Annotated in this window: 52 protein-coding genes (1 of these 52 running past the window's edge); 37 read left to right on the top strand and 15 right to left on the bottom strand. The window is 65.2% G+C overall.

The window, feature by feature from the left end; translation table 11 throughout:
• Positions 1-1431: the 5' portion of a peptide chain release factor 3 gene (locus tag RND78_RS05225; RefSeq protein ID WP_312726634.1), read on the bottom strand. The gene continues 153 nt to the left of window position 1, outside the view; only the first 1431 of its 1584 coding nucleotides appear in the window; its start codon is at positions 1429-1431; the stop codon falls past the left edge of the window.
• A 97-nt stretch (positions 1432-1528) separates the two neighbouring features.
• On the opposite strand from RND78_RS05225, the gene RND78_RS05220 reads away from it, so the two are divergent.
• The gene (locus tag RND78_RS05220; protein WP_312726632.1) at positions 1529-3163 is read left to right on the top strand and encodes an acyl-CoA dehydrogenase family protein; all 1635 of its coding nucleotides are present in this window, start codon (positions 1529-1531) and stop codon (positions 3161-3163) included.
• A 190-nt stretch (positions 3164-3353) separates the two neighbouring features.
• Here RND78_RS05220 and RND78_RS05215 read toward each other — a convergent pair whose 3' ends face one another.
• From RND78_RS05215 to RND78_RS05205, 3 genes are all read right to left on the bottom strand, one after another.
• A complete protein-coding gene (locus RND78_RS05215) occupies positions 3354-4529 on the bottom strand; it encodes an acyltransferase (protein ID WP_312726631.1) in 1176 nt (391 codons plus the stop codon).
• Between the two features lie 300 nt (positions 4530-4829).
• Positions 4830-5876, bottom strand: coding sequence for a glycoside hydrolase family 5 protein (locus RND78_RS05210; RefSeq protein ID WP_312726630.1), 1047 nt, complete (start codon positions 5874-5876; stop codon positions 4830-4832).
• A 311-nt stretch (positions 5877-6187) separates the two neighbouring features.
• Positions 6188-6379, bottom strand: a complete 192-nt coding sequence (locus RND78_RS05205) for a hypothetical protein (RefSeq protein ID WP_295468018.1) — start codon at positions 6377-6379, stop codon at positions 6188-6190.
• A 721-nt stretch (positions 6380-7100) separates the two neighbouring features.
• Here RND78_RS05205 and RND78_RS05200 point away from each other — a divergent pair.
• Genes RND78_RS05200 through RND78_RS05185 form a run of 4 tightly spaced genes read left to right on the top strand, consistent with a single transcriptional unit; the run spans position 7101 to position 10551 of the window.
• Positions 7101-7811: an ABC transporter permease gene (locus tag RND78_RS05200; RefSeq protein ID WP_312726629.1), complete on the top strand. Its 711-nt coding sequence runs from the start codon at positions 7101-7103 to the stop codon at positions 7809-7811.
• Between the two features lie 9 nt (positions 7812-7820).
• Positions 7821-8723 (top strand): glycine betaine ABC transporter substrate-binding protein, encoded by a 903-nt coding sequence (locus RND78_RS05195; RefSeq protein WP_312726628.1) that lies wholly within the window; start codon positions 7821-7823, stop codon positions 8721-8723.
• A 3-nt stretch (positions 8724-8726) separates the two neighbouring features.
• Positions 8727-9386 (top strand): ABC transporter permease, encoded by a 660-nt coding sequence (locus tag RND78_RS05190; RefSeq protein WP_312726627.1) that lies wholly within the window; start codon positions 8727-8729, stop codon positions 9384-9386.
• A gap of 10 nt (positions 9387-9396) precedes the next feature.
• Entirely contained in the window at positions 9397-10551 is a 1155-nt protein-coding gene (locus tag RND78_RS05185; RefSeq protein ID WP_312726626.1) for an ABC transporter ATP-binding protein, read from the top strand.
• 163 nt (positions 10552-10714) lie between these two features.
• Here RND78_RS05185 and RND78_RS05180 read toward each other — a convergent pair whose 3' ends face one another.
• On the bottom strand, positions 10715-11188 hold the full coding sequence (locus RND78_RS05180) for a murein L,D-transpeptidase family protein (protein WP_409457023.1): 474 nt from the start codon (positions 11186-11188) through the stop codon (positions 10715-10717).
• Between the two features lie 86 nt (positions 11189-11274).
• The gene (locus RND78_RS05175) at positions 11275-11829 is read right to left on the bottom strand and encodes an NUDIX hydrolase (protein ID WP_312726624.1); all 555 of its coding nucleotides are present in this window, start codon (positions 11827-11829) and stop codon (positions 11275-11277) included.
• 139 nt (positions 11830-11968) lie between these two features.
• On the opposite strand from RND78_RS05175, the gene RND78_RS05170 reads away from it, so the two are divergent.
• The 3 genes from RND78_RS05170 (at position 11969) to purT (ending at position 14035) form a co-directional block, all read left to right on the top strand.
• Complete coding sequence (locus tag RND78_RS05170; protein ID WP_312726623.1) at positions 11969-12556, top strand: CoA pyrophosphatase; 588 nt, start codon at positions 11969-11971, stop codon at positions 12554-12556.
• Positions 12557-12634: 78 nt separating this feature from the next.
• Positions 12635-12832 carry a DUF1289 domain-containing protein gene (locus RND78_RS05165; protein WP_312726622.1) on the top strand — a complete coding sequence of 66 codons (198 nt, stop codon included), beginning with the start codon at positions 12635-12637 and terminating at the stop codon, positions 12830-12832.
• 21 nt (positions 12833-12853) lie between these two features.
• The gene (purT, locus tag RND78_RS05160) at positions 12854-14035 is read left to right on the top strand and encodes a formate-dependent phosphoribosylglycinamide formyltransferase (RefSeq protein WP_312726621.1); all 1182 of its coding nucleotides are present in this window, start codon (positions 12854-12856) and stop codon (positions 14033-14035) included.
• Between the two features lie 60 nt (positions 14036-14095).
• Here purT and RND78_RS05155 read toward each other — a convergent pair whose 3' ends face one another.
• Together RND78_RS05155 and RND78_RS05150 are read right to left on the bottom strand one after the other, a co-directional pair.
• Positions 14096-15400, bottom strand: coding sequence for an MFS transporter (locus RND78_RS05155; RefSeq protein ID WP_312726619.1), 1305 nt, complete (start codon positions 15398-15400; stop codon positions 14096-14098).
• A gap of 188 nt (positions 15401-15588) precedes the next feature.
• Complete coding sequence (locus RND78_RS05150) at positions 15589-16389, bottom strand: cytochrome c biogenesis protein CcsA (protein WP_312726618.1); 801 nt, start codon at positions 16387-16389, stop codon at positions 15589-15591.
• 136 nt (positions 16390-16525) lie between these two features.
• Here RND78_RS05150 and ffh point away from each other — a divergent pair, with 136 nt between their 5' ends.
• The 13 genes from ffh to RND78_RS05085 all read left to right on the top strand — a co-directional run bounded on the left by ffh (position 16526) and on the right by RND78_RS05085 (position 28925).
• Positions 16526-17905 (top strand): signal recognition particle protein, encoded by a 1380-nt coding sequence (ffh, locus tag RND78_RS05145; RefSeq protein WP_312726617.1) that lies wholly within the window; start codon positions 16526-16528, stop codon positions 17903-17905.
• A gap of 249 nt (positions 17906-18154) precedes the next feature.
• A complete protein-coding gene (gene rpsP / locus RND78_RS05140; RefSeq protein WP_059230136.1) occupies positions 18155-18403 on the top strand; it encodes a 30S ribosomal protein S16 in 249 nt (82 codons plus the stop codon).
• Positions 18404-18408: 5 nt separating this feature from the next.
• A complete protein-coding gene (rimM, locus tag RND78_RS05135) occupies positions 18409-18945 on the top strand; it encodes a ribosome maturation factor RimM (protein ID WP_153014257.1) in 537 nt (178 codons plus the stop codon).
• A 3-nt stretch (positions 18946-18948) separates the two neighbouring features.
• Positions 18949-19689, top strand: a complete 741-nt coding sequence (trmD, locus tag RND78_RS05130; protein ID WP_312726615.1) for a tRNA (guanosine(37)-N1)-methyltransferase TrmD — start codon at positions 18949-18951, stop codon at positions 19687-19689.
• 42 nt (positions 19690-19731) lie between these two features.
• A complete protein-coding gene (gene rplS / locus RND78_RS05125) occupies positions 19732-20082 on the top strand; it encodes a 50S ribosomal protein L19 (RefSeq protein WP_059230133.1) in 351 nt (116 codons plus the stop codon).
• A 71-nt stretch (positions 20083-20153) separates the two neighbouring features.
• On the top strand, positions 20154-20567 hold the full coding sequence (locus RND78_RS05120) for an acyl-CoA thioesterase (RefSeq protein WP_312726611.1): 414 nt from the start codon (positions 20154-20156) through the stop codon (positions 20565-20567).
• A complete protein-coding gene (gene xerD / locus RND78_RS05115; protein ID WP_312726610.1) occupies positions 20564-21454 on the top strand; it encodes a site-specific tyrosine recombinase XerD in 891 nt (296 codons plus the stop codon). Before RND78_RS05120 ends, xerD begins: the two co-directional genes overlap by 4 nt.
• Before the next feature lie 206 nt (positions 21455-21660).
• The gene (locus RND78_RS05110) at positions 21661-22386 is read left to right on the top strand and encodes a thioredoxin fold domain-containing protein (protein WP_312726609.1); all 726 of its coding nucleotides are present in this window, start codon (positions 21661-21663) and stop codon (positions 22384-22386) included.
• A 62-nt stretch (positions 22387-22448) separates the two neighbouring features.
• Entirely contained in the window at positions 22449-23753 is a 1305-nt protein-coding gene (locus RND78_RS05105) for a homoserine dehydrogenase (RefSeq protein WP_312726607.1), read from the top strand.
• Positions 23754-23799: 46 nt separating this feature from the next.
• A complete protein-coding gene (gene thrC, locus RND78_RS05100) occupies positions 23800-25209 on the top strand; it encodes a threonine synthase (RefSeq protein WP_312726605.1) in 1410 nt (469 codons plus the stop codon).
• Between the two features lie 283 nt (positions 25210-25492).
• The gene (locus RND78_RS05095) at positions 25493-26032 is read left to right on the top strand and encodes a YaeQ family protein (RefSeq protein WP_312726604.1); all 540 of its coding nucleotides are present in this window, start codon (positions 25493-25495) and stop codon (positions 26030-26032) included.
• Positions 26032-27753: a single-stranded-DNA-specific exonuclease RecJ gene (recJ, locus tag RND78_RS05090; RefSeq protein WP_312726602.1), complete on the top strand. Its 1722-nt coding sequence runs from the start codon at positions 26032-26034 to the stop codon at positions 27751-27753. The genes RND78_RS05095 and recJ overlap by 1 nt, the downstream gene beginning before the upstream one ends.
• Positions 27754-27821: 68 nt before the next feature.
• A complete protein-coding gene (locus RND78_RS05085; RefSeq protein ID WP_312726600.1) occupies positions 27822-28925 on the top strand; it encodes an NADH:flavin oxidoreductase/NADH oxidase in 1104 nt (367 codons plus the stop codon).
• Between the two features lie 39 nt (positions 28926-28964).
• Here the strand turns inward: RND78_RS05085 and RND78_RS05080 are convergent, their stop codons facing one another.
• Positions 28965-29435, bottom strand: a complete 471-nt coding sequence (locus tag RND78_RS05080; RefSeq protein ID WP_312726598.1) for a nuclear transport factor 2 family protein — start codon at positions 29433-29435, stop codon at positions 28965-28967.
• 190 nt (positions 29436-29625) lie between these two features.
• Here RND78_RS05080 and RND78_RS05075 point away from each other — a divergent pair, with 190 nt between their 5' ends.
• A complete protein-coding gene (locus RND78_RS05075) occupies positions 29626-30327 on the top strand; it encodes a tellurite resistance TerB family protein (RefSeq protein WP_312726596.1) in 702 nt (233 codons plus the stop codon).
• Between the two features lie 3 nt (positions 30328-30330).
• Here RND78_RS05075 and RND78_RS05070 read toward each other — a convergent pair whose 3' ends face one another.
• The gene (locus tag RND78_RS05070; RefSeq protein ID WP_312726595.1) at positions 30331-31248 is read right to left on the bottom strand and encodes a LysR family transcriptional regulator; all 918 of its coding nucleotides are present in this window, start codon (positions 31246-31248) and stop codon (positions 30331-30333) included.
• Positions 31249-31393: 145 nt separating this feature from the next.
• On the opposite strand from RND78_RS05070, the gene RND78_RS05065 reads away from it, so the two are divergent.
• The 8 genes from RND78_RS05065 to RND78_RS05030 all read left to right on the top strand — a co-directional run bounded on the left by RND78_RS05065 (position 31394) and on the right by RND78_RS05030 (position 41591).
• On the top strand, positions 31394-33067 hold the full coding sequence (locus RND78_RS05065; RefSeq protein ID WP_312726594.1) for a GMC family oxidoreductase: 1674 nt from the start codon (positions 31394-31396) through the stop codon (positions 33065-33067).
• Between the two features lie 110 nt (positions 33068-33177).
• A complete protein-coding gene (locus RND78_RS05060; protein ID WP_312726593.1) occupies positions 33178-34800 on the top strand; it encodes an MFS transporter in 1623 nt (540 codons plus the stop codon).
• A 100-nt stretch (positions 34801-34900) separates the two neighbouring features.
• Positions 34901-35996 (top strand): peptide chain release factor 2 gene (prfB, locus tag RND78_RS05055; RefSeq protein ID WP_312726592.1). Its coding sequence is split into 2 segments (ribosomal slippage): positions 34901-34972 and positions 34974-35996, totalling 1095 coding nucleotides; the frame shifts between segments, so codons are not numbered across the junction.
• 99 nt (positions 35997-36095) lie between these two features.
• Positions 36096-37598: a lysine--tRNA ligase gene (gene lysS, locus RND78_RS05050; RefSeq protein ID WP_312726591.1), complete on the top strand. Its 1503-nt coding sequence runs from the start codon at positions 36096-36098 to the stop codon at positions 37596-37598.
• Between the two features lie 258 nt (positions 37599-37856).
• Positions 37857-38864: a transporter gene (locus tag RND78_RS05045; RefSeq protein WP_312726590.1), complete on the top strand. Its 1008-nt coding sequence runs from the start codon at positions 37857-37859 to the stop codon at positions 38862-38864.
• Positions 38865-39090: 226 nt separating this feature from the next.
• The gene (cbpA, locus tag RND78_RS05040) at positions 39091-40038 is read left to right on the top strand and encodes a curved DNA-binding protein (protein ID WP_312726589.1); all 948 of its coding nucleotides are present in this window, start codon (positions 39091-39093) and stop codon (positions 40036-40038) included.
• Positions 40035-40343 carry a chaperone modulator CbpM gene (locus tag RND78_RS05035; RefSeq protein WP_312726588.1) on the top strand — a complete coding sequence of 103 codons (309 nt, stop codon included), beginning with the start codon at positions 40035-40037 and terminating at the stop codon, positions 40341-40343. The genes cbpA and RND78_RS05035 overlap by 4 nt, the downstream gene beginning before the upstream one ends.
• Before the next feature lie 504 nt (positions 40344-40847).
• Positions 40848-41591, top strand: coding sequence for a TIGR00266 family protein (locus RND78_RS05030; RefSeq protein ID WP_312726586.1), 744 nt, complete (start codon positions 40848-40850; stop codon positions 41589-41591).
• Between the two features lie 4 nt (positions 41592-41595).
• Here the strand turns inward: RND78_RS05030 and RND78_RS05025 are convergent, their stop codons facing one another.
• From RND78_RS05025 to RND78_RS05010, 4 genes are all read right to left on the bottom strand, one after another.
• Complete coding sequence (locus tag RND78_RS05025; RefSeq protein ID WP_312726585.1) at positions 41596-42492, bottom strand: metal ABC transporter ATPase; 897 nt, start codon at positions 42490-42492, stop codon at positions 41596-41598.
• Positions 42493-42590: 98 nt separating this feature from the next.
• Positions 42591-43406 carry an aldo/keto reductase gene (locus tag RND78_RS05020; RefSeq protein WP_312726583.1) on the bottom strand — a complete coding sequence of 272 codons (816 nt, stop codon included), beginning with the start codon at positions 43404-43406 and terminating at the stop codon, positions 42591-42593.
• Positions 43403-44578, bottom strand: a complete 1176-nt coding sequence (locus RND78_RS05015) for an FAD-dependent oxidoreductase (RefSeq protein ID WP_312726582.1) — start codon at positions 44576-44578, stop codon at positions 43403-43405. The genes RND78_RS05020 and RND78_RS05015 overlap by 4 nt, the downstream gene beginning before the upstream one ends.
• 95 nt (positions 44579-44673) lie before the next feature.
• A complete protein-coding gene (locus RND78_RS05010; RefSeq protein WP_312726580.1) occupies positions 44674-45618 on the bottom strand; it encodes a helix-turn-helix domain-containing protein in 945 nt (314 codons plus the stop codon).
• Between the two features lie 111 nt (positions 45619-45729).
• Between RND78_RS05010 and RND78_RS05005 the strand changes: the two genes are divergently transcribed.
• Positions 45730-46230 (top strand): isochorismatase family protein, encoded by a 501-nt coding sequence (locus RND78_RS05005; protein ID WP_312726579.1) that lies wholly within the window; start codon positions 45730-45732, stop codon positions 46228-46230.
• Between the two features lie 25 nt (positions 46231-46255).
• Here the strand turns inward: RND78_RS05005 and RND78_RS05000 are convergent, their stop codons facing one another.
• The gene (locus RND78_RS05000) at positions 46256-46588 is read right to left on the bottom strand and encodes a DMT family transporter (protein ID WP_312726578.1); all 333 of its coding nucleotides are present in this window, start codon (positions 46586-46588) and stop codon (positions 46256-46258) included.
• Positions 46589-46672: 84 nt separating this feature from the next.
• On the opposite strand from RND78_RS05000, the gene RND78_RS04995 reads away from it, so the two are divergent.
• The 6 genes from RND78_RS04995 to RND78_RS04970 form a co-directional block, all read left to right on the top strand.
• Positions 46673-47557 carry a LysR family transcriptional regulator gene (locus RND78_RS04995; protein WP_312726577.1) on the top strand — a complete coding sequence of 295 codons (885 nt, stop codon included), beginning with the start codon at positions 46673-46675 and terminating at the stop codon, positions 47555-47557.
• Between the two features lie 133 nt (positions 47558-47690).
• Positions 47691-48971 carry an MFS transporter gene (locus RND78_RS04990; protein ID WP_312726576.1) on the top strand — a complete coding sequence of 427 codons (1281 nt, stop codon included), beginning with the start codon at positions 47691-47693 and terminating at the stop codon, positions 48969-48971.
• 179 nt (positions 48972-49150) lie between these two features.
• The gene (locus RND78_RS04985; RefSeq protein WP_312726575.1) at positions 49151-50545 is read left to right on the top strand and encodes a TolC family outer membrane protein; all 1395 of its coding nucleotides are present in this window, start codon (positions 49151-49153) and stop codon (positions 50543-50545) included.
• A gap of 110 nt (positions 50546-50655) precedes the next feature.
• Positions 50656-52812, top strand: a complete 2157-nt coding sequence (locus RND78_RS04980; protein WP_312726574.1) for a type I secretion system permease/ATPase — start codon at positions 50656-50658, stop codon at positions 52810-52812.
• Between the two features lie 108 nt (positions 52813-52920).
• Positions 52921-54357: an HlyD family type I secretion periplasmic adaptor subunit gene (locus RND78_RS04975; protein ID WP_312726573.1), complete on the top strand. Its 1437-nt coding sequence runs from the start codon at positions 52921-52923 to the stop codon at positions 54355-54357.
• A 428-nt stretch (positions 54358-54785) separates the two neighbouring features.
• A partial coding sequence (locus RND78_RS04970) for a calcium-binding protein (RefSeq protein ID WP_409457020.1) occupies positions 54786-56969 on the top strand: 2184 nt, incomplete at its 3' end.

Here is a 56969-nt window from a genome sequence, read left to right as displayed (position 1 = left end):
CTTCTTGTCGTCGCACTCGATCCAGCGCGCCGACCAGACGTTGATGGCCTCGTAGGCGCACTCCACCTTGTATTCCTCCTTCAGGCGGCTGGCGACCACGTCGAACTGCAGCACACCCACCGCGCCGAGCACGATGTCGTTGTTGCGCTCGGGGAAGAACACCTGGGTGGCGCCTTCCTCGGCCAGTTCCTGCAGGCCCTGGCGCAGCTGCTTGGATTTCAGCGGATCCTTCAGGCGCACCCGGCGGAACAGCTCCGGGGCGAAGTGCGGGATACCGGTGAAGCCCAGTTGCTCGCCTTCGGTGAAGGTGTCGCCGATCTGGATGGTCCCGTGGTTGTGCAGGCCGATGATGTCGCCGGCCCAGGCCTCTTCCAGCTGCTCGCGCTCGCTGGAGAAGAAGGTCAGGGCGTCGGCGATCTTCAGGTCCTTCTTGATCCGTACGTGGCGCAGCTTCATGCCCTTCTCGTACTTGCCCGAGCAGATGCGCATGAAGGCGATGCGGTCGCGGTGCTTGGGGTCCATGTTTGCCTGGATCTTGAACACGAAGCCGGAGAACTTCTCCTCCACGGGTTCCACCACTCGCTCGTGGGCGGCGCGCGACAGCGGGCGGGGCGCCCAATCGACCACGGCGTCGAGCACCTGGTCGACGCCGAAGTTACCCAGGGCGGTGCCGAAGAACACCGGGGTCATCTCGCCGCGCAGGAAGGCCTCGCCATCGAATTCGTGGCAGGCGCCCTGGACCAGTTCCAGTTCCTCGACGAATCTCTCGTAGAGGTCACCCAGGTGGGCGCGGGCCTCGTCGGAGTCCAGCTTGTCGATGGTCTTGGTAGCGATGCGCTCGTGACCATGGCCGGGGGTGTAGACGTAGATGCGGTCGTCCGAGAGGTGATAGACGCCCTTGAAGTCGCGATAGCTGCCGATCGGCCAGGTGATGGGCGCGGCCTTGATCTTGAGTACCGCCTCGATCTCGTCGAGCAGCTCGATGGGGTCGCGGATGTCACGGTCCAGCTTGTTGATGAAGCTGACGATGGGGGTATCGCGCAGCCGGCAGACATCCATCAGGGCGATGGTCCGGGGTTCGACGCCCTTGCCGCCGTCGAGCACCATCAGCGCCGAGTCCACCGCGGTCAGGGTGCGGTAGGTGTCTTCGGAGAAGTCTTCGTGGCCGGGGGTGTCGAGCAGGTTGATCATGTGCTCGCGGTAGGGGAACTGCATCACCGAGGTGGTGATGGAGATGCCGCGCTGCTTTTCCATCTCCATCCAGTCGGAAGTCGCATGGCGGTCGGATTTGCGCGACTTCACCGTCCCCGCCACGGCGATGGCCTGGCCCATCAGCAGCAGCTTCTCGGTGATGGTGGTCTTGCCCGCGTCGGGGTGGGAGATGATGGCGAAGGTACGGCGCTTGGCGACTTCGGCGGCCTGGGTGGTCATGGATGAACCTGGGCGTGGAGAAAAAAGTGGGGGCGAAGTATAGCAGGGCCGCAGGCCGTGCTTGAATGAAGGGACAGCCATCTTCGGGAAACTCGTCATGCTCTGGTCCGAATCCGCCGAAACCCACGAGGTGTTCAACCAGCCGCCGCCGTTCGAAGGTACTTCTCTCTATCGGAGCGACCCGGCCCTGATCGCCGGCATCGAGCGCTACGGTGGCGCCTGGGGCACGGCGCAACTGGAGGCCTATGGCGTCATGGCGGGCGGCCCGTTGCTGGCGTTGGGCGTCCAGGCCAATCGCCAGGCGCCGGAATTCCACAGCCATGACCGCTATGGTCGGCGCCTCGACCGGGTGGAGTTCCATCCCGCCTGGCACGGGTTGCTGGACGCGGCGGTGAACGCCGGTATTCCCAGCGCGCCCTGGAGCGACCCGCGGCCCGGTGCCCAGGTGGTGCGTGCCGGGCTCATGTATTTGCACAACCAGGCCGAAGCCGGCAGCAGTTGCCCGCTGACCATGACCTACGCCAGCGTCGCCGCCCTGCGCCAGGCGCCGGCCCTCGCGGCGCTCTGGCTGCCCAAGGTACTGGCACGAACCTACGACCCGCGCGAGCTGCCGGTGGCCCAGAAGGACGGCGCCCTGCTGGGCATGGCCATGACCGAGAAGCAGGGTGGCACCGACCTGCGTGCCACCACCACCCAGGGCCGCTACCTGGGCGACATGGCCGAGGGGCGGGCCTACGAGTTGCTCGGCCACAAGTGGTTCTGCTCGGCCCCCATGAGCGACGGCTGGCTGACCCTGGCGCAGACCGAAGGAGGCCTGACCTGCCTGCTGCTGCCGCGTATCCGCCCCGACGGCAGCAAGAACTCCTTCCACATCCAGCGCCTCAAGGACAAGCTCGGCAACCGTGCCAACGCCTCTTGCGAGATCGAATTTCGTGGCGCCCTGGCCTGGCAGGTGGGCGAGGAGGGCCGGGGTATCGCCACCCTGTTGCAGATGGTGGCCCTGACCCGCTTCGACTGCCTGCTGGGTTCCGCCTCCCTGATGCGCCAGGCGCTAGCACAGGCCGTGCACCACTGCCGCCATCGCCAGGTGGGCGGCCGGCCACTGGTGGCGCAGCCGCTGATGACCGCCGTGCTGGCCGACCTGGCGCTGGAGAGCGAGGCGGCCCTGGTGCTCGCCCTGCGCCTGGCCCAGGCCCTGGAGCGGCCGGCGGACGCGCGCGAGCGCCAGTTGCTGCGGCTATTCACCGCGGTGGGCAAGTTCTGGGTCTGCAAGCGCGCCCCGGCCTTCATCAACGAGGCGGCCGAGTGCCTGGGTGGTGCCGGCTACATCGAGGACGGCAACCTGCCACGGCTGTATCGCGAAGCCCCGGTGAATTCCATCTGGGAAGGCTCGGGTAACGTCCAGTGCCTGGACGTCCTGCGCGCCCTGGAGCGCGAATCCGGGTTGCGCGAGACGGTGCTCGGCCTGCTCGCCGGCAGCGGCGACGCGCGGCTGGAGGCGCGGGTGGCCCGTCTGGGACAGGCGCTCGCCGGTACACCGCCTGCCGAGGCCGCGCGCCGGCTCTGCGAGGACCTGGCCTTGGCGCTGCAGGCTCGGCTGTTGCTGGAAGGCGATGCCCAAGTCGCCGAGGCCTTCATCGCCACCCGGCTGCAGGATGGCTCCGGTCGGGTCTACGGCGCGCTGCCGCCCGGTGTGCCCACGGCTGAACTGGTGGCGCGAGCGCTCGCCTAGTGTGGTGTTTCAAAGGTTCTCGCAAGAATTGGCGAGTGATTTTTGGGCGGTTCGGCGTTCCGACTGGGCTAGGCGCCGTGACGAGTCATGGCAGGGCTATGGCGAGGAGTGGCAACGCCGCCAGGACGGTCCGCCGCTGCGGCCGAAAAAGCGCCGCCAACATTGTGTAGACAACTGCTGAAACACCCCACTAGGGCTGCGGCTGGATCTTGCCCTCGCACAGCGGCGGTGTGCGCCTCTGGCGCACCAGGCGCTTGCCCAGGGCCATGCCGGGAATCTCGATGTACCTGTGGGTCAGGCAGGCCAGGGCGAGCACCGTGGCCAGCTCCAGCAGCACCAGCAGGTTGTCCAGCAGCGGACTGCCGGTGGCGATGTAGCGGATCATGAAGGGCACCGGGACGTCGTGGGAGGGGGCCACCACCGTGAAGTCCTGGTGCAGCAGCTTGCCCAGCACGATGACGGCGCTCTTGAACACGAAGACCACCGCGGCATGGCCCAGATAGATCGAGTAGGAGAGCACGCCCAGGCGCACGAAAATGCCATGGTGCAGCACGCTGGAAATCAGCCCACGCTCGAAGGCGAAGGTAAGGATGGTGAAGCAGAACACCAGGCTGGCCAGCACCCCTTTCTTGGCTACCGGCAGATCCGAGGTCATCACCGCGGTGGCGGCGATCAGGCAGGCCACCTCCAGCAGGGTGCCACCGAACTGCTCCGGATGGCGGGTCTTGATCCAGACATAAAGGCGATAGGTGCAGGCGCCGCCGAAGAAGCACGACAGCCCACGGAAGATCTCGGTCTTCAGCGGCAGCACGGGGAACAGCAACTGCAGGAAAGCCAGCAGGGCGATCACCAGGAACCATTGGCGGTGGTGACCCTGGCCTTTGAGCACCAGCAGGCCGAAGACCAGGTAGAGGTAATACTCGATGCTGATGCTCCAGGACGGATAGTTGAACGAACCGGTGATGGCTTCGCCCAGCCAGGACTGCAGCAACAGCGCATTAGGCAGGAACTGTTCGGGACCGGTGGCGCCGCTGAAGGCTGGATCGTTGAAGGTGATGCCCAGTCGCTCGGCCAACAGGCGGCCGCTCTCGAGCAGCACATAGAGCGCGAGCATGGCCAGATGCAGCGGCAGGATGCGTGCCGAGCGGCCGATGGCGAAGTCACGGTAGTCGTTCGGGGAGCGCAGACGGGTTTCATAGGTGTGCATCAGCACGAAACCGCTGAGCACGAAGAAGAACTCGACGAATAGATAGGCGTTGGCGATCAGCGGATTTTCCGAGGCGGCCTGGGCGACATAGGTGTGGAACAGGACCACCGCCACGGCCAGCAGGCCGCGAAAGCTATCCAGAGCGACGAATCTTTCCATGGGACTTCCCTGCGGGTACGACGAAGGAGGGCGAGCGGATGAAGCGCCAGCGCTAGGGCGACAGGGATGGCGTATCGAGAAGGTAGATGAGGGGTGACATCGCATCCTGGCTCTTGTGCTTCGCAAGTGGCTTCCAATAGTCGAACTATTACTTGCTGTTACACTTTGATCGCCAAAAGCCCATGAGTTCTTTCAAGTCCTGCCATGTCGAGGACTTTTTGTGATTGCAGTCACCAATTTTCGGACCGGTTGTCGCACAACTGCAAGAAGGCGCCGCCTGTTTGCCTGGCGGCGCTTCGCTCAGCGCGGTCCCAGCGTCTGGCAGTCGGACGGCTTGACGTACTTCTGCAGCACCGCCCATTGCGGGCGTGGTTTGCCATTCACCGGCTCGATGGCCAGCGTGTAGTCGCCCCAGTTGGGACCGGCGGCCCAGTACATCGCTGGGATGCACTCCTGGCGCAGGCGTGCCAGCAGCCGATCCATGGCCGCCAGCCAGCGCGGGTCGTTGTCCGGCACGCCGAATTCGCCGATATGGCCACGCTTGCCATGCTGCTTGAGCCAGGTGATGAAGGGCTCGACGCGACGGATACCGACGTCCGGATCGAAGTCGGTCATGTCCTTCTTGAGGTACTTGCCGCCACCGTCGTTATCGAAATAGACGTGAGCGGAATAGATCAGGTTGTCCGCCGGATCCTTGAGTTCGAGCAGCTTGGCGTTGTAACGCGGCCAGAGGTAGCTGCTGGACCAGCCATTCCCCTCGACCAGGATCGGCCGGGAGCGATCCACCTGGCGCACCGCGTCGATGCCGTGCTGGGCCGCGATCGGCCATTGCTCAACCGCGTCGTGGGGCTCGTTCATGATGTCGTAGGCGACCAGCGCGGGATGCTGGTGCCAGCGCTGGGCGAGGCGGTGCAGCACGTCGGCATAGGCCTCGTAGGGCACGGCCGGGCTGCCGATGACCTGGCCGCGGTATCTCATGTAGTTGTGCAGATCGAGCACCACGCGCATGCGGTAGCGCTTGGCGTTGTCCAGCGTCTGGTCGATCAGCTTGGCGTAGGTTGGATCGAGGTCCGCGCCGAGGCGGGGCTGCAGGCGCTCCCAGATGATCGGGAAGCGGATGACCCGGATGCCCTTGGCCGCCCAGCGCCGATAGTGGCCGGCATCGGGAAAGAAGTAGTTGGTCCCGGGCTTGCCCGGCAGGACATGGGGGGCGAAGCCGGCGCCGGAAAAGTTCAGGCCGACCAGGTCGGTGGGGAAGTCCCGGGTATCGGCAGGTGCGGCCGATGCGGTACCGAGGCTGAATAGCAGGACGAGAGGCGCGAAAGCGAATTTCAGGCGAAGCGTCATCGGCAAGGTCCCTGGCAGTGACGGAAGACGGTGATCGCGGGCAGGCGCTGCCCGACTCGCTCATGAGGCCAGAATAGACGCGAGGAAGTTGCAGTCGTCGTGTCCAGAAGGTGAGGCAGGCAGCGTTAATGCCCTGCCAAGACCCTGGAATTGCGAGCTGCGTTGGAGCGAAGAAGGGTAGTGGGCATGGCCATGAGGGCGCCCGAGTGGCTACGGAACGCCGGGCGCCGACGTATCGAAGCGGTCGATGAGCTGCCTGCGACGGCTTTCCGTCCAGTGACGGCGCAGGGCAGATCATCCAGAGGCAGTGCTCAGCGACGCAGGCAGATGCCCGCCCACTGCTCGGCTTCGCGGCGGGCCGAGGCCTCGTCGCTGAATTCGGTGATCAGGCCACCGTGGGCATAGACCACCACCCAATTTTCCACCTTGGGTTGCAGCAGCAGGACGGGGGCAGGAGACAGGGTAGCGGAGTCCAACGATGCACAAGCCGTCATGTCATTCATAACGTTCCCTTTGAAGTTAGCTCGTTAAATAGTCTGTTGTTATAGCGGTACCAGGAACGGCATCGAGTGCTATCACTGGGCCACCTATTGACCTTGGGATGGCTGAATGATCCCTCGACGCGTCAGCCACTCGTCAGAATGATAGAGAGGTGCCAAAAGGCCGGCGACGCACTGGCGCACAGAAAGATGTTTCAACCATGACCATACGTCAGCTGGCCTGTGTCCTCTTCCACGAAACGAAGACGGCCGTCCCGGCCTTTTGTGAGGGATGTCATGTCGACAGTGCCAAGGGGATAGCAGTGAGACTATTAAGTTTGCGTGCTGCTACCTAAGGCGGTAAGGGCGTGGAGTCCACCGATTGCCCTCGTCATCGAAGGTCGGCATGGGTGCTTGGTCGCTCGTCAGCTCTTTGGATACCTGACCGGGGTTGGCATTGAGCCAGTCTATTGGGTTAGCCTGAAAAGGAGTTGGCGAACTATCGACCGCGATGGGCGTCAATCACTTCGGTCGAGGCAAAGTGCCATGTCGCTACCCGCGTAGAGGACACCCAAGGGCGCTGCGGACTCTCGAGAGCCGCATCACCCCGTTGGTCCAGCCGGCATCCCTCCATGCCCCGCTGCGTCTCGACCCTGAACCCGGGCAGCCGTCGTGCGCCTCGCCCTTGGTGCGAGTTCCGCAGTTGGAAGGCACACGGCCTGTCCGCTCGTTGAAGGAGTCTGACATGGCGAAGTTCAAGACCCTCCTGCTCGGCACGGCCGTGGGAGTGGTGATCCTGGCACTGCTGGTGCACTGGATCGGTATGGATACGCTGCGTACCTATCGCGCAGACCTCTGGTTCTATCTCCAGGCTCATCTCTACCTGGTAGCGCTTTCCATGATCGCGGCACTGCTGGTAGGGATTCCCGCCGGAGTGGTGCTCAGTCGACCGCGCTTCGACCGCAGCGCCGAGCGCTTCATGCAGGTGTTCAACATCGGCAATACCGTGCCGCCGCTCGCGGTGCTGGCCATCGCCCTGGGCATCGTCGGCATCGGCGACGGCCCGGCGATCCTGGCGCTGTTCCTTGCCTCGCTGCTGCCCATCGTACGCAACACCTACGAGGGCCTGAGGAACGTGCCCGGCTCGCTCAAGGAGGCCGCCACCGGCATCGGCATGACGCCCACCCAGGTGCTGACCAAGGTGGAGCTGCCCAATGCGGTACCCATCATCATCGGTGGCGTGCGGGTCGCCCTGGCGATCAATGTCGGCACCACGCCGCTGGTGTTCCTCATCGGCGCCAACAGCCTGGGCAGTCTGATCTTTCCCGCCATCGCCCTGGAGAACCAGTCGCAGCTGCTGCTGGGCGCTGCGGCCACCGCCCTGCTGGCGCTGTTGCTCGATGGCCTGGTGCTGCTCGCCAGTCGCGTCTGGCTGGAACGCGGCCTGGCCCGCTAAGGAGACGAGATGAAGAAGTTGCTTATCGCCCTGGGCGCCGCCTGGTTCGGCCTGGCCCTGGCCAATGGCGCCCAGGCCGATCCCATCCGCATCGGTGCCAAGGTCTTCACCGAGCAGGCCATCCTCGCCGAGCTCACCGGCCAGTATCTGGCCAAGCACGGCTACCAGCCGGAGATCGTCGGCGGCCTGGGCAGTACCATCGCCTGGAACGGCGTGAAGAACGCCCAGCTCGACCTCACCTGGGAATACACCGGTACCTCGCTGGTGGCTTACAACCACGTCACCGAGCGACTGGACAAGGACGCCTCCTACCAGCGGGTCAAGGAGTTGGACGCCAAGATCGGTCTGGCTTGGCTGGCGCCGACTCGTTTCAACAACACCTACGCCTTGGCGCTGCCGGAGAAGGTCGCCAGGCAGCATCCCGAGCTGAACACCATCAGCGACCTGGCCCGGCTGCTCAAGGCCGAGGCCGGCAAGCGCCACCTGACCGCTCTGGACATCGAATTCGCCAACCGCTCCGACGGCCTCGCCGGCCTGGTCAAGGCCTATGGCCTAACCTACACCCGTGACGACATCCGCCAGATGGACCCGGGCCTGGTCTACACCGCCCTGCGTAACGGCCAGGTGTTCACCGGCCTGGTCTACACCACTGACGGCCGCCTGGACGCCTTCGAGCTCAAGGTGCTCGAAGACGACAAGGGTTACTTCCCCGACTACACCGCCGCGCCGGTAGTGAACGCCCGGTATCTGGCCAAGCATCCGGATCTCGCCGAGTTGCTGAGGCCCCTGGCCGAGAGCCTGGACCAGGCCACCATGCGCCAGCTCAACGCCAAGGTGGACATCGAGCGGCAGACGCCGGCCCAGGTGGCCCGCGACTTCCTCGCCCAGCATCCCCTAAGCGGAGGGCAATGACCCATGGATTTCGTCACCTCCTTCCATCACATCGACTGGCTGCAGGTTCTCGAACTGACCCGCCAGCACATCACCCTGGTGGGCATCGCCGTGACCCTGGCGATCCTGGTGGGCGTGCCCCTGGGCATCCTCATGACCCGCTACCCGGCGCTGGCCGGACCGCTGCAGGCGGTGGCCACGGTGGTCATGACACTGCCCTCCATCGCCCTGTTCGGGCTCTTGCTGCCGTTCTATTCCAAGTTCGGCCAGGGCCTCGGTCCGCTGCCGGCCATCACCGCGGTGTTCCTCTATTCGTTGCTGCCGATCCTGAGGAACACCTACCTGGCGCTGACCAATGTCGAGCCGGGTATCCGCGAGGCGGGCACCGGCATCGGCATGACCTTCTGGCAGCGCCTGCGCATGGTCGAGCTGCCCATCGCCCTGCCGGTGATCCTCGCCGGGGTGCGCACCGCCGTGGTAATGAACATCGGCGTCATGACCATCGCCGCCACCATCGGCGCCGGTGGCCTGGGCGTGCTCATCCTCACCGCCATCAGTCGCAGCGACATGGCCACCCTCATCGTGGGCGCCGTGCTGGTCAGCCTGCTGGCCATCGTCGCCGACCTCGTTCTGCAGTGGCTGCAACGCCGCCTTACCCCGCGCGGCCTGCGCAACGCCCATTAAGGAGTCCCAGATGATCGAACTCGACCGCCTGACCAAGACCTTCAAGCAGCACGGCAAGGACGTGACCGCGGTGGACGCCGTGAGCCTCACCGTGGAGGAGGGCCAGATCTGCGTCTTCCTCGGCCCCTCCGGCTGCGGCAAGACCACCACCCTGAAGATGATCAATCGCCTCATTGAGCCCACCTCGGGGCGGGTGTTGATCAATGGCGAAGACACCACCGGCATCGACGAGGTGACGCTGCGGCGCCATATCGGCTACGTGATCCAGCAGATCGGTCTGTTCCCCAACATGACCATCGAGGAAAACATCACCGTGGTGCCCAAGCTCTTGGGCTGGGACAAGAAAAAGTGCCGCGAGCGCGCCACCGAGCTGATGAGCATGGTGCAGCTCGATCCCAAGCAGTACCTGTCGCGCTATCCGCGCGAGCTGTCCGGTGGCCAGCAGCAGCGCATCGGGGTGATTCGCGCCCTGGCCGCCGAGGCACCGCTGCTGCTGATGGACGAACCCTTCGGCGCGGTGGACCCGATCAACCGCGACGCCATCCAGAACGAGTTCTTCCAGATGCAGCGGGCGTTGAACAAGACGGTGATCATGGTCAGCCACGACATCGACGAGGCCATCCGCCTGGGCGACAAGATCGCCGTATTCCGCGGTGGCCGGCTGGTACAGTTCGATCATCCGGACACCCTGCTGGCCCATCCCAAGGATGAGTTCGTCAGCAACTTCGTCGGCCAGGACGGCACCCTCAAGCGCCTGCTGCTGATCCGTGCCGAGGATGCCGCCGACAACGCTCCGTCGATCCAGGCCGAGACCCTGATCGGCGATGCCGTGGAGTTGATGGAAGAGCACGATCGCCGCTACCTGGTGGTGACCGATGCGGCCAACAAGGGACTTGGCTACGTTCGTCGCCGCGACCTGCGTGGGCAGAGCGGGCCAGTAGCGCCCTTCGTCACCCCGTTCAAGGCCACCGCGGCCTTCGACGAGCACCTGCGCATCCTGCTGTCGCGCATGTACCAGTTCAACAGCTCCTGGCTGCCGGTGCTCAGCGCCGACAACGACTTCCTCGGCGAGGTCACCCAGGAATCCATCGCCGACTACCTGAGCAGCGGCCGGTCGCGCGGCAAGACCAGCATCGTCTCGCCAGCGGAGCAGGTGGCGGGGTAGGGCGCGGGAAGCCTATCGGCTCAGAGTCTGTTCAAAGGCTCGCGAGCTAGAGCCAAACAAGGCGAAGAGGCCTGAGGAGGCGGAGTTTACGAGTGGTAAATGAGCATTCCGAAGGCCTCTTCAACGCGGTTTGGCTGACGCGCAGCAGCCTTTGAATAGGCTCTCAGGGGCGAATCTCGATCAGGGTACCGTCCTTGACCAGGCCCCAGATCTCACGCATGTCGTGGTTGGTCAGGGCTATGCAGCCATTGGTCCAGTTCAGCGTGTTGAAGTACCACTCCGGGTACTCCTCGTCGACGGGGGTACCGTGCAGCATGATCATGCTACCTGGCGGTACCCCGGCTTTGTGGGCGCGCGCCAGATCTTCCCGATTGGGATAGGAGATGTGCATGGCAAGGTTGAACTTGTCGCTGGTCTTGCGCCAATCGATCCAATAGAAGCCTTCCGGGGTGCGCTGGTCGCCCTCGCGCAACTTGGGTCCGCGGGGATTCTTGCCCAGCGAGACGCGATAGGACTTCATCACGGTAGTGCCGCTGAGCAACTGCAACTGATTGCGCGACTTGATCACCAGCACCTTGTCGATCAGTGGCGCGGCCGGCTGGCGGATCACCGTGACGCTGGTACTGGCCTGGGCCAGCTGGGGAAGCAGGGAACCGCACAGCACATAGCAGAGCGCCAACAACAGGTGCAACGGACGCATGTCGGGAAGATCCTCGGAAGAACTCAGGCAGGCTTGGGTGCGACCACCATTGGGGCCATGCCTTCATGGCGCAGCGGAAAGACGCCCTGGCGGCGATCGGCGAAAAAGCATTCTAGTGTTCGCTTGATGGTCGGAAAAGCCAGAGACGACCAGGGGATGTCGGCTTCGTCCAGAAGGCGCACGTCCAGGCTTTCCTCGCCGACGCCGAAGCGCCCGTCGACCAGTTCGCCGCGGAACAGCATGTAGATCTGGTCGATGTGCGGCAGGTCGAACAGGGTGTAGAGCGTAAGGCCCTGTACTGCCGCGCCGGCCTCCTCGAAGGTCTCGCGGGCGGCGGCTTCGGTGGTGGTCTCGCCGTTTTCCATGAAGCCCGCCGGCAGCGTCCAATAGCCGCGTCGCGGGTCGATGGCGCGTTGGCAGAGCAGGACCTTGCCCTCCCAGGTCGCCAGGCAGCCGGCCACTACGCGGGGGTTCTGGTAGTGCACCGCGCCGCACTGGCTGCAGACCAGGCGCATCCGGTTGTCTCCTGCGGGGATGCGTTCTTCCAGCAGGCCGCTGCAGTGATTGCAATGCTTCATGGTTCACCCTCGTTTTGCTGCAGTGTGCCGGGGCGGTTCCCGGGCCCGCAAGCGATGGCTGGGCTGATGGTCGGACTTGGGATTGCCGGGCGACCGTGCCATGATCCAGAGGATACGATGAGCAAGGGAGAATCACGGCGTGGATGAGTTGCTCCAGCGCCTGCGTCACTACCAGCCCCGTACCCTGAGTGGCACCGAGAGCTATCAGGAGGCGGCGGTACTGGTGCCCATCATCCGCGGTGAGCATCCCGAGTTGCTGCTCACCCTACGCGCCAGCAACCTCTCCACCCATGGCGGCGAGGTGGCCCTACCCGGCGGTCGCCGCGATCCCGAAGACGCCGACCTGGTCGCCACTGCCCTGCGCGAGGCCGAGGAAGAGGTCGGCCTGCCGCCGGGTCTGGTGGAGGTGATCGCCCCCTTGAGTCCGTTGGTGTCTCGCTACGGCCTGGCGGTGACCCCCATCGTCGCCCTGATCCCCGACCAGCTCGAGTACATTCCGAGCGAAGCCGAGATCGCCGCCGTCTTCACCGTGCCGCTGCAGTTCTTCTGCGAGGTGCCGCCGGACTACACCCTGAGGGTCGACCACGACGGCCTGCGTTGGCAGGTGCCCAGCTACCAGTACGGCGAATACCGCATCTGGGGCCTCACCGCGGTGATCATCGTCGAACTGGTCAACCTGCTGTACGACGCCGACATCGTGCTCAAGGCACCGCCCAGGCGCGGTTGAGCCGGGTACGGCAAGGTAAAGGCACATGCCAAGGCGGGCATTAACGGGCACAATGCGCGGCCATTCGAGGGAAGCCGCATGAACACCGCCGATTCACCCGTGCGTTCGCCCTGCGTCCACGTTTGCGCCCTGGACGAGCAGGACATCTGCATCGGTTGCCAACGCAGCGCCGCCGAGATCACCCGCTGGATGACCATGAGCGACGCCGAGCGCCGCGAGGTGCTGCTGCGCTGCGACGAGCGCGCCCGGGAGGGCGGTGCGGCCTTCCTCACCTGACATCAGCCGGAGAGATCTGTCATGCCCCGTATCGGTACCCCCCTGTCCCCCAGCGCCACCCGCGTGCTGCTCTGCGGCTCCGGCGAGCTGGGCAAGGAAGTCGTCATCGAATTGCAGCGCCTGGGCGTCGAAGTCATCGCCGTGGATCGCTACGCCGATGCCCCGGCCATGCAGGTCGCCCACCGCAGCCACGTCATCGACATGCTCGACGGCGCCGCCTTGCGCGCGGTGATCGAGCGCGAGCAACCGCACTTCATCGTGCCGGAAATCGAAGCCATCGCCACCGCTACCCTGGTGGAGCTGGAAGGCGAGGGCTACACCGTGGTGCCCACCGCGCGGGCGGCCCAACTGACCATGAACCGCGAAGGCATCCGCCGCCTGGCGGCCGAGGAACTGGGCCTGCCCACCTCGCCCTACCATTTCGCCGATACCTACGAAGACTACGCCGCCGCCGCCGAGGCGCTCGGTTATCCCTGCGTGGTCAAGCCGATCATGAGCTCCTCGGGCAAGGGCCAGAGCCTGCTGCGCAGCGCCGAAGAACTCCAGGCCGCCTGGCAGTACGCCCAGGAAGGCGGGCGCGCCGGCAAGGGGCGGGTGATCGTCGAGGGCTTCGTCGACTTCGACTACGAGATCACCCTGCTGACCGTGCGCCATGTCGGCGGCACCTCCTTCTGCGCCCCGGTCGGCCATCGCCAGGTCAAGGGCGACTACCATGAATCCTGGCAGCCCCAGGCCATGAGCGACAAGGCCCTGGCCGAGTCCGAGCGGGTCGCCCGCGCGGTGACCGAGGCCCTGGGTGGCCGTGGTCTGTTCGGCGTGGAGCTGTTCGTCAAGGGCGACCAGGTCTGGTTCAGCGAGGTCTCGCCGCGTCCCCACGACACCGGCTTGGTGACCCTGATCTCCCAGGACCTGTCCGAATTCGCCCTGCATGCCCGCGCCATCCTCGGCCTGCCGATCCCGGCCGTCCGCCAGTTCGGTCCTTCGGCCTCGGCGGTGATCCTGGTGGACGGCGACTCGCGCCAGACCGCCTTCGCCAACCTGGGCGCGGCCCTGGCCGAGCCCGACACCGCGCTGCGCCTGTTCGGCAAGCCCGAGGTCAAGGGACAGCGCCGCATGGGCGTAGCCCTGGCGCGCGACGAAAGCATCGAAGCCGCGCGCGCCAAGGCCGTGCGTGCTTCCCAGGCAGTGAAGGTCGAGCTGTAACGTCGTCTGCGCACCACGCAAAGGGGCCCCGCGGGGCCCTTTTTTCATGCGCTGAACAATCTACAGCGACTGATCTCGGGTTTCGCGCAGGCACAGCACCGCCACCAGGCTGATGGCCGCCGCCGCCGAGACATAGCCGCCCACCCAGCTCAAGCCACCGGCTTCCACCAGTTGCTGCGCGGCATAGGGGGCCAGGGAGGCGCCGAGAATACCGCCCAGGTTGTAGGCCGCCGAGGCGCCGGTGTAGCGCACCCGGGTCGGGAAGATCTCCGGCAGCAGGGCGCCCATGGGGCCGAAGGTCATGCCCATGAGAAACAGCTCCAGGGCCAGGAACAGGCCGACCGCTTGGCTCGAGCCGTGGGTCAGCAGCGGCTCCATGGCGAAGCCCGACAACAGCGCCGCCACGGCACTGGCCGCCAGCACCGGCTTGCGCCCGAAGCGATCGGCCAGCCAGGCCGACAGCGGTGTGGCCAAGGCCATGAACAGTACGGCCACGCAGAGCAGGCCGAGGAATTCCTGGCGGCTGTAGCCCAGGTTCTTCACCCCGTAGCTCAGCGAGAATACCGTGGAGATATAGAAGAGGGCGTAGCACACCACCATGCTCAGGGCGCCCAGCAGCACCGCCTTGCCGTGCTTGCCGAAGGTCTCGGCCATGGGCAGGCGCAGCTTCTCGCGGCGGGCCATGGCCTCGGCGAACACCGGCGTCTCGTGCAGCGACAATCGCACGTACAGGCCGACCACCACCAGCAGGGCGCTGAGCAGGAAGGGAATACGCCAGCCCCAGGCACGGAATTGCTCATCGTCCAGCAGCAGCGCCAGGGCGAGGAACAGCCCATTGGCCAGCAGGAAGCCGATGGAGGGACCGAGCTGGGGAAACATGCCGAACCAGGCGCGCTTGCCGGGAGGGGCATTCTCGGTAGCCAGCAGCGCCGCACCACCCCATTCACCGCCCAGTCCCAGGCCTTGGCCGAATCTCAGCAGGCAGAGCAGGACGGGCGCCCAGACGCCGATGCTGGCATAGCCGGGCAGCAGGCCGATCAGGGTGGTGGAGATGCCCATCAGCAACAGCGAAGCCACCAGGGTGGACTTGCGGCCGATGCGATCGCCGAAGTGGCCGAACAGCAGCGAACCCAGTGGGCGCGCCAGGAAGGCGATGCCGAAAGTGATGAAGGCGCTCAGGGTCTGGGCCACGCCCGAGCCCTGGGGGAAGAACACCGGGCCGATCACCAGGGCGGCGGCGGTGGCGTAGACGTAGAAATCGTAGAACTCGATGGCGGTGCCGATGAAGCTGGCGGTGGCCACGCGGGTAGGAGAATTGCGCGGCACGGAGGTGGGCGCATCGAAGGCGGCAGCGGTCGTGGACATGCAGGGGTACCGGGCAGTCGTTCTTGTAGAGGCGTCTGCCGGAGCGGCCCGGTGGGGCGGCGGTTGTCCGAGGATGGGGACGGGCGGGACGACCTGATTATGACGTGCCGGGCGCGGCGTGGCTGTTGGCCGGGACGCGCCGAACGTGGTTCGGTCGCCGGATTATGCAGGTAGTGGAATGACGACTGTCAACGATGCAGGATGAATTCCCGCACCAGCTTGCTGCCGAAGTAGGCCAACATCAGCAGGATGAAGCCCAGCAGCGTCCAGCGGATCGCCCGGTGGCCACGCCAGCCCAGGCGGTTGCGGCCCCACAGCAGGATGCCGAAGACCACCCAGGCGATGCAGGAGAGCACCGTCTTGTGCACCAGGTGCTGGGCGAACATGTCCTCGACGAAGAACCAGCCGGAAATCAGCGACAGCGACAGCACCACCCAGCCGGCCCAGAGGAAGCCGAACAGCAGGCTTTCCATGGTCTGCAGCGGCGGGAAGCTGCGGATCAGGCCGGAGGGGTGCTTGCGCTTGAGCTGGCGATCCTGGATCAGCAACAGTAGCGACTGCAGCACCGCCAGGGTGAAGAGACCATAGGCGATGATCGACAGCAACACGTGCACCACGATCCTCGGCGAGACGTCCAGCGGCGCTACCGTGCCGGGCGGCACGAATTCCGCCAGCAGCGCGGTCACCGCGCCGAGGGGATAGACCAGCACCAGCAGGGGTTGCAACGGCATGCGCAGGCAGCCGATCAGCATCAGCGCGATGGCGGTCGCCGAGATCAGGCTCGAGGCGTCGAAGAAATCCAGACTCAGGGTCGGTTCGAGGATCAGTTGCAGATAGACGGCCAGGGCGTGGGGCAGCAGGGCCAGGATGCCGGCACCCAGGACCAGCGGCTTGTTCGAAGGCCGCTTGCGCAGCAGGCAACTGCCCTGGTAGAGGGTCGCGGCGAGGTACAGGACGGCGGCCAGGAGGGTGGGCAGCAGGGCGTGCATGGGTCCGGTTTCAGCAAAGCGGAAAGCAGGCGAGTGTGGCACAGACCGGCCGGCACAGAAAGCCTGGCGGATACCCTGGCCTGGCGGTCTTCGCTATACTCGGCGGTCAGCCGCCGTTTCTGCCCTGGATGTCCGCATGTTCGAGAATCTCACAGACCGCCTGTCACAAAGCCTGCGCCACATTACCGGCAAGGCCAAGCTCACCGAAGACAACATCAAGGACACCCTGCGCGAGGTGCGCATGGCGCTGCTCGAGGCGGACGTCGCCCTGCCGGTGGTCAAGGAATTCGTCAACCGGGTCAAGGAGCGAGCGGTCGGCACCGAGGTGTCCAAGAGCCTGACCCCGGGCCAGGCCTTCGTGAAGATCGTCCGCGCCGAACTCGAAGCCATCATGGGCGCAGCCAACGAAGACCTGGCGCTCAACGTGGCGCCGCCGGCGGTCATCCTCATGGCCGGCCTGCAGGGCGCGGGCAAGACCACCACCGCGGGCAAGCTGGCGCGCTTCCTCAAGGAGCGCAAGAAGAAGACCGTCATGGTCGTCTCCGCCGACGTCTACCGCCCGGCCGCCATCAAGCAGCTGGAAACCCTGGCCGGGGAGGTGGGGGTCACCTTCTTCCCCTCCGATCTCAGCCAGAAGCCGGTGGACATCGCCCAGGCCGCCATCCGCGAAGCCAAGCTCAAGTTCATCGACGTGGTCATCGTCGACACCGCCGGTCGCCTGCACATCGACAGCGAGATGATGGCGGAGATCCAGCAGGTCCATGCCGCCACCAAGCCGGCCGAGACCCTGTTCGTGGTCGACGCCATGACCGGCCAGGACGCCGCCAACACCGCCAAGGCCTTCAACGACGCCCTGCCGCTCACCGGCGTGATCCTGACCAAGGTCGACGGCGACGCCCGTGGTGGTGCCGCCCTGTCGGTCCGCCACATCACCGGCAAGCCGATCAAGTTCATCGGCATGGGCGAGAAGAGCGAAGCCCTCGACCCCTTCCACCCGGACCGTGTCGCCTCGCGCATCCTCGGCATGGGCGATGTCCTCTCGCTGATCGAGCAGGCCGAGCAGACCCTGGATCGCGAGAAGGCCGACAAGCTGGCCAGGAAGCTCAAGAAGGGCAAGGGCTTCGACCTCGAAGACTTCCGCGACCAGCTGCGCCAGATGAAGAACATGGGTGGCCTGGGCTCGCTGATGGACAAGCTGCCGACCATGATGGGGGGCATGAACATCCAGCAGATGGGCAATGCCCAGGGCGCCGCCGAGAAGCACTTCAAGCAGATGGAGGCCATCATCGACTCCATGACCCCGGCCGAACGCCGCGATCCGGAGCTGATCAGCGGTTCGCGCAAGAAGCGTATCGCCCTGGGTTCCGGTACCCAGGTCCAGGACGTCGGCCGCCTCATCAAGCAGCACAAGCAGATGCAGAAGATGATGAAGAAGGTCACCGCCAAGGGCGGCATGGCCAAGATGATGCGGGGCATGGGCAGCATGTTCCCCGGTGGTGGCATGCCCAAGATGTGATCCCGGGTGCCGCCCGTCGCCAGATGGTCGGCACCCATTAAGAGGCTGCGCAGCGCGTCGACGCCAGCGTTGATGCGCCTTCGCGAGCGGCTTGGCGCAGGCGCGCCAGCTCGCGGTTCGTCCCATTGCCCCTGGTGCCGTCGAAAGCCATTGGCAAACCGGGTGGCAGCCCTTAGAATATGCGGCCTTTCGGGCCATGTGGCCCAGTGTGCCCACAGTTACAAGCACCGACTACAGGAACGAAGTTCAATGGTAACCATCCGTCTAGCCCGTGGCGGCTCCAAGAAGCGCCCCTTCTACCACCTGACCGTGACCAACAGCCGCAATGCGCGTGATGGTCGCTTCGTCGAGCGCATCGGTTTCTTCAACCCGATCGCCAGCGGCGCCGAAGTTCGTCTGTCGGTGGACCAAGAGCGTGCCAACTACTGGCTGTCGCAGGGCGCCCAGCCGTCCGAGCGCGTCGCTCAGCTGCTCAAGAGCGCTCAGGCTACCGCCTGAAGATCATGAGTACGCCGACCTCCGCCCCCGACCTGGTGGTCCTGGGCAAGATAGTTTCGGTCTTCGGCGTACGCGGTGAGCTCAAGATCTACTCCTTTACCGACCCGCTCGACAATCTGCTGGACTATCGGACCTGGACGCTGCGGCGCGAAGGCGAGACCCGGCAGGTCAAGGTGCTCGGCGGTCGGTTGCACGGCAAGGTCCTGACGGTTCGTCTGCAGGGCCTGGACGATCGCGAAGAAGCCCGCCTCATGGCTGGTTTCGAGATCTGCGTGCCGCGCAGTGAATTGCCCCAGCTGGGCGCTGGTGATTACTACTGGCATCAGTTGGAAGGTCTCAAGGTGATCAATCGCGAAGGCCAGTGGCTGGGTGTGGTGGATCATCTGCTGGAGACCGGGGCCAACGACGTCATGCTGGTCAAGCCCTGTGCTGGCAGCCTCGACGATCGTGAGCGTCTGTTGCCCTATCTGCCCGACCAGTACGTACTGGCGGTGGATCTGGCCAAGGGTGAGATGCAGGTCGACTGGGACGCGGATTTCTAATCCATGCGTATCGATGTCATCAGCATCTTTCCCGAGATGTTCGAGGCCGTCAGCGCCTATGGCGTGAGCGGTCGTGCGATGAAGCAGGGGCTCCTGGAGCTGACCTGCTACAACCCGCGCAGCTATACCGAGGATCGCCACCAGACCGTGGACGACCGGCCCTTCGGCGGCGGTCCCGGGATGGTAATGAAGATCCAGCCGCTGGAGCGCGCCCTGGCCGATGCCAAGGGTGACTCGACGACGGCGAAGGTGATCTACCTGTCCCCCCAGGGTCGCAAGCTCGACCAGGCGGCGGTACGGGAACTGGCGCAAGAGGAGCATCTGATCCTCATCGCCGGGCGTTACGAAGGCATCGACGAGCGTTTCATCGAGACGCACGTGGATGAGGAATGGTCGATTGGCGACTATGTGCTGTCCGGCGGTGAATTGCCGGCCATGGTGCTGATCGATGGGGTTACGCGACTGCTGCCCGGAGCCTTGGGGCATGCGGATTCCGCCGAGCAGGACTCGTTCACCGATGGCCTGCTCGATTGCCCGCACTACACCCGACCCGAGGTGTACGAGGGCCGTCGCGTACCTGACGTGTTGCTCAGTGGTAACCACGAGCATATCCGGCGCTGGCGCCTGCAGCAGTCCCTGGGACGTACTGCGGAGCGACGTGCCGATCTTCTGGATGGCCGCTCGCTTTCTGGAGAAGAGCAGAACCTGTTGGCGGAATATCTCCGTCAGCGGAACGATAGTTAGGTATCGATGGCGGGCCGCGGCCTGTCTTAGGAGCAGAGTGACATGACCAACAAAATCATTGCCCAGATCGAAGCTGAGCAGATGAACAAGGAAATCCCGGCGTTCGCCCCCGGCGACACCGTGATCGTCCAGGTGAAGGTGAAGGAAGGCGACCGTCAGCGTCTGCAGGCCTTCGAAGGCGTGGTGATCGGCAAGCGTAACCGCGGCCTGAACAGCGCTTTCACCGTGCGCAAGATCTCCAGCGGCGTCGGCGTCGAGCGTACCTTCCAGACCTACAGCCCCCTGGTCGACAGCGTCAGCGTCAAGCGTCGCGGCGACGTGCGCAAGGCCAAGCTGTACTACCTGCGCGAACTGTCCGGCAAGGCCGCTCGCATCAAGGAAAAGCTTTCCTGATTGCAGCGTGACCAGAAAAAAGCAGCCTCGGCTGCTTTTTTCGTTTCTGAGGTTCGAGATAAGGCTAAGGCATGACGACCCGCGAAGCGGAAATCCAGCGGCGCACCGCGCTGTCGGAAACCCGGGTGGCCAAGGCGGTGTTCCCGCCCACCACCAATCATCACGACACCCTGTTCGGTGGCACCGCCCTGGCCTGGATGGACGAGGTGTCCTTCATCACGGCGACGCGCTTCTGCCGCAAGCCGCTGGTGACGGTCTCCACCGATCGCATCGACTTCAACCACCCGATCCCCGCCGGCTCCATCGTCGAGTTGGTCGGGCGGGTGGTGAAAGTCGGCAATACCAGCATCAAGGTGCAGGTGGAGGTGTTCGTCGAGGACATGCTGGCGGAAGGCCGTGAGCGCGCCATCAACGGTGCCTTCAGCTTCGTCGCCGTCGATGACGAGGGCAAGCCGACGCCGGTGCTACCGGGGTTCGCCGAGTGAGCGCCGAGCGGCTGATCGAGGAGTTCCTCGACGCCCTCTGGCTGGAGAAGGGGCTGTCGTCCCATACCCGCAGCGCCTATCGCACCGACCTGCTGGCCTTCGCCCGCTGGCTGGAGGGCCGGGGACTGACCCTGGAGACGGTCGGTCGCGATGCCGTGCTCGATCACCTCGGCTGGCGCCTGAGCGAGGGCTACCAGGCGCGCTCCACGGCGCGTTTTCTCTCCGGGCTGCGCAGCTTCTACAGATACAGTGTGCGCGAGGGGAGGGTAGCCGAAGACCCGACGCTGCTGGTGAGCATGCCGCAGCTGGGCGCGCCGCTGCCCAAGAGCCTGTCCGAGGCGGACGTGGAGGCCCTGCTGGCGGCGCCGGATACCGAGGACACCCTTGGCCTGCGTGACCGCACCATGCTGGAGGTGCTCTATGCCACCGGCCTGCGGGTGACCGAATTGGTCAGCCTGACCCTGGACGAGGTCAATTTGCGCGAAGGCTCGCTGCGGGTGTTCGGCAAGGGCAGCAAGGAGCGGCTGATCCCGCTGGGCGAGGAAGCCATCGCCTGGCTGGAGGACTATCTCAAGACCGCGCGGCCGCTGCTGCTGGGCGGCCAACCCGGCGACGTCCTCTTTCCCAGCCAGAGGGGCACGGTCATGACCCGGCAGACCTTCTGGCACCGCATCAAGCTGCACGCCCAGGTGGCCGGCATCCGTACCTCGCTGTCGCCGCATACCTTGAGGCACGCCTTCGCCACCCATCTGCTCAACCATGGCGCCGACCTGCGCACGGTACAGATGCTGCTCGGCCATACCAGTCTGTCCACCACCCAGATCTACACCCATGTCGCCCGGGTGCGGCTGCAGCAACTGCATGCCCAGCACCATCCGCGCGGCTAGGGCCGAACCGCCTTAGAGCCTGTTCAAAGTCTGCTGCGCGTCGGCCAAACGGCGTTGAAAATGGCTTCGGAATGCTCATTTACTACCTGTAAACTCCGCTTCCTCAGCCATTTTCGCCTTGTTTGGCTCTAGCTCGCGAGCCTTTGAACAGGCTCTTAGCCGGTGCGTCTATGGTAGGCTTGCCGGCGTCTCAACAGGAGTCAAACATGCGTATTTCCCAACTGTTGCTCGCCGCTTGCCTGGGGCTCGGCGTGCAACTGGCTCAGGCCGAACCTGAGCAGGCCATTCGCCAGAGCCTGACCGCACTACAACCCAATCTTGCCATCGAGTCCATCGCCAAGAGTCCGCTGGACGGCCTCTACCAGGTCCAGCTCAAGGGTGGCCGGGTGCTCTACGCCAGCGGTGATGGCCAGTTCGTCATGCAGGCCTATCTGTACCAGGTCAAGGACGGCAAGGCCGCCAATCTGACCGAGCAGGCCGAGAACGTCGCTGTGGCCCGGCAGATCAATGGCCTGGACCGCAACCAGATGATCGTCTATCCCGCCCAGGGCGAGACCAAGGCGCACATTACCGTCTTCACCGACACCACCTGCCCCTATTGCCAGAAGCTGCATGCCGAGGTGCCCGAGCTGAACAAGCGTGGCATCGAGGTGCGCTACCTGGCTTTCCCGCGGCAGGGCATGGGCTCGCCGGGCTCCAAGCAGTTGGAGGCGGTGTGGTGTGCCAAGGACAAGCCCGCGGCGCTGAACCAGATGTTCACCGGGCGTGAGCTCAAGTCCGAGACCTGCCAGAATCCGGTCGCCCAGCAATTCGCGCTGGGGCAGAACATGGGCATCCAGGGTACCCCGGCGATCATCCTCGCCGATGGCCAGATGATTCCGGGTTACCAGCCGGCCGACCAGTTGGCGGAAGTGGCAATCGGTGCGCGCTAAGGCGCCTAACAGAGACTTCAACGGTGCCGCGGAGCGGTACCACTCGACATGGGGATAAGGGTGTGAAGCCGGTCAAAGTAGGCATCTGTGGTCTGGGTACCGTGGGCAGCGGGACCTTCAACGTGCTCAAGCGCAACGCCGAGGAAATCGCCCGGCGCGCCGGGCGGGGTATCGAGGTGGCGCAGATCGCCCAGCGTCGGCCCAATCCCAACTGCGATACCGGCAGCACGCCGATCACCGCCGATGTCCTGGCGGTGGCGGACAACCCCGAGATCGACGTGGTCGTCGAATTGATCGGCGGCTACACTCTGGCACGCGAGCTGGTGCTGCGCGCCATCGCCAACGGCAAGCACGTGGTCACCGCCAACAAGGCGCTGATCGCCGTGCATGGCAACGAGATCTTCGCCAAGGCCCGCGAGCAGGGCGTCATCGTCGCCTTCGAGGCCTCGGTGGCCGGTGGCATCCCGGTGATCAAGGCCTTGCGCGAAGGCCTGGCGGCCAATCGCATCAACTGGGTCGCCGGCATCATCAATGGCACCGGCAACTTCATCCTCTCCGAGATGCGCGAGAAGGGTCGCACCTTCCCCGACGTCCTGGCCGAAGCCCAGGCGCTGGGCTATGCCGAGGCCGATCCAACCTTCGACGTGGAAGGCATCGATGCCGCCCACAAGCTGACCATCCTGGCGTCCATCGCCTTCGGCATCCCGCTGCAATTCGACAAGGCCTACACCGAGGGCATCACCCGCCTGACCACCGCCGACGTCGGCTATGCCGAGGCGCTGGGCTACCGCATCAAGCACCTGGGCGTGGCGCGCAGCACCGCCCAGGGCATCGAGCTGCGGGTGCACCCGACGCTGATCCCGGCCGATCGCCTGATCGCCAACGTCAACGGCGTGATGAACGCCGTGATGGTCAACGGCGACGCCGTCGGCTCGACGCTGTTCTACGGCGCCGGTGCCGGCCAGGAGCCTACCGCCTCGGCGGTGGTGGCCGACCTGGTGGACGTGGTCCGCGCCATGACTTCCGATCCGGAGAATCGCGTGCCGCACCTGGCCTTCCAGCCCGATGCGCTGTCCGACCATCCGGTGCTGCCGATCGAGTCCTGCGAGAGCGCCTACTATCTGCGCATCCAGGCCAAGGATCACCCGGGCGTGCTGGCCCAGGTGGCGAGCATCCTTTCGGACCGTGGCATCAACATCGAGTCCATCATGCAGAAAGAAGCCGAGGAACATGACGGCCTGGTGCCCATGATCCTCATCACCCACCGCGTGATCGAGCGCCATATGGTCGAGGCCATTGCCGCCCTGGAAGCCCTGGACGACGTGGCGGGCGACGTGGTCCGCATCCGGGTCGAGCACCTGAACTGAGCAGCCTGGCGGCGCCCGGCGCCGCCGTCTTTCCCGAGGTCGAGTCATGCGTTACATCAGTACCCGCGGCCAGGCGCCCGCGCTGAATTTCGAAGAAGTGCTGCTGGCAGGTCTCGCCAGCGACGGCGGTCTCTACGTGCCGGAGAACCTGCCGCGTTTTTCCCTGGAGGAGATCGCCTCCTGGGCCAGTCTGCCCTACCACGAGCTGGCCTTCCGGGTGATGAAACCCTTCGTCGCCGGCTCCATCGCCGATGCCGAATTCAAGGCCATCCTGGAAGAGACCTACGCTGGTTTCGCCCACAGCGCCATCGCGCCGCTGCGCCAGCTGGACGCCAACGAGTGGGTGCTGGAGCTGTTCCACGGCCCGACCCTGGCCTTCAAGGATTTCGCCCTGCAGTTGCTGGGTCGTCTGCTCGATCATGTGCTGGCCAAGCGCGGCGAACGCGTGGTGATCATGGGCGCCACCTCCGGTGACACCGGCTCGGCGGCCATCGAAGGCTGCAAGCGCTGCGAGAACGTGGACATCTTCATCCTGCATCCGCACCAGCGGGTGTCGGAAGTGCAGCGCCGGCAGATGACCACGCTGCTAGGCGACAACATCCACAACATCGCCATCGAAGGCAACTTCGACGACTGCCAGGAGATGGTCAAGGCCAGCTTCGCCGACCAGGGTTTCCTCAAGGGCACCCCGCTGGTGGCGGTCAACTCGATCAACTGGGCGCGGATCATGGCCCAGATCGTCTACTACTTCCATGCGGCCCTGCAGCTGGGTGCCCCGGCGCGCTCCATCGCCTTCTCGGTGCCCACCGGCAACTTCGGCGACATCTTCGCCGGCTACCTGGCGCGCAACATGGGTCTGCCGGTGAGCCAGCTGGTGGTGGCCACCAACCGCAACGACATCCTGCACCGCTTCATGTCGGGCAACCGCTACGACAAGCAGCAGTTGGAAGCCACGCTGTCGCCGTCCATGGATATCATGGTGTCGTCCAACTTCGAGCGCCTGCTGTTCGACCTGCACGGTCGCGATGGCCTGGCCCTGGCGGAGCTGATGGCGAACTTCCGCAGCAGCGGCACGCTGTCGGTGGCGGACGATCGCTGGACCGAGGCACGCAAGCTGTTCGATTCCCTGGCGGTCAGTGACGCAGAGACCTGCGCCACCATCGCCGAGGTCTATGCCGCCACCGGCGAGGTGCTGGACCCGCACACCGCCATCGGCGTGCTCGCTGCCCGTGAGTGCCGCCGCAGCCTGGCCACCCCCATGGTGGTACTGGGCACCGCCCACCCGGTGAAATTCCCCGAGGCGGTGGAGCAGGCCGGCATCGGCGCGACTCTCAGCCTACCACCGCATCTGACCGACCTGCTGCAGCGCGAAGAGCGCTGCACCGTACTGCCCAACGACCTGGCCGCCGTCCAGGCGTTCGTTGCCCGTCACGGCAAGCGCGGGCAGCCGCTGTAGGGCTGTTTGCCAGGTCGCGATGTAGGGTGGGTAACGGCGTAGCCTTGCCCACCGGTGCCCGAGCCCCGCGTGGAAAACGCTGCGCGGTTTTCCACCCTACTCGCTGAATCGCGGCCATGGGCCGCTTCTACAAGAACGTCAAAGCTCTGTAGGAGCGGCCGCATCGGCGGACCGCCATGGCCGCGATAGACCCCATACCTGATGCGTTCAAGCGTCTACCTGGCCCTAAGCCTCTCCTCCTTTTCCGGTACAATGCCCGGCTTTCCCTGCCGGTGACCCGCCCATGGCTCTGCAAGCCACGCCCTACAAAGTCGAACTCAACCTCACCGATCTGGATCGCGGGGTTTACGAGAATCTGCGTCTGACCGTGGCGCGGCATCCCTCCGAGACCGAAGAGCGGCTGGTGGTCCGGCTGCTGGCCTATGCGCTCTGGTACAACGAGCAACTGGCCTTCGGCCGCGGCCTGTCGGATGTCGACGAGCCGGCGCTGTGGGAGAAGAGTCTCGACGGCCGGGTGCTCCACTGGATCGAGGTCGGGCAGCCCGATGCCGAGCGGCTGACCTGGTGCAGCCGCCGTACCGAACGCACCAGCCTGCTGGCCTATGGCAACCTGCGCGTCTGGCAGACCAAGGTCGTGGATGCGGTCAGGACGCTGAAGAATCTGCACATCGCCGCGGTTCCGGCCGAGCCCCTGGCCGAACTGGCCCGCGACCTGCCGCGTAGCATCGTCTGGCAGGTGATGATCAGCGAGGGCACCCTGTTCGTCACCGACGACCGCGGCCAACACGAGCTGCAGCTGGAATGGCTGCTGGGCGAACGTTGATGCGCCTGGAGCCCCGTCCGCTACCGGCGGTGTTGCCCGACCTGGGCGATCTGCCGCCGCTGCTCACCCGGCTCTATGCCGCCCGCGGCGTGACCCAGCCGGAAGAGCTGGACAAGGGCCTGGCGCGGCTGGTGCCCTATCACCAGCTCAAGGGCATCGAGGCGGCGGTGGAGCTGCTGGCGCGCGCCCTGGAAGAGCGCCGGCGCATCCTCATCGTCGGCGACTTCGACGCCGATGGCGCCACCGCCAGTGCCGTAGGCGTGCTGGCCCTGCGTCGCCTGGGCGCGGCCTGGGTCGACTACCTGGTGCCCAATCGCTTCGAGTACGGCTACGGCCTGACGCCCGAGATCGTCGCCGTGGCCCTGCAACGCGAGCCGGAAGTGCTGCTCACCGTCGACAACGGCATCTCCAGCCTGGATGGCGTGGCCGAGGCCAAGGCCGCCGGGCTGCAGGTGGTCATCACCGACCACCACCTGCCGGGTGCCGAGTTGCCCGCCGCCGACGCCATCGTCAATCCGAACCAGCCGGCCTGCGCCTTCCCCAGCAAGTGCATCGCCGGGGTCGGGGTGATCTTCTATGTGATGCTGGCGCTGCGTAGTCGCCTGCGCGAGAACGGCTGGTTCAGTCGTCAGGGCCTCGCTGAGCCCAATCTGGCCGAATTGCTCGATCTGGTGGCCCTGGGTAGCGTCGCCGATGTGGTGCCACTGGATGCCAACAATCGCATCCTGGTGCATCAGGGGCTGATGCGTATCCGGGCCGGTCGGGCGCGACCGGGCCTCAAGGCACTGCTGGAAGTGGCCGGGCGCCAGCCGGGCAAGGTGGCCTCCAGCGACCTCGGTTTCATTCTCGGCCCCCGACTCAACGCGGCCGGCCGCCTGGACGACATGTCCATCGGCATCGAGTTGCTGCTCTGCGAAGACCCGCAGCTGGCGCAGGAATACGCCCAGCAGTTGGACGACTTCAACAAGGATCGCAAGAGCATCGAGCAGGGCATGCAGCGGGAGGCGCTCAAGCAGCTCAAGGAGCTGCCGGAAGACGATCTGCCCTTCGGCCTCTGCCTGTTCGATCCGGAGTGGCACCAGGGCGTGATCGGCATCCTCGCCTCGCGCCTCAAGGAAAAGTATCACCGCCCGGCGCTGGCCTTCGCCGACGACGGCAGCGGCACCGGCATGCTCAAGGGTTCGGCACGCTCGGTGGCCGGGCTGCACATCCGCGATGCCCTGGACGCCGTGGCGACTCGCCATCCTGGGCTGATCACCAAGTTCGGCGGTCACGCCATGGCCGCCGGCCTCAGCCTGCCCCAGGCGCATTACGAGACCTTTGCCGCCGCCTTCGATGCCGAGGTGCGGCGTCATCTGCAGGCCGAGGACTTGAGCGGGCGGTTGCAGACCGATGGCTGCCTGGCTCCGGCCGAATTCCAGCTCGACCTGGCCCAGGCCCTCCGCCAGGCTGGGCCCTGGGGTCAGCAGTTTCCCGAGCCGCTGTTCCATGGCACCTTCGAGATCCTCTCCCAGCGCCTGCTCAAGGAGCGCCATCTGAAGCTGACCCTGCGCAGCGAGCAGGGTGGCCCGGAGCTGGAGGGCATCGCCTTCAACATCGATCGCGAGACCTGGCCCGATCCCAACATCCGCTGGGCCGAACTGGCCTATCGGCTGGACGTGAACGAGTTTCGTGGCAACGAGAGCGTGCAGTTGCTGGTGGTGCATCTGGCCCCGCGTTAGTCGGAACAGCGACCTATTCTGTTCGGGAACACTCCAATGCGGTGAATCCCTAGAAGACGAGGTCTGTCATGAGTCTCCTGTTCCAGCCCCTGACCCTGCGTCAGCTGACCCTGCCCAACCGGGTGGTGGTCTCCCCGATGTGCCAGTACTCCAGCGAAGACGGCTTCGCCAACGACTGGCACCTGGTCCACCTCGGCAGTCGCGCCGTTGGCGGTGCCGGCCTGGTGATCTTCGAGGCCACCGCGGTTACCCCCGACGGGCGCATCACGCCCCAGGACCTGGGGCTGTGGAAGGACGAGCAGATCGAGCCGCTGCGGCGCATTACCCAATTCATCGAAGGCCAGGGCAGCGTCGCCGGCATCCAGCTGGCCCACGCCGGACGCAAGGCCAGCACCTGGCAGCCCTGGGCCGGTAAGCACGGCAGCGTGCCCATCGCCGAAGGCGGCTGGGTCCCGGTAGCACCCTCGGCCATTGCCTTCGATCCCCAGCATACCCGGCCCACGGCCCTGGATCGCGATGACATCGCCAGCATTCGCCGGGCCTTCGTCGATACCGCCGAACGGGCCCTGGCGGCTGGCTTCAAGGTGGCCGAGATCCATGCCGCCCATGGCTATCTGCTGCACCAGTTCCTCTCGCCGCTCTCCAATCGCCGCGAAGACGACTACGGTGGCAATTTCGAGAATCGCATCCGCCTGCTGCTGGAGGTGACTGCCGATGTCCGGGCGGTCTGGCCGGATGAGCTGCCGCTGTTCGTGCGGGTCTCGGCCACCGATTGGGTGGAGGACGGCTGGGACGTCGACGAGACGGTGGAGCTGGCGCGCCGCCTGAAGACCCTGGGCGTCGACCTGATCGACGTCTCTTCCGGCGGCACCGCGGCCCAGGCCGACATCCCCACCGGCCCCGGCTACCAGACTCAGTTCGCCGAGCGGGTACGCAAGGAAGCCGAGATCCCCAGTGGCGCGGTGGGCATGATCACCGACGCGGCCCAGGCCGAGCATGTGCTGCGCACCGGCCAGGCTGACCTGGTGCTGCTGGCCCGCGAGTTGCTGCGCGATCCCTACTGGCCGCTCAATGCCGCCGAGGCCCTGCGCGAGAAGGTCTCCTGGCCGCCACAGTACGTGCGCGCCGCACACCGGGATACGCCGCTGCGCAAGCCCTTCGGCGCGGAATAGGGATCAGTGAGGAGCCATCCGCGCGGCTGGCTCCTTGGGTCACGGCTTGACTGGTCGCAAGGCCGCTTCCAGGGCGTCGCTGTCATAGTAGTCACCCAGGTACCAGATGCGCCCGTCACGGATCCTCATGATGCTGGCACCGCGGATCTTCACCGGTTGCTTGCCGGTGGCGGTGGGGCGGTTGCCAGTGAGTTCCCATTCGAAGGCGATGCTGCGCGGGCCGATGACCGGCTTGTGCAGCATTTTCACCTGCAGGTCGGGCACGGCCTTGAGGGTGACCTTGACGATCTTGTCGCGGGCCTGGGCACGGCTGGTCTCGGTGACGGCGGTGCCGCTGTCGAAGTACTGCACCTTGGGATCGAGCAGGGCGCTGGCGGCCTCGGCGTCGTGGTCGTTCCAGGCATCGAGATAGCGATTGGCAATGAGGCGAGCGTCCTCGGCGGCGGCCTGGACCTGGCCGGCGGTGAGGGCGAGCGAAAGCGCGAACAGCACAGCCAGACGCGAACGCATGGGGTGTCTCCGACAACGGCAAGGGAAAGGCGCAAGAGTAGCGCCGAGCGCGCGCGCCGGTCAGCAATATTTTGTATCGACTCGCCGAATGGGCCTGGCAGGCTGCAACATCCGGTAAGCAGGCGGCTTGAGCCAGACGGTCCGCGAGGTGGTCTCAGGAGGTTGAATCCCTTGCTCACGGAGGTCGTACATGAACACTCGAGGTCTGCTCGATCAACTGCTCAAGGCCGGCCAGCAGGCACTGGCCAAGAAGACCGGCCAATCGACCATACGGCCGGGCGCTGGCGCGGCACCTGGCGGCAAGGACGGCCTTGGCGGCCTGCTCTCGGGCCTGGGCAACAGTGGCCTGGCCGCCGGCGCCCTGACGGCTTTGCTGGGCAGCAAGCGCGGTCGTAGCCTTGGTGGCAAGGCGGTCGGCTACGGTGGGCTGGCGGCGCTCGGCATGGTGGCCTACAAGGCCTATCAATCCTGGCAGGCCAACCAGGCGCAGGGTACGAAAACCGTCGAGCCGCGCACCGTGGACCGGGTGCCCGAGCATGAAGCCGAGGCCCATGGCCGGGCGGTGCTCATCGCCCTGATCGCCGCGGCCAAAGCGGATGGTCACGTGGACGCCCAGGAGCGCCAGGCCATCGAGGCCGAGATGGCCAAGCTGCATGACGATCCGGAATTGCGCAGCTGGTTGCAGCGCGAGCTGGAGCAGCCGCTGGACCCGGCCAAGGTGGCGGCAGCGGCCGAGACACCGGAGATGGCCGCCGAGATGTACCTGGCCAGCCTGATGCTGATCGACGATCAGCAGTACATGGAAAAGGCCTATCTGGAAGAGCTGGCGCGCCAGCTCCGTCTGGACCCTGGCCTATGCGCCGAGCTGGAGCGCCAGGCCGCAGCGGTCTGACCGCTAGGCGCCCAGCGCTGCTTCGTTCAGCGGCTCTGCTCCCAGCAGCAGAGGCCGCTCTGCCGCGCAGAGCTGCAGCAGGAAATCCCAGACCACGCGCAGGCGCGCGGAGCGGTGCAACTCCCGGTGGGTCGAGATCCAGTATTCGCGGGTGAAGGACCTTTCCGGCAATACGCATTCCAGCGGGCTGTCGTTACTCACCAGATAGCAGGGCAGCACCGCGATGCCGAGGCCGGCACAGGCCGCCTCCCGTTGGGCGATGACACTGGTGCTGCGAAAGACCAGGCGGGGTTCCGGACAGAGCCCCTGGATGAATTGCAGCTCACGGCAGAACAACAGGTCGTCGACATAGCCGATGAAGGTCTGTTCGGCGAGATCGGCCTGGCCATGCAGTGACGGTGCCCGCTCTAGATAGTCGTGGCTGGCGTAGAAGCGCAGGCGATAGGGCGTCAGTCGCCGGCCGATCAAGCCCTCGGCGGTGGGGCGCTCCAAGGTGATGGCGATATCCGCCTCGCGGTTGGTGACGCTGACGAAGCGCGGCACCGAGACCAGTTCCACCTCCAGGCCCGGATAATCCCGCAGCAGTCCGCCCAGGCGGCGGGCCAGAAAGCCGGTGCCCAGGCCTTCGGTCACACCGACCCGTACCTGACCCAGGGGATTGAGTCTCTGGGTCACGGCTTCCTGGGCCAGCAGGGCGGCTTCTTCCATCGCCTGGGCATGGGCCAACAGCGCCTGGCCGGCTGGCGTGAGCTGGTAGCCGCTGGCCTGCTGCACCAGCAACTGGCTGCCCAGGGCGCGCTCCAGGGCCTCCAGATGGCGGGCGATGGTGGCATGGCTGACGCCCAGGCTACGGGCGGCGGTCAGCAACCGGCCATGGCGCTGCACCTCCAGGAAAACGCGCAGATCGTTCCAATCGAACATGCCGCCGCCTCTCTTGTTCTGGTCTAGCCGGCCGTTTCCAGGGAGCTGTGCAGAAATGCACAGCCATTGCCCGTTTTCGGCGACTGTTGTTCGCGGATGACGACACTAGGATAGGGGCCACAACAACAAAACACGAGGCGACGTCATGCCCGGTCCTGCGGCGGAATATGACTTCATCATCGTCGGTGCCGGTCCGGCCGGCTGCCTGCTGGCCAATCGACTGTCCGCCGATCCGACCCATCGCGTGCTGCTGCTGGAAGCCGGCGGGCGCGACAACCATCCCTGGATCCATATCCCGGTCGGCTATCTGTTCTGCATCGGCAATCCACGCACCGATTGGTGCTTCAAGACCGAGGTGGAAGAAGGGCTGGGCGGCCGGGCGCTCAACTATCCGCGCGGCCGGGTGCTCGGCGGCTGCTCGTCCATCAACGGCATGATCTACATGCGTGGCCAGGCCCGCGACTACGACGGCTGGGCGGCTGCCGGCAATCCCGGCTGGGCCTGGCAGGACGTGCTGCCGCTGTTCAAGCGCATGGAGGATCATTGCGACGGCGCCTCGGCCTTCCATGGTGCGGGCGGTGAATGGCGGGTGGAGCGCCAGCGCCTGCACTGGACGCTGCTCGACGCCTTCCGCAGTGCCGCGGGCGAAACCGGCATCGCGCCGGTGGAGGACTTCAACACCGGCGACAATGAAGGCTGCGGCTACTTCCAGGTCAACCAGCGCAATGGCGTGCGCTGGAATGCCGCCAAGGCCTTTCTCAAACCTATCCGCCACCGCGCCAATCTGCAGGTATTGACCGGGGTCCAGGTGGAGCGGGTGCTGCTGGAAGAGGGCAGGGCGCGGGCGGTCCTGGCGCGGCTACCGGGCCAGGCCGCGCCCCAGCGGCTGGTGGCGCGTCGAGAGATCGTGCTCTGCGCCGGCGCCATAGGCTCGCCAACGCTGTTGCAACGCTCCGGCATAGGGCCGCGGGCGCTGCTCGAAGGCCTGGGCATCGGCGTCCAGCATCGCTTGGAAGGGGTGGGTGGCAATCTGCAGGACCACCTGCAATTGCGGCTGATCTATCGCGTCCATGGCGTGCCGACCCTCAATGCCCTGGCCGGCAGCCTCTGGGGCAAGCTGGGCATGGGGCTCGAGTATCTCTGGCGGCGCAGCGGCCCCCTGGCCATGGCGCCGAGTCAGCTGGGTGCCTTCGCTCGTTCCGATCCAGGCCAGTCCTCGGCCAATCTGCAATACCACGTACAACCGCTGTCGCTGGAACGCTTCGGCGAGCCGCTGCACGGCTTTCCGGCCTTCACCGCCTCGGTGTGCAACCTGCGGCCGGCCAGTCGCGGCCAGGTGGCCATCCGCAGCGCCGATCCCCAGGCCGCGCCCTTGATCCAGCCGCGCTACCTCAGCGCACCGGAGGATCTCAAGGTGACCGCGGATGCGATCCGCCTGACCCGGCGCATCGTCGCCGCGCCGGCCCTGGCCGCCTATCGACCCGAGGAATACCTGCCGGGGCCGGCCTACCAGAGTGACGAGGAGCTGCAGCAGGCGGCCGGCGCCATAGGCACCACCATCTTCCATCCCTCCGGCACCTGCCGCATGGGGCGGGACGTCGACGCCGTGGTCGATGCGCGCCTGCGGGTGCATGGCATTCCGGGGCTGCGGGTGGCCGACGCCTCCATCATGCCCACACTGGTCTCGGGCAACAGCTGTTCGCCGACCCTGATGATCGCCGAGCAGGCGGCCACCTTCATGCTGGCCGAGGCGCGGGAGCAGGGCAGTCACGAGCTGCCCGCCGCAGTGGCCCGGGCCAGCGCGGTCTCGGCCGCCTAGCTTCGTCCAGCCGGCTTCACCGGCGGCGGGCCTTCCGCCGTTTCCACCGTAGTAGCTGTCGCCCATAACAACAATGAGTGCCCGGCGCTCCCGGGTCAGGAGAACGCGCGATGTCAGACTATGCCCAACCCCGGGTGCAACCCACCGTGGCCACCAGCCGCCGCGAAGAGCGCAAGGTGATCTTCGCCTCGTCCCTGGGGACCGTCTTCGAGTGGTATGACTTCTTTCTCTACGGCGCCCTGGCGGCGGTGATCAGCAAGCAATTCTTCGCCGGGGTCAACGACACCACCGCCTTCATCTTCGCCCTGCTGGCCTTTGCCGCCGGCTTCGTGGTGCGGCCCTTCGGCGCCCTGGTGTTCGGGCGCCTGGGCGATCTGGTCGGGCGCAAGTACACCTTTCTCGCCACCATCATCCTCATGGGTATCGCCACCTTCGGCGTCGGGCTGCTGCCTACCTATGCCAGCATCGGCGTGGCCGCGCCCATCATCCTGGTGGTGCTGCGCCTCTTGCAGGGCCTGGCCCTGGGCGGCGAATACGGTGGCGCCGCCACCTACATCGCCGAGCATGCACCGCCCGGCAAGCGCGGCGCCCACACCAGCTGGCTGCAATCCACCGCGACCCTGGGCCTCTTGCTGTCGCTGGTGGTGATCCTGGTCTGCCGCTACCTGACCGGTGATCAGTTCGAGGTCTGGGGCTGGCGCCTGCCGTTCCTGCTGTCGATCTTCCTCTTGGCCATCTCCACCTGGATCCGGATGTCGATGCACGAATCGCCGGCCTTCCTGCGCATGAAGGCCGAGGGCAAGCAGAGCAAGGCGCCGATCCGCGATTCCTTCACCAACTGGAGCAACCTCAAGGTGGTGCTGATCGCCCTGTTCAGCATCAACGGCGGCCAGGCGGTGACCTTTTACCTGGCGCAGTTCTACGTCATGTTCTTTCTCACCCAGACCCTCAAGCTGGACCCGCTGCTGGCCAACAACCTGTTGATCGTCAGCGTCATCCTCGGCGCGCCTTTCTTCGTCATCGCCGGCTGGCTGTCGGACAAGGTCGGCCGCAAGCCGATCCTGATGCTCGGCCTGCTACTGGCGACGGTACTGTACTTCCCGCTGTTCAAGGCCCTGACCCACTACGCCAATCCGCAGATCTACCAGGCCAGCCAGCAGGCGCCCATCGTGGTGACGGCCGATCCGGCCACCTGTACCTTCCAGTTCGATCCAGTGGGCAAGGCCCGCTTCGACAGTCCCTGCGACCGGGTCAAGACGCTGCTGGCCAAGAGCGGCCTGCCCTATCGCAGCGTGGCGGCGGCGCCGGGCGATGCCGTGCAGGTCAGCGTCGGTGACAAGCTGATCGTCGGCTACGACGAGCCGGCCCTGCGCGCCGCGGTGCAGGCTGCCGGCTATCCGGCTAAGGCCGATCCGGCACAGGTCAACAAACCCATGGTGGTGGCGGTGATCTTCGCCCTGATCCTGATCGCCACCCTCTGCTACGGACCGCTGGCGGCGCTGATGGTGGAGCTGTTCCCCACGCGCATTCGCTACACCTCCATGTCGCTGCCGTACCACATCGGCAATGGCTGGTTCGGCGGCTTCCTGCCCACGGTGTCCTTCGCCCTGGTGGTCTATACCGGCGACATCTTCTATGGTCTCTGGTATCCGGTGCTGATCACCGGCGTCAGCCTGGTGGTGGGGCTGCTGTGCCTGCCGGAAACCCGCCACCGCGACCTCGACGCCGATTGAGCACCACACGGGCGGCGAACCCCTTCGCACTCTGAGTTTCGCCGCCGATTGGGTTATACTCGCGAGCTTTTCCACAGCTTTTCTCGCGAGTGTTTCCCCCATGGAAATCAACCCGATCGTCACCAGCATCAAGGACCTCTCCAGCCGTACCCAGACCATTCGGGGGTATCTTTGACTACGATCTGAAGAAGGATCGGCTGGTCGAAGTCGAGCGCGAGCTCGAAGACCCCAATGTCTGGAACAAGCCCGAGTACGCCCAGAATCTCGGTCGCGAGCGCTCCCAGCTGGCCCAGGTGGTCGGCACCCTGGACGAGCTGAGCGGCGGCCTGGCCGATGCCAGCGACCTGCTGCAAATGGCCGCCGAAGAGGAAGACCAGGGCGCGGTCGATGACGTGGCGGCCGAGGTGGAGCGCCTGCGCGGCATCCTCGAGAAGCTGGAATTTCGCCGCATGTTCAGCGGCGAGATGGACCCCAACAACTGCTACCTGGACATCCAGGCCGGCTCCGGCGGCACCGAGGCCCAGGACTGGGCCAACATGCTCTTGCGCATGTACCTGCGCTGGGCCGACCAGCACGGCTTCAGCGCCGAGATCGTCGAGCTGTCCGAAGGCGAGGTCGCCGGTATCAAGGGCGCCACCGTGCACATCAAGGGCGAATACGCCTTCGGCTGGCTGCGCACCGAGATCGGCGTGCACCGCCTGGTGCGCAAGAGTCCCTTCGACTCCGGTAACCGGCGCCACACCTCCTTTACCGCGGTGTTCGTCTCCCCCGAGATCGACGACAACATCGACATCGAGATCAACCCGTCCGACCTGCGCGTCGACACCTACCGCTCCTCCGGTGCCGGCGGTCAGCACGTGAACACCACCGATTCCGCGGTGCGGATCACCCACGTGCCCACCAACACCGTGGTGGCCTGCCAGAACGAGCGCTCCCAGCACGCCAACCGGGACACCGCCATGAAGATGCTGCGGGCCAAGCTGTACGAGCTGGAGATGCAGAAGCGCAACGCCGCCTCCCAGGCGCTGGAAGACTCCAAGTCCGATATCGGCTGGGGCCACCAGATTCGCTCCTATGTGCTCGACGCCTCGCGGATCAAGGATCTGCGCACCGGCGTCGAACGCAGCGACTGCGACAAGGTGCTCGACGGCGATCTGGACGAATACCTCGAAGCCAGCCTCAAGCAGGGCATCTAATCCCACTCTCCCCGTAGGAGCGGCCCACGGCCGCGATCCTGCTAGTTATCGCGGCCATGGGCCGCTCCTACGGTCAGCTACCCCAGGTAAACAGCAGACATGAGCGAACAACCCCTAGACCCGCAAGCCCAGGAACAGGAAGACAACAAGCTGATCGCCCAGCGCAAGGAAAAGCTCTCCGCGCTGCGTGACCAGCAGGCCATTCCCTTCCCCAACGACTTCCGTCGCGACAGCCTGGCCGGTGACCTGCAGAAGCAGTACGCCGACAAGACCAAGGAAGAGCTGGAAGCCGCGGGCATCAAGGTCAAGGTGGCCGGCCGCATCATGCTCAACCGCGGTGCCTTCATGGTGCTGCAGGACACCAGCGGGCGCATTCAGGTCTATGTCGACCGCAAGACCCTGCCGGCCGAGACCCTGGAAGCGGTCAAGACCTGGGACCTGGGCGACATCATCGCCACCGAGGGCACCCTGGCCCGTTCCGGCAAGGGCGATCTCTACGTCTACATGAACGACGTGCGCCTGCTGACCAAGTCGCTGCGCCCACTGCCCGACAAGCACCACGGCCTGACCGATACCGAGCTGCGCTATCGGCAGCGCTACGTCGACCTGATCGTCAACGAAGAGGTGCGCCAGACCTTCCGCGTGCGCTCCCAAGTCATCGCCCATATCCGTCGCTTCCTCATGGAGCGTGGTTTCCTCGAAGTGGAAACCCCCATGCTGCAGACCATCCCCGGCGGCGCGGCGGCCAAGCCCTTCGAGACCCACCACAACGCCCTGGACATGGCCATGTTCCTGCGTATCGCGCCGGAGCTGTACCTCAAGCGCCTGGTGGTGGGTGGCTTCGAGAAGGTCTTCGAGATCAACCGCAACTTCCGTAACGAAGGCGTCTCGACCCGGCACAACCCCGAGTTCACCATGCTCGAGTTCTACCAGGCCTACGCCGACTACGAAGACAACATGGATCTCACCGAGGAACTGTTCCGCGAGCTGGCCCAGGCCGTGCTCGGCAGCACCGACGTGCCCTATGGCGACAAGGTGTTCCACTTCGGCGAGCCCTTCGTGCGGCTGTCGGTGTACGACTCCATCCTCAAGTACAACCCGGACATCACCGCGGCCGACCTCAACGACGTCGAGAAGGCCCGTGCCATCGCCAAGAAAGCCGGCGCCAAGGTGCTCGGCCACGAAGGCCTGGGCAAGCTGCAGGTGATGATTTTCGAGGAACTGGTGGAGAGCAAGCTGGAGCAGCCGCACTTCATCACCGAGTATCCCTTCGAGGTCTCGCCGCTGGCGCGGCGCAACGACCAGAATCCAAACGTCACCGACCGCTTCGAGCTGTTCATCGGTGGCCGCGAGATCGCCAACGCCTATTCCGAGCTCAACGACGCCGAAGACCAGGCCGAGCGCTTCATGCTGCAGGTCCAGGAAAAGGACGCCGGTGACGACGAGGCGATGCACTACGACGCCGACTTCATCAACGCCCTGGAATACGGCATGCCGCCCACCGCCGGCGAAGGCATCGGCATCGACCGCCTGGTGATGCTGCTGACCAACTCGCCGTCGATCCGCGACGTCATCCTCTTCCCGCACATGCGTCCGCAATAAGCTGAGGCGCCCCGTCCGGGGCGCTTCCGGCACCTGCCGATGCGGGGCTCTGTCATCAAAGGTTCATCTTTATCTGCTAAGAGCCTGTTCAAAGTCTCGCGAGCTACAGCCAAACAAGGCGAAAAGGCCTGAGGAAGCGGAATTTACGCATGGTAAATGAGCATTTCGAAGGTCTTTTCAACGCAGTTTGGCCGACGCGCAGCAGACTTTGAACAGGCTCTAACAGAGCCCTGATGTCGCGTCCCCTTGCAGGTAGCCATGACCAATACCCTGATTCCCCTGCATCCGGCCGCCGAACGGCTGGGGCTGCTCTACGCCTATCACTTCACCTCCGGCCAGCCCGGCCACGCCCTGACCATGGCCCCGGAAGATCCCTGGGAAGCCGAGGAGGGCGGCTTTCGCTGGCTGCATTTCAACCTGGCCCACGCCGCCGCCGAACGCTGGATGCGCGAGCACCTGGGGCTACCCGAGGAATTCTTCGAGTCGCTACACGCGGGTTCCCATTCGACCCGCCTGGAGCCGGCCGACGACACCCTGCTCGGAGTGGTGAACGACGTGACCCTCGCCTACGGCCAGGTCTCGGTGGACGTCGCCACCCTCTGGGCCTGTGCCCGACCGGGACTGCTGGTGACCGCCCGCGCCCAGCCGCTGCGCTCGGTGGATCGCCTACGCCATGCGGTACGCCGGGGCGAGGGCTTCGGCTCGACCCTGGAGCTCTTGGTGCACCTCTTGCGCGACCAGGCCGATGTGCTGACCGGCATCATCCGCGACACCACGGTCAAGGTGGACGCCATCGAGGATCGGCTGTTGTCCCAACGGCTGGCCGCCAGCCGCGCCGAACTCGGTAGCCTCAGACGCGCCCTGGTACGCCTGCAGCGATTGCTGGCGCTGGAGCCTGGCTCCTTGCTGCGCCTGCTCAACCGGCCACCGGCCTGGTTGCGGCGCGACGACATCCAGACCCTGCGCGAGGCCACCGAGGAATTCGACCGGGTGCTGGACGACCTCTCGGCCCTGGTGGAACGGCTCAAGCTGCTGCAGGAAGAGATCGCCGCCGCCTCCGCCGAGCAGACCAACCGTACCCTGTTCACCCTGACCCTGGTCACGGTGCTGGCCTTGCCGATCAACATCATCGCCGGCTTTTTCGGCATGAACGTCGGTGGTATTCCCCTGGCCAGCTCGCCCCATGGCTTCTGGATCCTGGTGGCGCTGGTGGCCACCTTCACGGTGCTGGCCGGCAGTTGGGCGTTCCGCAAGCGCGGCGACTGATCGACCCCATGCAACCCCTGGGGGTGCGCCGCGGTCTTTAGTGCGGTGCTCCAGAAGTTAACCGCACAATTTTGGCGGCGCTTTTTACTCCTGGACTTCGTTGCCACTCCTCGCCATAGCCCTGCTATGACTCGTCGCGGCGCCTAGCCCAAGAGCAAAAATCACTCGCCAACTCTTGTGCGAACTTCTGAAGCACCACACTAGGGAACCGCTGCTGGAGACCGCAATGGACTTCAAGGACTACTACGAGGTGCTCGGCGTCGCCCCCGACGTCGACGACAAGACCCTCAAGACCGCCTATCGCAAACTGGCGCGCAAGTACCATCCCGATGTGAGCAAGGAGGCCGATGCCGAGGCTCGCTTCAAGGAGGTGGCCGAGGCCTACGACGTGCTGCGCGATCCGCACAAGCGCGCCGAGTACGACCAGGTGCGCCTCTACCAGCAGCAGGGCGAGCGCTTCCAGGTGCCGCCGGACTGGCAACCGGGATCGGGTGAGAACTACAGCGATCCCCAGGCCGGCTTCGGCGAGGACTATTCCGATTTCTTCGAATCCCTGTTCGGCGCCGCCGGGCGTTCGCAGCACGGCGGCTTCGCCCGGCGCGGCCGCGACGTCGAGTTGGAATTGCCGCTGTTCCTCGAAGAGAGCCAGGCCGGCAGCACCAAGCCCCTGAGTTTTTCGCTGCCGCAGCGCGATGAACTCGGTCGGCGTGTCGGCGAGACCACCAAGACCCTCAACGTCAAGATTCCCGCCGGCAGCACCGATGGCGAACGTATTCGTCTGAAGGGCCAGGGTGAACCGGGCATCGGCGGTGCGGAGGCGGGGGATCTCTATCTGGTCATCCGCCTGGTGCCCCATCCCGTATTCGACGTGGATGGCCAGGACCTGGTCGTCACCGTGCCGCTCGCCCCCTGGGAGGCAGCCCTGGGCGCCAAGGTGCAGGTGCCCACCCTGGATGGCCAGATCATGCTCAGCATCCCAGCCGGCAGCCAGAGCGGCGCGCGGCTGCGGGTACGGGGCAAGGGCCTCGCCGGCAAGAATGGGCAGGGCGATCTGCATGCGGTGCTCAAGGTGGTGATGCCGCCAAAGGGCGATGAAGCGACCCAGGCGCTGTGGCGTCAACTGGCCGAGCGGGCGGCCTTCGATCCCCGCCAAGACTGGAGGAAAGTCCGATGAGCAGTCTGATCGTCCTGCAGGAATTCTGCGTGCTCTGCGAGGTGAGCGAGCCCGTGGTGGTGGAGATCGTCGAGCACGGCATCCTGGCGCCGCAGCGCGGCAAGCGTCCGGCCGAATGGCACTTCGACACCGGCGCCCTGCACCGCGCCCGCCGCGCCGTACGCCTGCGTCGCGAACTGGAGCTGGACTGGGCCGCGACCGCCCTGGCCCTGCACCTGCTCGATGAGGTGGAAGAGCTGCGCCGCGAGAACCAGCGACTGCGCCAGCGACTGGCGCGTTTTGCCGGTGAGGTACGGGATGTTTGAATGAGTTGTGTTGGGCTTGGCTGCGCTCAGCCTAAACTGCGGGGTTGAGCTCCTCCTCTCCCGGAGGGAGAGAGCCGAGTGAAGGGGGCCTGTTTAGCGGCGCTAGGCCAATCGCGGCCATGGGCCGCTCCTACAGGTCGTAGTGTGGAAAACGGCGCAGCCTTTTCCACGGGTGAGTTCGCCGCGAAGGATTCCCTCACCCCAGCCCTCTCCCGAACGGAGAGGGGGCGCTTGGAGCGGACGCTCGTCTTCAGTGACTCAGGCGATAAGACAGTTGCTCCTACAGGAAGAGGTACGTTGGTTTGACGTGATCTTTGCCGTGGCTGATGAAACTGAACGCCTGCTCGGATAGCCCCCTCTCCCCTCGGGAGAGGGTTGGGGTGAGGGCCTCCTCGCCACCAAGTCTCCAGTGGAAAAGGCTGCGCCGTTTTCCACGCTACGGACCCAACCTTGTGCTCCAGCGCTGGTAGGCTGGATGTATTCTCTGCCATCCAGGAGTTCTTCATGGCCAGCCATATCCTCGACCATCGCATCCTCGGCGAATCCCTGCAGGCGGTGGAGATCGGCCTTGATCCCGGCGAGACGGTGATCGCCGAGGCCGGCGCCATGACCTACATGGAAGCCGACATCGACTTCACTGCGCGCATGGGCGATGGCTCGGCTGGCTTGCTCGGCAAACTCTGGGGCGCCGGCAAGCGCATGCTCGGCGGCGAGTCGCTGTTCATGACCCACTTCACCAACCAGGGCCGCGAGAAGCGCCACGTCGCCTTCGCCGCGCCCTATCCGGGGCAGGTGGTGCCTCTGGACCTCGCCGCCCTGGGCGGTACCCTGTTCTGCCAGCGCGATTCCTTTCTCTGCGCGGCCAAAGGCACCCGCCTCGGCGTGGCCTTCACCCGCCGCCTGGGCGCCGGTTTCTTCGGTGGCGAAGGCTTCATCCTGCAACGGCTGGAAGGTGACGGCATGGCCTTCGTGCATGCCGGCGGCACGGTGATCCGCAAGGAACTCAAGGGCGAGACCCTGCGCCTGGACACCGGTTGCCTGGTGGGCTTCACCAATGGCATCGACTACAACATCAAGCTGGCCGGCGGCCTGCGCAGCATGCTGTTCGGCGGCGAAGGCCTGGTGCTGGCCACCCTGAGCGGCCACGGCACGGTGTGGATCCAGACGCTGCCCTTTTCCCGGCTAGCCGGTCGGGTCCAGGCCGCGGCCGGCGGCACGGTAGGGGAGCGCCGTGCCGGCGGAGACTAGCGATCTAGGCCCGTTGTAGAGCGCTCTGCGGCGCCATGCGCTCCAGCCAGTCGCGCCAGCGTACCCGGCTGTCGTGGACCAGCCAGGCGTCCTGGCGGGCGAAGCTTTCCGCCAGCCAGAGGCCGCGGGTCGACACCGGTAGGCGTTGCCCGGCGGACAGGGTATAGAGCTCGCCGGTGGGCTTGCCGTCGTCCAGGGCGACCAGATAGAGATCCGGGCGCTGGCGTGCCAGACGGGCCAGCAGCTGGCCGTTCTCGATCTTCTCGTCGACGTGGAACAGGCTCGGCGCCTTGCACTCCCTGGGCAACTCCAGCAGCAGGTCATAGACCAACTGCAGCGAGGCGGTGGGGGTGTGCACATAGGCACGCGGCCGCTCCAGCAGTGCCAGGCTGCCGCAGCGCACCGGACGCGCCGCGCCGGAGCGCGGGGTCAGGCGGAAGGCCACGTCCTCGCGATAGGGCAGGGCGGGGGCATAGGGGGTCGGCAGCCAGGTGTCGGCGAAGCGTCCGGCCAGCCAGCCACGCGGCGTCTCGATCAGGCATTCCTCGGCCACTTCCTGCACGGCGGTGAGCAGCGGCAGGGCCAGTTCGTGGGCGGGGATATAACCGGAGATCAGCTTGAGCACCACGTCGCCGCGGTCGGGTCGACGCTGGCGCACCAGCAGCCAGTGATCCTGGCCCTGCCAGTTCAGCGTCAGGCGTACCGAGACGCCCAGGTTGGCGAGCTTGACGCTGAAGTGCTGGGCGTCGTCGATCTCGATGGGTTTGCGCCGCTCCAGCATCTCGCTGAAATTCAGGGGCTGGCCAAGGGCCTGGTAGGTGAGGCCGTCGTGATTGGCTTCCACCGTCAGGGGCAGGGTCTTGAACGCCTTAGGGTTGTGGCGGGCGATGAGCTGGGGCATGGCCGACTCCTGTTTGTTGTATGCCAGAGACGCACTACCCTGGGCGGCCGGGAGGTCGTCCAGCGGGCAGGTGCGCAGGATCAGCGAAACGCTCTGGATCAGGGCCGAGCGGTGATCACTTCGGCCAGGGTACGGACATTATGTGACAGGTGCAGGGGATCGATAGTGCCGACTATCGCACCGCTCACCCCGGGCTCGCCGAACACCTTGGCAAAGCTGGCCCGCACCGGGTCCTGGCCGGCGCCCAGCACGGCGTGACCGCTGGCCAGCGCCTTCTTGATCAGGATGCCCTTGCCCGCTGCAGCGGCGGCCTGGATCACCGGGAGCTCGGCGTCTTCGTTGAGGTTGAAGGTGACCATGGCGCAATCACCGCTCTCCAGCGCCTTGAGGCCGCCGGGCACGGTCTTGCCGGAAAAGCCGAAGGCACGGATCAGGCCATCGCGCTTGAGCTCGGCCAGGGTTTCGTAGCAGCCGCTGTCCTGGAGGATGGCCAGGTCGTTGCCATCGGAATGCACCAGCACCAGGTCCAGCCAATCGGTTTCCAGGCGCTGCAGGCTGCGCTCCACCGAGCGACGGGTGTGGGCCGGACTGAAATCGAAGCTGGAAAGACCATTGTCGAACTCCTCGCCGACCTTGCTGGCGATCACCCAATGCTGGCGCTGGCCGCGCAAGAGCGGACCGAGGCGTTCTTCGCTACGGCCATAGGCCGGCGCGGTGTCCAGCAGGTTGATGCCCAGCTCGCGGGCCAGGCTGAGCAGATCGGCGGCGCTGCGGTCGTCGGGGATGGTGAAGCCGTTGGGGTACTTCACGCCCTGGTCACGGCCGAACTTGACCGTGCCCAGGCCCAGGGGGGAAATCGTCAGACCGGTGCTGCCCAGCGGACGGTGCAGACCATGCAGATCGCGCAGGCTCATGGCAGCAGCTCCTCCCAGAAGGGCGCCGCCACCGGCGGTTGCGGATGGACGGGCAAGGCAGGATGCCGCCCGGGGGCGATGCCGTCGCGGTCGAGATGGGCCAGGACGCGGTCGGCCAGGTCCGGTGACAGCGCCAGCTTGGTCGGCCAGCCCACCAGCAGACGGCCTTCCTCGGCGAGAAAGGCGTTGTCCGGCCGTACCAGCCCGGATTGCGCCGGCTCGGCGCGGTCCACCCGCAGGGTCGCCCACTGGGCACCAGCGAAGTCGATCCAGGGTAGCAGGCGCTGCAATTCGTCCCGCGCCGCGGCGATCTGCGCCTGGGGTTCGCGCGCTACGCCCTCGGCTTCGGCCAGGTCGCCACCCAGGTACCACAGCCACTGGCCGTCGGCAGTGGGGTGGCTGGTGATGGTCACCCGCGGCTTGGGACCACCGCCCAGACAGTGGGCGTAGAGGGGTTTGAGCATGGGCCCCTTGACCACCACCATGTGCAGCGGCCGGCGCTGCATGGCCGGTTGTTCGAGATGCAGCGCCTGGAGCAGATCGGCCATGCCGGCGCCGGCGGTGAGCACGATGCGCCGCGCGCGGATCGGCTGGCCATCCACCACCAGGCCGGTCAACTCGCCATCTTCGCGCAGCGGCTGGAGATCACGCCCAGCCAGCAGGCTGTCGCCGGCCAGCTCGGCCAGGCGCTTGACCAGGCTGGGCACGTCCAGCACCAGTTCGGCCAGACGGTAGACCTTGCCCTTGAAGGCGCGGTCGCGCAGGGCCGGGGGTAGTTCGTCGCCCTTGACCGCATCCACTCGGCCGCGCACCGCCTTGCTGGCGAAGAAGCTGGTGAGATTGCCGGCCAGGCTGCCGGGCGACCAGAGGTAGTGGGCCTCGGAGAGCAGGCGCACGCCGGAGAGATCCAGCTCGCCACTACCGGCCAGGCTCTCGCGCCAGCGCCGCGGCATGTCGGCGATGGCCTCGGAGGCGCCGGTGAGCATGCCGGTCAGGGCGTACTTGGTGCCACCGTGGATGATGCCCTGGGACTTGCCGCTCTGGCCGCCACCCAGGGCGCCGCTCTCCACCAGCACGGTGGCGTAGCCGGCGCGCCTGAGGCGGGCGTTGAGCCAGAGGCCGGCGACGCCGCCGCCGACGATGAGGGTATCGGTGGACCAGGGTTGGGACATGAACGGCCTGCTGCGTTGGAAGCTTTAAAGAGGGGATTCTTACATATTAGGGCGGTCATCTGACCCTGCCGGTGCCGGTGCCGGTCGGTGGCCTATCACTCTCGGCTGCCCGGCGGTTGCTGGGCCAGCCATTGCATGGGCGTCAGGCCCAGTTCGGTCCGGAACGCCGCGCGCAGGGCGTGGGCATCGGCGAAGCCGCAGCGACTGGCGATACTCTCCAGGCCGCGCGCGCCCGCCGCGAGTTGCGCCTGGGCCTGGGCGACCCGCATCCGTCTGAGCCAATCCTTGAGACCGCCCCCGGTTCTTTCGCGAAGATGACGCGACAGGTTGCGCCGGCTCATGCCGACGCGCGCGGCCAGTTCGTCCAGCGAGGGCGAGTACCGCGGATCGGCGCGCAAGGCCTCGAGTGCCTCGCTGAGACGGCGCGCGCCGGACGACCCCAGTATCGGTTGCTTGAGCAGTTGCGCCTGGGTACCGGCGCGTTGCGGCGCGGCGACCAGATGGCGGGCCACGCGATTGGCCTCGCCAGTCCCCCTCAGCCGGCCCAGCAGGTGCAGGCAGCAGTCGAGGCCCGCCGCGAGACCGGCGGAGGTCAACACCGCGCCTTCGTCGACGAACAGGGCGTCGGCTTCCACCTGGATGTCGGGATGGCGCCGGGCGAAGGCCTCGGTGTGGCGCCAATGGGTGGTGGCGCGCCGCCCCTGCAGCAAGCCGGCCGCCGCCAGGCCGAAGGCGCCCAGGCAGAGGCCGACCACCAGGGCGCCGCGGGCGGCGGCTTCGCTCAGGACCTCGAGCAGGTCCGCGCTGACCGGCTCGTCCGCATCCCGCCAGCCGGGCAGGATGACCACGTCGGCCTCGTGCGCCCGCGCCAGCGGCCATTGGGTCGTCAGGGCGAGACCGCCGATGCCGCCCAACTGGCCCGGATTCGCGCAGACCGAAAGCTGATGGCCCGCCTCGAGAAAGGGTTCGCCAAAGACCGCCAGGGGCGTCGAGAGCAGAAAGGGACTGATGCCGGGATAGGCGAGGATGGCGATGTGCATTGCCCGATTTCTACCTTGATTGTCGCGTTGCGCCCTGCTGGCAGGCCTCGACCGGATGGCACCATGGCGCTCATCCAGACCAGTCCGCGCCTGGCACCAAAGGAGTCCAGCATGAGCCGTGCCCTAGTGATCGTCGATATCCAGAACGACTATTTTCCCGGCGGCGCCCTGGCGCTGTGGGAGGCCGAGGCCGTCGAGCGGCGGATCGTCGAGGCCATCGCCAAGGCCCGGCAGGCGGGCGATGCCGTGGTCTTGATCCAGCACCTGTCCCTGGCCACGAGTGGCCTGTTCGCCCTGGGCAGTCCGGGCAGCGCCTTGCGCCCGGCCATCCTCGCCGCCGCGCCGGATGCGCCGGTGGTGACCAAGGAGGTCGCCGATGCCTTTCAGGGCACGACCCTGGCGAGCCAGCTGGACGGCGTCGACGAACTGCTCATCGGCGGCATGATGACGCAGAACTGCATCGCCTTCACCACCCTGGCCGCCCTCGCGGCGGGGCGGGCCGTCACCGTCGTCGGCGATCTCTGCACCGCGCCGCTGGAGGTGGTGCATCGCATCGCGCTGAACGCCCTGGCCTCCAAGACCGCGGTCCGCAACGCGGCAGAACTCTGGTGATCGCCGCGTCCGTTGGTGCCGGGTCTCAGTGCCCGGTGCTGGCGGAAAACAGCTGGATCACCACCACCCCTGCGACGATCAGGCCCATGCCGAGCATGGCCGGCAGGTCCAGCTTCTGGCCATAGAGGTAGGCGGCGGCGATGCTCACCAGCACGATGCCCAGGCCGGCCCAGATGGCATAGGCGATGCCCACCGGGATGCTGCGCACCACCAGGGTCAGCATCCAGAAGGCGAGGGCATAGCCGGCGATCACCAGGAACAGCGGCAGCGGCTTGTTCAGGCCGTCGATGGCCTTCATGGAGGTGGTGGCGACGACTTCGGCGGCGATGGCGATGGCTAGGTAGATGTATCCAGTCATGGTGAGTCCTCCTGTCGAATGCGCCCATTGTGCCCGAACGTTCGATAGGTGAAAGTTGATACCTATCTTTCGGGAAGATGGGTCATGCAGTGGAATCTTGAGCAACTGGAGATCTTCGTCGGGGTGGCCGAAGGCGCGAGCTTCTCGGCCATGGGCCGGCGCCTGGGGCGTGCGCAGTCAGCGATCAGCTCGGCCATTGCCCTGTTGGAGACCGACCTGGGCGTGGCCTTGTTCGAGCGCAGCAATGGCCGTACCCCGGTCATTACCGCGGCCGGGCGCGCCCTGCTGGAAGAGGCGCGCGAGGTGCTGCGCCAGTGCCAACGCCTGGATAGCCGCGCCCAGGCCCTCTGCGCCGGGCAGGAGCCGCTGCTGCGCCTGGCGCTGGACGAGGCCATGCCCTATCAGCCGGTACTGGATGCCCTGGACGCCTTGGCCGCCGCCTTTCCTCATCTGGAAGTCCAACTCACCAGCAGCGCCCAGGGTGACGTGGCGCGCAAGCTGCTGACCAACCAGGCCGACCTTGGCCTGCTGTTCCGCCATGAGCGCATGCCCCAGGCCCTGGAACGCCAGGCGTTGGGCGACGTCGCCCAGGTCACCGCCTGCAGTGCCAGCCATCCCCTGGCGGGGCAGCGGGGGGTAGGGCGGCGTGAACTGGCCCGCCATCGGCAATTGCTCATCGCGCCGCTGGAGAATGCCTATCCCGGCGGCGAGCAGATCGCGCCCCAGGTCTGGCGTGCCGACAGCTTCTACCTCCTGGCCGAACTGCTGATGCGCGGCCTGGGCTGGGGCTGGCTGCCCCGGCATGTGGCACGCTATCCCTCCTACCAGGGCCTGCTGGCCGAACTGGAGTGCGACTGGGTACCGCCCGCGCTGGTGGTGGAGCTGGCCTGGCGCCGCAATGCCGCTCCGGGGCCGGCGGCGCGTTGGCTGGCGCAGCGGCTGGCGGAGGAGTTGCGGGCGATCGGATGAGGCCGACCTGTCGGGCTTCGCTACGCTCGGTGCTCACAGCCACATTCTGGCCAGATCCGTGGGGCAGCTTGGCCAGCGCCAGGGCGTGACCGCTGCGATACTCAATTCATCCCTCTGACCTGCGATGATCGCCATGACCCGAATCCCCGCCCTCGGCCAGCGCTACGTCTTCGTCGTCCTGGCATTGATCTTTCTCGCCCTGCTGGTCTCGGCCGGGGTGAGGTCCACCCCCGGCGTGCTGCTCCTGCCGCTGCAGGAAACCTTTGGCTGGAGTCGCGAGAGCGTGTCCTTCGCCGCCGCCGTGGGCATCTTCCTCTACGGCCTGGTCGGGCCCTTCGCCGCCGCCCTGATGCAGACCCTGGGTATCCGTCGCACCCTGCTCGGCGGCCTCGCCCTGATCAGCCTGGCCACCGCCCTGAGCACCCTGATGCGCGAACCCTGGCATCTGGTAGCCACCTGGGGCGTGCTCAGCGGCCTGGGCACCGGTTGCGTGGCCATGGTGCTGGGCGCCGCCATCGTCAACCGCTGGTTCGTCGCCCGCCGCGGGCTGATGATGGGCCTGCTGGCGGCCAGCACGGCTACTGGCAACTTGGTATTCCTGCCGTTGCTGGCCCATCTCGCCAGTCACGAGGGCTGGCAGACCGTGGTGCTGACCGTGGCGGTGGCCAGCGCCGCCCTGATCCCGCTGGTGGCCTGGCTGCTGCCGGAGCGCCCGGCGGACGTCGGCCTGCGGCCCCATGGCGCCCCGGCGGACTACCAGACGCCGGCCGCCACCGCGCCGGGCAATCTGTTTCGCGTGACGCTCGGCACCCTGACCATGGCCAGCCGGCGGCGTGACTTCTGGTTGCTGTTCCTCACCTTCTTCGTCTGCGGCTTCACCACCAATGGCCTGATCGGTACCCACTTCATCGCCATGGGCCACGACCATGGCCTGTCCCAGGTCCAGGCCGCCGGCATCCTCGCGCTGATGGGCATCTTCGACCTGGTGGGCACCACCGCTTCCGGCTGGCTGACCGACCGTTACGATCCGCGCCGCCTGCTGTTCGTCTACTACAGCCTGCGCGGCCTTTCGCTGATCTACCTGCCGTTCTCCGGCTTCGCCCCCGAGCAGCTACTGCTGTTCGGCATCTTCTACGGCCTGGACTGGATCGCCACGGTGCCGCCCACGGTCAAGCTCACCAACCAGAGCTTTGGCGAGAAGACCGCCCCGGTGGTGTTCGGCTGGGTGTTCTGCGGCCATATGCTCGGTGCCGCCTGTGCGGCCTTTCTCGCCGGCGCCCTGCGCGAACACTTCGGCTCCTACCAGGAAGCCCTGGTACTGGCAGGGCTGACCGGCATCCTGGCGGCGCTGATGGCCTTGGGGATAGGGCGCCGGGCCTCTGGAGAGCCATCAGCGCAGCCGGTGACGACCTAATGGAAATCGGCTCTATATAGTGAGTCGGCGGCCTGAAAGCATCGACCTAGAAGCCTTGCCTTCTACCATCCAGGTCGAAAAAACGCCCTCAGAGCGATTTTTCGCTAGCGTCCTTGGCAAGCCTGCTTAGGCTTGCCCGCTCCGGCCACCGCAGGCCGCCGTTCGGACAAGGACCGTCGATGCAAGCCAAGTTCTCTCTGCCGCTTATCGCTTTCGCTACTCTGACCCTTCCTGGCCTGTGCCTGGCCGACACCCGTGCCGACCTGCTCGGGGTTTACCAGGCCGCCTTGGCTAATGACGCCCAGCTTGCTGCTGCTCGCCACGCCTACCAGGCTCAGCGTGAAGCCGTGCCCCAGGCACGGGCAGGCCTATTGCCGAGTCTGACCGCTGGGGCAACCAGCGAAGCCATCCGGCTATCTCGGGAAGAGCCGCAGCTTTCCCGCGAGCGCAGTGGTACCACCTTCCGCGCCAATTTGAGCCAGCCTCTGTTCCGCCTGGATCGCTGGTATGGCCTCAAGGCCGCCTACTCCACCGTCGCCCAGGCCGAACTGGAGCTGTCCGCCCAGGAGCAGGACCTGATCTATCGCACCGCCGAGGCCTATTTCGACACCTTGCGGCAACTGGATACCCTGGCCGCGGCCCAAGCCGAAGAAAAGGCTCTGCTGCGCCAGCGCGACCAGGCCCAGGGGCGCTTGGACGATGGCGCGGCGAGCATCACCGACGTGCTGGATGCTCAGGCGGCCTACGACGTGGCCCTGGCCAATCGGCAACTGGCCCAGCGCAAGGTGGACGATGCCTACGAGGCCTTGCTGCGCCTGACCCGCAAGTCCTACGACGGCATCGCCGGCATGAGCCACCGATTGCCCATCGAGCCGCCGCTGCCCAGCGATGCCAAGGCCTGGGTGGACGTCGCCCTGCGCCAGAACCTGCCGCTCCAGGCCAGCCAGTTCGCCGTCAGCGCGGCCGAAGAAACCCTGCGCCAGCGCAAGGCGGGCCATGCGCCTACCCTCGATGCCGTGGCCTCTGTCCGCAAGGGCGACAACGACAGCTTCGGCTACAGCAACCCGTCCGACTTCGGCAATAATGGCTACCGCGGCAATGTCACCCAGAGCTCCATCGGCCTGGAGCTGAACATTCCCCTGTACAGCGGTGGCCAGGTTAGTTCCCAGGTGCGGGAATCCACCGAGCGCCTCTACCAGCGTCAGGACGAGCAGGAGGACCGGCGTCGGGAAACGGTCCTCAACACCCGTAACGCCTATCGGGCGGTGAACAGCGATATCGAGCAGGTGCGCGCCCGGCGGCAAAGCATCGTCTCGGGTGAAAAAGCCGTGGAGGCCAACCAGGTCGGTTTGGAGGTCGGTTCGCGCAACATGAGCGACGTCCTTGCAGCCGAGCGCCAGCTCTATGCCGCCGTACGGGATTACAACGACGCCCGCTACGCCTTCATCCTAGACACCCTGAAACTCAAGCAGGCTGCTGGTACCTTGGCGCCCAATGATCTCCAGGCCCTGGCTGCCTACCTCGATCCTGGCTATGTGCCCGAGCGGGATTTCTTGCCAAAAGGTCTGCGCTAGAGCGGTCCGGTTCTCATCTGTTCTGTTTCAAATTATGTATCGAGCTAGATAATCTAGTCCTCGCAAGGTTAGTCTTTTTCAACTAGCGACTACCTTTGCACGGACGCAAAATGAGCGAACAGGGAAGTGGCGCGGCTGCGCCTGATGTCTCCGCACGTCTCGACACCGGCCTGGCCTGCCTGGTCATGCTGGCGCGCTTTCACCAGGTGGCTGCCTCGGCCGAGCAACTCGCCCACGAATTCGCCGCGCCGGGCCAGAGCTTGGGTACTGCCGAGCTACTGCTGGCCGCCCGCAAGCTGGGCCTCAAGGCCAAGACCGCCCACACCACCGTCGCGCGTCTCGAGCAGACTCCGCTGCCGGCCATCGTGCAGGACCGCGACGGCGAATTTTTCATTCTTGCCCGGCTCGACCAGGGTAAGGCGCTGATCCACGACCCCAAGGCCCAGCGCCCCGAAGTCATCAGCCTCGACGTCCTGGAAACCCGCTGGACCGGTCAGCTCATCCTAGTGCGCGCCCAGGCCGGTGCCCCGGGCGAGGCCTCACGCTTCGACTTCACCTGGTTCATCCCGGCCATCGTCAAGTACCGCAAGCTGCTGGGCGAAGTCCTGCTGGTCTCCTTCGTCCTGCAACTCTTCGCCCTGGTCACCCCGCTGTTCTTCCAGGTGGTGATGGACAAGGTCCTGGTCCACCACGGCCTTACCACCCTCGATGTCATCGCCATTGGCCTGGTCGGCATCATGGTCTTCGAATCGCTGCTGTCGGGCCTGCGCAGCTACGTCTTCGCCCATACCGCCAGCCGCATCGACGTCGAACTCGGCTCCAAACTGTTCCGTCACCTCATCACCCTGCCGCTGGCGTATTTCCAGGCGCGCCGGGTCGGCGACTCCGTCGCCCGGGTGCGCGAACTGGAAAACATCCGTAGCTTCCTCACCGGTAACGCCATCACCCTGGTGCTGGATCTGCTGTTCTCGGTGGTCTTCCTGGGGGTGATGTTCTACTACAGCGGCTGGCTGACCCTGATCGTCGTGCTGTCACTGCCGCTGTATGTGCTGGTCTCGGTGCTGATCACCCCGGTCCTGCGCAAGCGCCTGGATGAAAGCTTCGCCCGCGGTGCGGAAAACCAGGCGTTCCTGGTCGAGACCGTCAACGGCATCGACACCCTCAAATCCATGGCCGTCGAGCCCCAGGCCACCCGTAAATGGGACAACCAGCTCGCCGCCTACGTCGCCGCCGGCTTCAAGACCCAGAACCTCTCCACCCTGGCCAACGAAAGCGTCTCCCTGATCGGCAAACTGGTCACCGTCGCCACCCTCTGGCTGGGCGCGCGCCTGGTCATCGACGGCCAGCTCAGCGTTGGCCAACTCATCGCCTTCAACATGCTGGCCGGCCGGGTGGCCCAGCCGATCATGCGGTTGGCCCAGCTATGGACCAACTTCCAGCAGACCGGCGTCTCGGTACAGCGCCTGGGCGATATCCTCAACAGCCCCACCGAACTCAGCCAGGCCACCCGCAGTGCCCTGCCGCCGCTGCGTGGCCAGATCGAATTCGACCAGGTTCACTTCCGCTACCGCCCGGACGGCTCCGAAGTCCTGCGGGGCATCAGCCTGAGCATCCGCGCGGGCGAAATCATCGGCGTGGTCGGTCGCTCCGGTTCCGGCAAAAGCACCCTGACCCGCCTGCTGCAACGACTCTACGTCCCCGAGCGGGGTCGGGTACTGGTCGACGGCATGGACCTGGCCCTGGCCGACGTCTCCTCCCTGCGCCGGCAGATCGGCGTGGTGCTGCAGGACAACCTGCTGTTCAACCGCAGCCTCCGTGAAAACATCGCCCTGACCGACGCCGGCGCGCCGCTGGAAGCCGTCATCCAGGCCGCCAAGCTGGCTGGCGCCCACGACTTCATCCTCGAACTCCCCGAAGGCTACGACACCCTCGTCGGCGAACATGGTGCCTCCCTCTCCGGCGGCCAGCGCCAGCGCATCGCCATCGCCCGCGCCCTCATGGGCAACCCGCGCATCCTCATCTTCGACGAAGCCACCAGCGCCCTGGACTACGAATCCGAACGCATCGTCCAGCAGAACATGCAGGCCATCTGCAAGGGGCGCACGGTGATCATCATCGCCCACCGGCTTTCGGCGGTACGCGACGCCCACCGCATCGTCGTCGTCGACCGCGGCCAGATCGTCGAGCAGGGCACCCATGCCGAACTGCTCAGCCACCAGGCCGGGCATTACTCGCGCTTGCATCGCCTGCAGCAGGGCGGCGCCTGACCACCCCGGACAATCGGTCACGGGTCACCCGTGCAGCACAACATCCACGTTCTACCCAACGTGCCCTCTCCCCCTGGGAGAGGGCCAGGGTGAGGGAACCGCCAAACCATGAACCCAGCCGCCTCCACCCCACCCGAACGCCATAGCCTGCTACGGCGCTACCGCCAGGTCTGGCAACATGCCTGGCGCCACCGCAAAAGCATGGATGCCCCACGTCGGCTCCCCCATGAAGTCCAATTCCTGCCAGCGGCATTGGAACTGCAGGACAAACCCCCGCATCCTGCTCCGCGCTATCTGCTGTGGGCCATCATGGGCTTCGCCGCCCTGGCCCTGCTCTGGGCCTGCTTGGGCAAAATAGACGTGGTCGCCGTCGCCACCGGCAAGGTCATCCCCAGCGGCAAGACCAAGGTCATCCAGCCCCACGAGACCGCCGTCGTCAAAGCCATCCATGTCCGCGACGGCCAGGCCGTCAAGGCCGGTGAACTGCTCATCGAACTGGACCCCACCGCAGCCGACGCCGACGTCGGTCGCCTCCAGAGCGACCTCATCGCCGCCCGCATCGACAGCGCTCGCGCCAGTGCCATGCTCGACGCCATCAAAAGCCACCAGCCGCCCGTGTTGCACGAGAGCGACCTGCACGAGGCCAACCCGGATCAATACCGTGCCGCTCAGCGCTGGCTGCAGGGCCAATACCAGGAATACCGCAGCAGCCTCGACCTGGTCGACGCAGAAATCGCCCAGCGCCAAGCCGACATCCAATCCGCCCGCACCCAGGTTGCCAGCCTGCAACAGACCCTGCCCATCGCCACCAAACTGGCCCAGGACTACGAACGCCTGCTACAGAAACAGTACATCGCTCGCCATGCCTACCTGGAAAAGGAACAGGCCCGCCTCGACCTCGCCCGGCAACTGGGCGTGCAACAGACCGCCGTGATCCAGGCCGGCGCGGCCAAGCAGGAGGCCGAGCGCCGCCGCGACGGCGTCATCGCCCAAACCCGCCGCTCCCTGCTCGACCTCCTGCAACAGGCCGACCAGAAGATCGCCAGCCTCACCCAGGAACTGGCCAAGGCCCGCTACCAGGAAGACCTCACCACCCTTGAAGCCCCGGTGGATGGCACCGTCCAGCAACTGGCCATCCACACCGTAGGCGGAGTGGTCACCCCCGCCCAGCCCTTGATGGTCATCGTGCCCCAGGATCAACCGGTGGAAGTAGAGGCCATGCTGGAAAACAAAGACATCGGCTTTGTGCATCCGGGGCAAGCGGTCACGGTCAAGGTCGAGACCTTCACCTACACCAAGTACGGCACCCTGGACGGCACGGTAGTCAGCGTGTCGCGCGATGCCATCGAGGATGAAAAGCGCGGCCTCATCTACAGCAGCAAGATCCGCCTGGACCGCGACCACCTGAACATCAACGGCCAGGACATCAAGCTGTCACCCGGCATGGCGGTAACGGTGGAAGTGAAGACCGATCAGCGCCGGGTGATCGAGTACTTCCTGAGTCCGCTGCAGCAGTACACGAGCGAGAGCATTCGGGAGAGATGAGTTGATATCAATATGAAAATAGCTTTTAGGTTTTTTGATGGGGCCAGGTTTTTTGTTTTTTTGTTTTGTTGTTCTGCTTTTGGAGGAGAGGATCGCACCTATGAGTCTCAGAGGTTGGAGGCGGCAAGGCGTCTGGAAATATATCTTATAGGGTCGGCTGTTTGCTCTAATTTGGCTGAGTGTCAAAAAAATAGAATAGCTGTAGTCACGCCATTTGGTCGGGGTTTTTTGGTTCAGGTGTGGGGTGTTGATGATTATTTGATTTTTGATGGGTTGTCTAAAATTTGTTTGTCTATTTTTTCAGTGGAGGAGTCTCTGAAGGAGGTGGTATGTGAGCTGTATTCTGTTAGTAGGGATGAATATTTAAGTATGCCGTTTTGGCGAAAAATAGACGCGAAATTTAGGATGTCTTTGACAAGGAGATAACTATGGCCTCGGTTGAGTTGCGAGTTGATGTTGGCGGTTCTGATTATATTCCTCATGCGTTTTTGATTGTAACTGGACCTGACGGGGTTGAGCGAGGTTATGGATTTGCTCCTGCAGAGCACGGTAGTTTGGCAGGTAGTGGAAAGATTTATGATGATACGTATCACGAGTATAACAGTACTACCGGAAAGTTGGAGTTATCAAGTCAAGAATATTCTAGGCTAATGGACTATATACGAGAGTCTGAGGCAAATCCGCCGCCGTATGATCTACCTTTCGGCTCTCAGTGTGCTAGTTGGGCTGTTAAGGCTTTGGTGGAGGCTGGTATTCCAGCGTTTGCTTCTCCTAATATGTATCCTGATAATATCCTTAGAGATATTTTTGAGACAATAGTTTGGAATCCGTATACGCAATGGTTGAACATAAAGATAAATGAAAATTTCAATTCTGCATTGAATTTTATTCAGAGGTATGATCCGCTTTCACTTGATCTCGATGGGGATGGCATCGAAACCGTCTCTGCCAATAGCGGCGTAGTTTTTGATTTCGATGGCGATGGGCTCAAAACAGGTACAGGCTGGGTCAAAGGCGACGATGGTTTCTTGGTACTCGATCGCAATGGCAACGGCACTATCGATAATGGTGGAGAGCTTTTTGGGATCGACACCATCAAGGCCAATGGCAAGAAAGCCGCCAATGGTTTCGACGCCCTGAGTGATTTTGACAGCAACGCTGATGGAATCTTCAATGCGGACGACAAGGCCTTTGGCGAGGTACGTGTCTGGCAGGATAAAAACCAAGATGGCGTTGCCCAGGGCAGTGAACTCAAGGCTCTCAAAGATCTGAATATTGCGGCTATTCACCTGGCTTCCAAAGAGACCAACATCGACTCTAACGGCAACCGCATCACGGCAACCGGCCGTTTCGAATTCGCTGATGGCCATAGCGGTACGGTCAATGGTAACCAAAGCCTGGCCGGCAACCTGGATCTCGCCGCCAATCCCTTCTACCGAAAGTATACTGACAAGGTTGTGCTGGACGAAGCCGTCAAGGCACTACCAAACATGCAAGGCTCGGGCGCCGTTCGCGATCTGCGCGAGGCGGCAAATGCCAGTCCTCAACTGGCGGAGCTACTCAGTCAATACGCTGCCTTGCAGACCCGTGCTGAACAGCGAGCCATGCTCGGCCAGATCGTGGCGGCTTGGGCCGATACGGCCAGCTTTGCCAGGCTTTTCGACCGCCTGGAGTCGACTAAGGTAGGCAACCTCAAGGTTGACTTTGAATATTCGTGGGTGCTTGCAGAGCGAAATAGTTTTGATGGTGGTGGAGGCTCCAATAATTCTGGTATTTCGCGGAACGGCGAAAGAGCTTCGGGTCCTACGGCTGAGCAGTTGGCACATAAGGCATTGTTGGAAAAGATCTCAATTCTCGAGGTCTTCAATGGCACGCGTTTCTATAACTTCCAATCCACCGATCCGAACCCGGATACCGGCTCTGACGGTTCGCTGAGGCTCACAGCGGGCGCGAATTTTTCTAACACGGTGGCCGCTGGCCGTAGCTCAGGTGGGGGTATCGCTTCCGAAGTCGTCATAACCGAAAAGCAGCTCCCCTTGAACTCGACTCAAGCCGACTTCCTGAGTCGGGCTTACGATCAGTTGCTGGACTCGGTCTATGACTCACTGCTATTCCAGACCCGCCTGAAACCTTACCTGGATGAAATAGATGTCAATTTTTCCGAAAAGGGGCTTGTGCTGGACTATTCGAAGGTCAGGGGGAAACTCTCCGAAGTCCATTCTCTTGATCCAGTGAAAGCCATCGTTGATGGCTTCGACTTGAGTGTCGCTTTGAAGAGGGAAGAGTGGGTTGCCGATCTATCTTCTTGGCTGGAAGGGCTTAACCAAGAACAGCAGGCCAGTCTGACTGCGCAATATGGTCCCGCTGCGAAGAGTTTCATGGGAACCTCCGCGGGTGATCAATGGGCTGGATCCTCCTTTACTGATTTCGTACTTGGAAAAATCGGTGACGACAGGTTGTCGGCCGGAGCGGGCGATGACTTCCTCGACGGTGGTTTGGGTAACGACTATTTGTCTGGCGGGGAAGGTAACGATGTCCTACAGGGTAGTGCCGGTAACGACAATCTATACGGTGGTAATGGCAATGACATCCTCGAGGGTGGGGTAGGCAAC

The sequence above is a fragment of the Pseudomonas oryzihabitans genome (assembly GCF_032027545.1).
In the GTDB taxonomy this organism is placed as follows: Bacteria; Pseudomonadota; Gammaproteobacteria; order Pseudomonadales; family Pseudomonadaceae; genus Chryseomonas; species Chryseomonas oryzihabitans_F.
The sequence above is the reverse complement of the archived record's forward strand: the minus strand, read 5'-3'. Positions and strand labels throughout refer to the sequence as shown.

What these genes read in the sequence shown, in the direction of transcription:
- trmD (WP_312726615.1), top strand. Translation starts at nt 18,949, where the DNA reads ATGCGTATCGATGTCATCAGCATCTTTCCCGAGATGTTCGAGGCCGTC.
- RND78_RS05015 (WP_312726582.1), bottom strand. Translation starts at nt 44,578, where the DNA reads ATGTCCCAACCCTGGTCCACCGATACCCTCATCGTCGGCGGCGGCGTC.
- RND78_RS05175 (WP_312726624.1), bottom strand. Translation starts at nt 11,829, where the DNA reads ATGAAGCATTGCAATCACTGCAGCGGCCTGCTGGAAGAACGCATCCCC.
- RND78_RS05185 (WP_312726626.1), top strand. Translation starts at nt 9,397, where the DNA reads ATGATCGAACTCGACCGCCTGACCAAGACCTTCAAGCAGCACGGCAAG.
- RND78_RS05205 (WP_295468018.1), bottom strand. Translation starts at nt 6,379, where the DNA reads ATGAATGACATGACGGCTTGTGCATCGTTGGACTCCGCTACCCTGTCT.
- RND78_RS05190 (WP_312726627.1), top strand. Translation starts at nt 8,727, where the DNA reads ATGGATTTCGTCACCTCCTTCCATCACATCGACTGGCTGCAGGTTCTC.
- RND78_RS05120 (WP_312726611.1), top strand. Translation starts at nt 20,154, where the DNA reads ATGACGACCCGCGAAGCGGAAATCCAGCGGCGCACCGCGCTGTCGGAA.
- RND78_RS04990 (WP_312726576.1), top strand. Translation starts at nt 47,691, where the DNA reads ATGACCCGAATCCCCGCCCTCGGCCAGCGCTACGTCTTCGTCGTCCTG.
- RND78_RS05010 (WP_312726580.1), bottom strand. Translation starts at nt 45,618, where the DNA reads ATGCACATCGCCATCCTCGCCTATCCCGGCATCAGTCCCTTTCTGCTC.
- RND78_RS05220 (WP_312726632.1), top strand. Translation starts at nt 1,529, where the DNA reads ATGCTCTGGTCCGAATCCGCCGAAACCCACGAGGTGTTCAACCAGCCG.
- rpsP (WP_059230136.1), top strand. Translation starts at nt 18,155, where the DNA reads ATGGTAACCATCCGTCTAGCCCGTGGCGGCTCCAAGAAGCGCCCCTTC.
- RND78_RS05200 (WP_312726629.1), top strand. Translation starts at nt 7,101, where the DNA reads ATGGCGAAGTTCAAGACCCTCCTGCTCGGCACGGCCGTGGGAGTGGTG.
- RND78_RS04975 (WP_312726573.1), top strand. Translation starts at nt 52,921, where the DNA reads ATGAACCCAGCCGCCTCCACCCCACCCGAACGCCATAGCCTGCTACGG.
- RND78_RS05000 (WP_312726578.1), bottom strand. Translation starts at nt 46,588, where the DNA reads ATGACTGGATACATCTACCTAGCCATCGCCATCGCCGCCGAAGTCGTC.
- RND78_RS05150 (WP_312726618.1), bottom strand. Translation starts at nt 16,389, where the DNA reads ATGCACGCCCTGCTGCCCACCCTCCTGGCCGCCGTCCTGTACCTCGCC.
- RND78_RS05110 (WP_312726609.1), top strand. Translation starts at nt 21,661, where the DNA reads ATGCGTATTTCCCAACTGTTGCTCGCCGCTTGCCTGGGGCTCGGCGTG.
- RND78_RS05030 (WP_312726586.1), top strand. Translation starts at nt 40,848, where the DNA reads ATGGCCAGCCATATCCTCGACCATCGCATCCTCGGCGAATCCCTGCAG.
- RND78_RS05020 (WP_312726583.1), bottom strand. Translation starts at nt 43,406, where the DNA reads ATGAGCCTGCGCGATCTGCATGGTCTGCACCGTCCGCTGGGCAGCACC.
- RND78_RS04980 (WP_312726574.1), top strand. Translation starts at nt 50,656, where the DNA reads ATGAGCGAACAGGGAAGTGGCGCGGCTGCGCCTGATGTCTCCGCACGT.
- RND78_RS05210 (WP_312726630.1), bottom strand. Translation starts at nt 5,876, where the DNA reads ATGACGCTTCGCCTGAAATTCGCTTTCGCGCCTCTCGTCCTGCTATTC.
- RND78_RS05215 (WP_312726631.1), bottom strand. Translation starts at nt 4,529, where the DNA reads ATGGAAAGATTCGTCGCTCTGGATAGCTTTCGCGGCCTGCTGGCCGTG.
- cbpA (WP_312726589.1), top strand. Translation starts at nt 39,091, where the DNA reads ATGGACTTCAAGGACTACTACGAGGTGCTCGGCGTCGCCCCCGACGTC.
- purT (WP_312726621.1), top strand. Translation starts at nt 12,854, where the DNA reads ATGCCCCGTATCGGTACCCCCCTGTCCCCCAGCGCCACCCGCGTGCTG.
- RND78_RS05085 (WP_312726600.1), top strand. Translation starts at nt 27,822, where the DNA reads ATGAGTCTCCTGTTCCAGCCCCTGACCCTGCGTCAGCTGACCCTGCCC.
- thrC (WP_312726605.1), top strand. Translation starts at nt 23,800, where the DNA reads ATGCGTTACATCAGTACCCGCGGCCAGGCGCCCGCGCTGAATTTCGAA.
- RND78_RS05080 (WP_312726598.1), bottom strand. Translation starts at nt 29,435, where the DNA reads ATGCGTTCGCGTCTGGCTGTGCTGTTCGCGCTTTCGCTCGCCCTCACC.
- RND78_RS05075 (WP_312726596.1), top strand. Translation starts at nt 29,626, where the DNA reads ATGAACACTCGAGGTCTGCTCGATCAACTGCTCAAGGCCGGCCAGCAG.
- RND78_RS05165 (WP_312726622.1), top strand. Translation starts at nt 12,635, where the DNA reads ATGAACACCGCCGATTCACCCGTGCGTTCGCCCTGCGTCCACGTTTGC.
- ffh (WP_312726617.1), top strand. Translation starts at nt 16,526, where the DNA reads ATGTTCGAGAATCTCACAGACCGCCTGTCACAAAGCCTGCGCCACATT.
- RND78_RS05065 (WP_312726594.1), top strand. Translation starts at nt 31,394, where the DNA reads ATGCCCGGTCCTGCGGCGGAATATGACTTCATCATCGTCGGTGCCGGT.
- RND78_RS05035 (WP_312726588.1), top strand. Translation starts at nt 40,035, where the DNA reads ATGAGCAGTCTGATCGTCCTGCAGGAATTCTGCGTGCTCTGCGAGGTG.
- RND78_RS05045 (WP_312726590.1), top strand. Translation starts at nt 37,857, where the DNA reads ATGACCAATACCCTGATTCCCCTGCATCCGGCCGCCGAACGGCTGGGG.
- rplS (WP_059230133.1), top strand. Translation starts at nt 19,732, where the DNA reads ATGACCAACAAAATCATTGCCCAGATCGAAGCTGAGCAGATGAACAAG.
- RND78_RS05195 (WP_312726628.1), top strand. Translation starts at nt 7,821, where the DNA reads ATGAAGAAGTTGCTTATCGCCCTGGGCGCCGCCTGGTTCGGCCTGGCC.
- RND78_RS05060 (WP_312726593.1), top strand. Translation starts at nt 33,178, where the DNA reads ATGTCAGACTATGCCCAACCCCGGGTGCAACCCACCGTGGCCACCAGC.
- RND78_RS05005 (WP_312726579.1), top strand. Translation starts at nt 45,730, where the DNA reads ATGAGCCGTGCCCTAGTGATCGTCGATATCCAGAACGACTATTTTCCC.
- lysS (WP_312726591.1), top strand. Translation starts at nt 36,096, where the DNA reads ATGAGCGAACAACCCCTAGACCCGCAAGCCCAGGAACAGGAAGACAAC.
- RND78_RS05095 (WP_312726604.1), top strand. Translation starts at nt 25,493, where the DNA reads ATGGCTCTGCAAGCCACGCCCTACAAAGTCGAACTCAACCTCACCGAT.
- RND78_RS04995 (WP_312726577.1), top strand. Translation starts at nt 46,673, where the DNA reads ATGCAGTGGAATCTTGAGCAACTGGAGATCTTCGTCGGGGTGGCCGAA.
- rimM (WP_153014257.1), top strand. Translation starts at nt 18,409, where the DNA reads ATGAGTACGCCGACCTCCGCCCCCGACCTGGTGGTCCTGGGCAAGATA.
- RND78_RS05025 (WP_312726585.1), bottom strand. Translation starts at nt 42,492, where the DNA reads ATGCCCCAGCTCATCGCCCGCCACAACCCTAAGGCGTTCAAGACCCTG.
- RND78_RS04985 (WP_312726575.1), top strand. Translation starts at nt 49,151, where the DNA reads ATGCAAGCCAAGTTCTCTCTGCCGCTTATCGCTTTCGCTACTCTGACC.
- recJ (WP_312726602.1), top strand. Translation starts at nt 26,032, where the DNA reads ATGCGCCTGGAGCCCCGTCCGCTACCGGCGGTGTTGCCCGACCTGGGC.
- RND78_RS05155 (WP_312726619.1), bottom strand. Translation starts at nt 15,400, where the DNA reads ATGTCCACGACCGCTGCCGCCTTCGATGCGCCCACCTCCGTGCCGCGC.
- RND78_RS05070 (WP_312726595.1), bottom strand. Translation starts at nt 31,248, where the DNA reads ATGTTCGATTGGAACGATCTGCGCGTTTTCCTGGAGGTGCAGCGCCAT.